Origin of the sequence: Flavobacterium lacisediminis, assembly GCF_025909975.1 — a bacterium.
GTDB lineage: Bacteria > Bacteroidota > Bacteroidia > Flavobacteriales > Flavobacteriaceae > Flavobacterium > Flavobacterium lacisediminis.
This window is the reverse complement of sequence record NZ_JAPCIO010000003.1, coordinates 1-57,671: the sequence shown is the minus strand read 5'-3', so window position 1 is coordinate 57,671 and position 57,671 is coordinate 1. Positions and strand designations below refer to the sequence as shown.

Genomic DNA, 57,671 nt, shown 5'->3' with positions numbered 1-57,671 from the left:
TATTCAAAAGCTTGTTTTAAACTAAGATTGGATTTCGGTACCTTTTTTCTTTTTAAATAGTTTAATAATAATTGGTAAAACAGAAAGGATGATGATGGATAAAACTACTTTTTCGAAGTTGGCTTTTACCCAAGGCACTTGTCCTAAGAAGTAACCTAAGAATGTAATACTGGTTACCCAAATAATAGCACCTGTGATGCAATAGAAAATGTATCTGTAATATTGCATACTTCCAGCTCCAGCCACAAAAGGAGCAATGGTACGAACGATAGGAACAAAACGAGCCATAATAACCGCTTTTCCTCCGTTTTTTTCAAAGAAAGTTTCAGTTTGTGTGATATATTCTTTTTTTAGGAATAGAATTTTCTTTTTTTCTTTAATCAATTCGCCAAATTTATGTCCAACGAAATAATTAAGATTATCTCCTAATAACGCGGCTACAATTAACAACGGAATAATAATAGCCATGCTTAATTGTCCAGTTGTCGCAGCGATTACTCCAATAGCAAAAAGCATCGAATCACCAGGTAATAAAGGCATGATTACAAATCCGGTTTCTACGAAAACAACCATGAATAAAATGAAATAAATCAGGTTGTCATATTGTTGAATTAATTCTTGAATTACAGTTAAAGGGTCTTTTAAAAATTCTAATAAAAAGTGTACTATTTCCATTAATTTGGGGACTATTTTTTAAATTTTGCAATTGTATTCTGAACTTCCGTTCTTTCCCAAACTACTGGGAATAACTCTTGAAACAAAGATAGATGTTTTGGTTCTAATTTCATTCCATTTATTAAGTGAAGATTTCCTTTAGTAACATCGTCTGTTAAGAAATATAATCCTGCTAAACGATACTCCATTTCATATTCATCAGGTAATACATTGCATGCTTCTAAAAGAATTTCAATAGCAGTATCAAACTCTCCTAAATATTGTAAAACGTCTGTCCAAAGTGTGAATGTATCTAAATTAATATCGCCACTTTCAAATGCTTTTCGGTAACCATATTCTGCTTCTTCAAAGAAATGAAGTGCTGTATTTACAGCTGCAAAACGTTTCCAGTATAACGAATTATCGCCATCAATTCCGATAGCTTTGTTTACGTAATATAACGCTTTTTGATAGTTTTTTTGACGAATGTAAAAATCGGTAATAGCAATCCAACCTTTGTCTAACAATGGGTCTTCGTGAACCGTTTTTAGGTAGTAGTTTAGTGCGAATTCAGTATTTCCTAAACGCTCGTAACATTTCGCCACACGAAGCAAAACAAAAGAAGAAGGATCATCTAATTCTAATGTAATGTTGTAGCAATCAATTGCTTCTTGATATTTTTTTAGTTTTTCATATGATTTAGCTTTTTCCATGTACGCACCTAAGAAGGTTTCGTCAATTAAAGTAGCGTAATCAAAAGCCCAAACTGCTTTTTCGTAGTTTTTTAACGCATAATATTGTCTGCCTAACTGATGCCAAGCAACTTCACTATACGGATTTTTATCAATGAATTTGTTTAGATAAACGATTGCTTCTTCGTTTTGATCTAAGAAATCAAAACAATACACAACGTTATATAGTGCCGAATAATCTTCGGTATCTTCGTCTAAACATTTGATGAAATTTTCTTTAGCCAGTTCTAAATTGTCCATGAAAAGATATTCCATTCCAATCATCGAATATACATCAGCATAATCATCAGTATATTTCAAAGCGATTTTTAGAAAAGAAATAGCCTTTTCGTGTTCGTCTCGTTTAGAATGTATGTTGGCTTTTTGGATATAAATTTCTTCGTTAGTTGGTTCAATAGCATATAACTCGTTTAATAACTTTTCAGCAATATCGAGTTTGTCTTCATAAACCAACATTTCTACCTGAACTAATTTTAATCCGGTAGATTTTGGATGTTGTTCTAAACCTAATTTTAGCGCTTTTTTGGCCAAGTTCAATCGGCCGGTATCCATATAATGAAGAATAATATCTTCAAACTCCTCAGAATCAAAGAAAAAAACTTTGTTAGTTTTTAACATTGATTCAAATTTAGATAAGGACAAGCTGTTTTCTTCTTCTTCGTGACTCAAATTCATAGCGCTTCGTTTTATGATTTTATCCTTATTAAAATTAAGGAATAATATTGGGGTAGTGGTTTGGGGTTTGAATTGTTGTAAACAATTTAATTAACAATTTTCAATGGAAATTGTAATGTCAAGTTACAATTCAAAATAGATTTTAGACTAATAAAACTTAAACTCCCATCTTCCAACTTCCTACTTCATTTCTCTTTCTATCTCATTTAATACCTCAATAATAATGCCACATCCTTTTGTAATTTCTTCATTACTAATGGTTAATGGCGGTGTAATTCGAACAGCGCAACCTTCGAAAAGGAGCCAAAATAAGATGACACCTCTTTTGTGACAACGTAAAATTACTTCATTTGTAATCTCTGGAGAATCGGTCATCGCAGCAATCATAAGACCTCGACCGCGAATTTCTTTGATTAATGGATGGACTAAAAGGCTTCGGAATAATTGCTCTTTTTCTAAAGTTTCAGCCATTAAATTGGTTTCAGTAACTTCTTGCAAGGTAGCTAAACTAGCTGCCGCAATGACAGGATGTCCGCCAAAAGTGGTAATATGACCTAGTTTAGGATCGTGACTTAGTAAATCCATCATTTCTGCTGATGCTGTGAAAGCACCAACAGGCATTCCGCCACCCATTCCTTTCCCCATAACTACCACATCAGGAACAACATCGTAATTTTGGAATCCGAAAAGTTTTCCGGTGCGACCAAATCCGGGTTGAATTTCGTCTAATATCATGATAGCACCAACTTCATCACAACGTTGGCGTACTTTTTTAAGAAAATCATTTTGAGGTTCAATAAATCCGGCGCCACCTTGAATGGTTTCTAATAAAACTCCAGCTGTTCTAGTGGTAATTTTTTCTAAATCTGCTTCGTTATTGAATGTAATAAAATCAACATCAGGAATTAAAGGACGAAATATATGTTTGCGTTCTTCAAATCCCATCACACTCATACTTCCCATAGTATTTCCATGATAAGCATTATGACATGAGATTAATTGACTTCTTCCAGTTACACGACGAGCTAATTTTAAAGCACCTTCAATAGCTTCCGTTCCTGAATTCACTAAATACGTTTTCGTTAGTGGATAGGGAAGATGTTGTGCTAATAATTTACATAATTCCGTTGCAGGATGTTGGGCGTATTCGCCATACACCATTACATGAGAGTAGGTGTCTAATTGTTTTTTGATAGCATCATTCACTCTTTGTGGTTGATGACCTAATGTGTTTGCCGAAACTCCAGCAACCATATCCAAATAGGCATTGCCAGCTGTATCGTAAATATAAGAACCTTTAGCATGAGAAATTTCCATGGCTAATGGGTGAGGTGAAGTTTGGGCTTGGTATTTAAAAAAATCTTCAATCATTTTTTGTAGAATCGTTACTATGTTAAATTGTTTAACTGAAAATAAGCTAAACTTTTTAACTAATTAATTGATTATTTTTTTGGAGCTGTTTTCTTTTTTGAATCCGTTTTTTTCTCAGTTTTCTTTTCTTCAACTTTTTTATTGTCGTCGAATTCTAGAGTTTCTGGAAGAATCTCCATTGGTTTTTCGGCAGCTACAGCTTTCTTTTTGGCTTCGATTTGAATTTTATCGTCTAATGCAATTTCATCCGCAGGGAAAATATCATCTTTTGATAAGACGCGTTCATCACCACGCCATAGGAAACCTCTTAGTTTTCGAGCGTTTTCTGGAAAATCTTTCTCGGGATAAATGTGACTATCCGTTTTGGTGAAGAAAGTAATCGAATTGATTTTATTTTCTTCTAGTTCCAAATTGATTTTACTACAAACTGTTTTGTTGATTCCAATAAACTCATTGGCATCGTTGTACATGTAATAAATGACTTCGGCGTTTTTAACTACATCAACTTCTTTTAGTTTACTATCCACAAATTTTCCATACAAATTTTGTCCTTTTATCTGGTTGTATCCATTTTTACTGAGACTTTCTTTTTGAATGATAAATGCGTTATTGAGTACTTTTAGCGAATCTAATTTTTGTGTTTTGTTGTTTCCAATTAAATGCATGATGTCACCTGTCATTTGGTTTTCGTTGTTCCAAAGAATAGGTTTTCCAATCATTTTCGTCAACTGAGTTTTATTGTTGGAATGAAGCGAATCACATTTCCCACTCATATCACTTTTGTAAAAACGTACATTGTTAAAAGCACGAATTACACGATCTTCTTGAGGCCCCGAAACAATGATTTTTTTACCATGCATATACAAAGTATCTTTTTCTACCAATGTTTTTACTAAAGCTCTTTTGGTTAAAATCATCGAGTCTTTTTTGGTAGCCGCATTTCGGTATAATTCCGCGTAATGACCTGTAGCAATAACCTTATTGATGGTGTCGGTAATTTTTACATTGTTGATACCTCTTGAATAGTTTTTCTTTCGGTCATAATACAAATCATCGCCTTCAATTATTTTGTTATCTAGCGTGATTTTAGAATTTTTTGATAGTTTTCCAACATCATTCGTAGTGTCGTAAAATCCGTTTTCGGTATAAATTACGTTTTCTTTACTAGTAATGGTAGAAGGTCCAAAAACATATGCATGACCTGAATTTTCGTAATAATCTAAATTATTAGTTTTGATGGTGCTTTCCGGATTCGTAACGGTCACTGCAGTTGTAAATTTGTATTTCTTTTGGTCTACATAATAGCGTCCCGATTTACTTCTTAACGTATTTTCTTTGTTACGAATGGTACCGTAGGTGTTGTAAAACGCTTCTTGATTTTTCTTATCAAAATAAACAGTGTCGGTAGTCAATGTAGATTCTGGAGAACGTAAAACTACATCTCCTGTAGCAAAAGCAAACTCTTTGTCACCATTATATTCCGCATAACGGCTGTTCATTGTGATGGTATCGCCTTGATTCATTTGAACATTTCCAAATGCTTTTACGTAATTTTCATCTTTAAAATGATACGCTTTATTGCAAAACATTTTTACTCCATTGTGTATGATGCGAACATTTCCAGTAAACACAATAGCGCCTGGAATTTCGGTTTGATTCATATCTACGAAATCGGAGTTTTCAATGATAATTTTTTTCTTTTCCTGCGCCACCGAAAAGGTTACTGACAGCAATAAGAAGGCGATATAAAAAAATGTGTTTTTCAAGTCGAATTTATTTTGAGCCAAATTTAAGTAAAAACTCGAAAAGCCATTGATAATTAAGAATATTTTATCATTTAAGAGTATAAAAAAACGCTTTCAATTGAAAGCGTTTTTAGTGATTATTTCATTATCGTTTGTTTTCTGTCTGGTCCAACTGAAATTACTTTGATTGGCACTTCCACTTCTTTTTCAATGAATTCGATATATGTTTTTAATTCTTGAGGTAATTCATCATACGTTGTCATTCCTGTTAAATCAGCTTTCCAACCTTTCATTTCTGTAAAAATTGGCGTTACATTTTCTGGTTCAATGTTATATGGTAAGTGTTGAATTGCTTGTCCTTTGTAGTTATATCCTGTACAAACTTGTAACGTATCAAATCCAGAAAGAACGTCGCCTTTCATCATGTATAATTGTGTTACACCATTTACTTGAACCGCATATTTTAAAGCAACTAAATCTAACCAACCACAACGACGCGCACGTCCTGTAACTGATCCAAATTCGTTTCCTACTTTAGCCATTGTTTGTCCAGCCTCGTCAAAATCTTCTGTTGGGAAAGGTCCGCTACCTACACGAGTAGTGTACGCTTTGAAAATTCCGAATACGTCTTTTACTTTGTTAGGAGCAATTCCTAAACCTGTACAAGCACCGGCTGCAGTTGTATTTGAAGAAGTAACAAATGGATATGTTCCAAAATCAACATCTAGTAAAGAGCCTTGTGCTCCTTCTGCTAAGATTGATTTTCCTTCTTTTAAGGCTTTGTTTAAGTATTCTTCGCTATCAATGAAAGTTAGTTTTTTCAGCTCTTTTACAGCTAAGAAAAATTCTTCTTCCATTTCTTTTAAATCGTATTGTAAATCAACATCGTAGAATGCAATCATAGCTTCATGTTTGTCTGCTAAAACTCTATAACGTTGTTTGAAGTCTTCAAGTTCTAAATCACCTACACGAAGTCCGTTTCTACCCGTTTTGTCCATGTAAGTTGGTCCAATTCCTTTTAAAGTAGAACCAATTTTCGCTTTTCCTTTTGATGCTTCAGAAGCGGCATCTAATAAACGGTGTGTAGGTAAAATTAAGTGTGCTTTTCTAGAAATAAATAATTTAGCCGTTACATCCATATCGAATTTTGCTAAACCTTCAATTTCTTTTTGAAAAACTACTGGGTCGATTACAACACCATTTCCAATGATATTAATAGCGTTTTTGTGGAAAATTCCAGAAGGAATAGTTCTTAAAACGTGTTTGATTCCGTCGAATTCTAAAGTATGCCCAGCGTTTGGTCCACCTTGAAAACGAGCAATAATATCATATTTTGAAGTAAGAACGTCAACGATTTTTCCTTTTCCTTCATCTCCCCATTGTAATCCAAGTAGTAAATCTACAGTCATTTTAGTAGTTAGTTTTAAAAATTAATGTTTAGTTGTGTGTTTTATTGTTTTTTTGTTCCGTAGAAGTAAAGGGAATGGTTTGTAATATTAATTCCAAACATTTCTTCCATGGTTTGTTTAATTTGTTGAATTCTTGGGTCACAAAATTCAATAACTTCACCAGAATCAGTTAAAATAATGTGGTCGTGTTGTTTATCGAAATACGATTTTTCGTAATGTGCCTGATTTTGTCCAAATTGATGACGACGCACCAAACCGCATTCTAATAAAAGTTCGATTGTATTGTAAAGCGTGGCTCTACTCACACGATAGTTTTTATTTTTCATTTTGATGTACAAAGATTCGATATCAAAATGCTCGGTAGCATTGTAAATTTCCTGAAGAATTGCGTAACGTTCCGGTGTTTTTCGGTGTGCTTTTTCTTCTAAAAATTTAGTAAAAACATTCTTTACAATTTCTTGATTGTTGTTTTCCATCGTTTTGGTAACTGAAATATGGGCAAAGATAGTGTTATTTTTTGATATGACTAAACCGTAAAATCTAAATGAAAACTTTAGTTATTAACTTTTGTTAATTATTATAAACACGTGTCACTTTGTCAATTCCATCAACCTTTTTGATGTTTTCAATCAATTTTTTTAGAATGGTATTGTTTTGAACTACTACTGCCACTTGTCCGTAGAATATACCAGCGTCTGTATTTAACGAGATGCTTTGTATGTTTACGTGCATTTGGTTTGAAATTACTTTTGTTAGGTCATTTGTTAATCCTAAAATATCCATTCCTGTGATTTTCAAAATGGCTTTAAATTCTTCTTGTGAAGAATCAATCCATTTAGCAGGGATAATTCGGTAAGCGTAATTAGATTGCATGCTAATGGCATTCGGACAATCTTTTCTGTGCACTTTTATTCCTTCGTTAATTGTTACAAATCCAAATACTTCATCACCAGGAATCGGATGGCAACAGGTGGAAAGCTTATAATCTAATTTATCTTGCTCTGAACCAAATACCAATAAATCATATTTTTTACTGATTTCATTTTTATTGATTTGTTCCGGTTGGCTAGAAGGCGAACGCTTGATTGTTTTCTTAAAGAAATTAACCAATGTGTTACTTTTTTGAGCTGCGTATTCCTTTAATTGTTGGTTTTCTATAGCGCCAATTCCAGCACGATAGTATAAATCTAAACTAGTTTGTAATTTGAAGAAATTTACTAATTCGTTTGTGGTATTTTCGTTTAAGGTAATTTTTAAGTGGCGTAATTTACGAGTAAGAATTTCTTTTCCGTCTTCTGCAATCTTCTTAGTATTCTCGTTTAAAACGTTTTTAATTTTGTTTTTCGCTCTCGAAGTGGTTACATAATCCAACCATTGAGAAGTTGGTTTTTGATTAGCCGATGTAATAATTTCAACTTGATCACCACTATTTAAAACATGATTTAGCGGAACTAATTTTCCGTTTACTCTAGTTCCTCTAGTTTTTACACCAATTTCTGAGTGGATACTAAAAGCAAAATCTAAAGATGTTGCTCCTTTTGGTAACGATTTAATTTCACCTTTTGGAGTGAACACATAGATTTCTTTGGCATACAAATTCAGTTTAAAATCTTCTACAAAGTCAACCGCATTAGTGGAAGAATTTTCTAATGCTTCCTTTAATTGGTTTAGCCAAATTTCCAAACCGTGTTCTTCAGTAGCACCATTTTTATATTTGTAATGTGCAGCGTAGCCTTTTTCGGCAATTTCATCCATGCGTTCGCTTCGCACTTGAATTTCTACCCAACGGCCTTTTGGTCCCATTACGGTAATATGAAGTGCTTCATAACCAGACGATTTTGGGGAAGAAATCCAATCACGTAAACGACTTGGCGAAGGACGATAATGATCAGTAACTACAGAATATATTTTCCAAGCAATGAATTTTTCGTCATGTTGGTTGGCTTTGTAAATAATTCGAAGCGCAAATTTGTCGTAAACTTCATCAAAAGTAACGCCTTGAACTTTCATCTTTCTACGGATCGAATAAATCGATTTTGGGCGGCCTTTGATTGTGAATTCTATTCCTTCCTCAACCATTGATTTGCTCAATACATCCGAAATAGTTTTGATGTATTCATCTTGCTCTTCTTTGGTTTCTTTAATTTTACTTACAATATCGTTGTAAACTTCGGGTTCGGTATATTTTAAACCTAAATCTTCTAATTTGGTTTTGATGTTATATAATCCTAAACGATGGGCTAGTGGTGCATAAATATAAAGTGTTTCGGAAGCAATTTTGGCTTGCTTGTAATCCACCATACTTCCCATAGTTTGCATGTTATGCAATCGGTCAGCGATTTTAATTAAAATTACCCGAACGTCATCATTTAACGTTAATAGCATTTTACGGAAATTTTCTGCTTGAATAGAAATTTCCTGATCGGTTTTAACTTTGGCAATTTTGGTTAGACCTTCAACCAATTGAGCGATTTTAGGGTTGAACATTTTTTCAATGTCCTCAACTGTAATATCAGTATCTTCCACCACATCGTGCATTAAAGCTGCGGCAATAGAAGTGGCTCCCAAACCAATATCGCGCGCTACAATTTTAGCTACGGCAATTGGGTGAAAAATATAGGCTTCACCTGATTTTCTTCGTTGGTCTTTATGGGCATCAACAGCTACATCAAATGCTTTACGGATGATTTTTTTGTCTTCATCAGTAAGAGTTTGATAACTGATGCGAAGTAATTCTTTATATTCTTGCGCAATGGCTTTGTTTTCGGCTTCTAATTCTAACTCTGTCATACATTTTCTTTAACCAACTAAAAGTAAAGTATTTTTTCTAATTGTACAAGAGAGAAAATAGAGAAAAGAATAAAGAACAAAAATTTGAAGTTGAATTTTGAAATTGCTATTGAAATTGTCTTTGTCTTTTGGCTTCGAATAGCAAAATAGCGGCTGCCACCGAAACATTCATAGAATCTATTTCGCCTTGCATTGGAATGATAATGTTTTTAGTGCTTTCGGTTCTCCACTTTTCTGACAAACCTGTGGCTTCTGTTCCTACTACTAAAGCGGTAGGAGTGGTGTAGTTTTGTGTATGATATTCTGTTGAATCTTGTAAAGTTGCCGAATAAATATTAATGTTATTCGCTTTCAAATAAGCAATAACTTCTTCTGTAGTTCCAATAGCAATTTGTCGGGTAAACAAGCAACCTACGCTTGAGCGAACAATATTTGGATTATATAAATCGCTTTTTGGATTGGCAATAATAACTGCATCAATATTTGCGGCATCTGCTGTTCTTAGAATTGCACCGACATTTCCTGGTTTTTCTAAAGATTCCCCAACTAAAATTAATGGATTTTTAGAAAGTTTTAAATCAGATAACGCTAATGATTTTGTTTTGGCAATAGCTAAAATTCCTTCGGTAGTATCGCGATAAGCTAATTTTTGATAGACTTCTTTTGAGATTTCTATTACGTTTAACGGTTTAGTTGTTAAATCGTCTAGTTGTTTTTCCGAAATAATTTCGGGTAAAAATAGAATGGTTTCTAATTCATAACCGCCTTTTAGTGCCAATTCAATTTCGCGTTTTCCTTCAATTAAAAAAGTGCCCGTTTGTTTGCGAACTTTTGCCTTTTCTTGTAATTGAACTAACGATTTAATAAACGGATTTTGAACCGAGGTGATTTGTTTCATGAATAAAAATTATAGTGCAAAAGTACAAAAAAAGCCTCTCATTTACTGAAAGGCTTTTGGTCTTATTTTTTTTGTTGTTCAAATTTTCCTTTATAACGTTCGTATAATTCCGTGTGGTGACTTTCCAAACTGATTTGTCTTCCATCAATAAAAGCGAACGAGATAATATTAGTTTTCATATCTAAAGCATCACCTTCTGATATAAATAATGTAGCACTCTTACCAGTTTCTAAAGTTCCGTAAAGGTTATCTATACCGAGAATTTTAGCTGAATTTCCTGTGATTAATTGCAACGCTTGTTCTTTTGAAAGTCCCCAAGCTGCACAAGTTCCAGCGTAAAACGGAAGATTTCTGGTTTGCATACGTTCCATATCGCCTGCATTTTGTAAGCCAACTAAAACGCCTGCATCTACTAATAATTTAGCATTTTTATATGGTAAATTAACATCTTCATCTTCTAAAAGTGGCAAACTGTGAACGCGATTTAATAAAACAGAAACATTATTTTCTTTTAATAATGCACCTACTTTAAAAGCATAATAACCACCAACAATTGTCATGTTTTTGATGTTGTTTTTCTTTTTGAATAAAACGGCATCAATAATTTCTTTTTCACCATTTGCGTTTACAAACAAGGTTTTTTCACCCGATTGTAAACCTTTCATAGCTTCATATGGAATATCTTTTTTAGCATTTTTACTTCCTAAATAAGCAAAAGCATTGTCAAAATACTCTTGAATAGCTTTTACTTGTGGATCGTAGTTTTTGTTCATTTCGATTCCACCTGGTTCTGCCCACCAACCCGCTCTTGAATAGCTTCTTGGCCAGTTTAAGTGAATTCCGTCATCAGTTTTGATGGAAGCGTCTTCCCAGTTCCAAGCGTCTAATTGAACGATTGAAGATGTTCCAGGAATTCTTCCACCTCTTGGTGTAATTTGAGCTAATAAAACACCATTTGGGCGTGTAGTTTCCACTAATCTTGATTCTGCATTGTAGGCAATAACACTTCTCACATGAGGATTAAAATCACCTATTTCACTTTCGTCATCTGAAGCTCTCACGGCATCAATTTCTACTAAACCTAATGTTGAGTTTGGTGCAATGAATCCAGGATAAACGTGTTTTCCTGAAGCTTCAATCACGATATCGTGTTTAGCGGGTTTCATTACAGTGGCATCACCAATTGCAGCAATTTTTCCATCGATAATTGAAATTAAACTGTTTTCAATGACTTGTCCGTTTCCTAAATGCGCTTTGGCGCCTAAGATTAAAATCGATTTACTTTGTTTTGAAGCTGGCGTTTGTTGGGCAAACCCAAACAAAGAAATAAATAAAAGAACTATATATTTTTTCATGATTAGTTGTATTTGTAGTGAGACTCTTTGCAATATTCTCCTAAAGTATCACAGTGGTAATGACCGTTTTCTTTTTTCTTAGGCAATTGCGTTTTCATTCCTTTGTTTTTTGCGTCTAACATGAAGTTGATTAATTCAGCTCTTTCTTTTTGAATTTCACTCATCACTTCTTTCTCTTTTTCTAAATCATAGAAAATGATTCCATCTACTAATGTTTTTTCTGCTCTTGTGTAAATTGATAAAGGGCTATCAGACCAAAGTACTACATCGGCATCTTTACCCACTTTAATACTTCCTACTTTGTTATCTACTTGAAGAATTTTAGCTGGATTTAAGGTTACGAAATTCCAAGCTTCTTCTTCTGTTACGTTTCCGTATTTAACTGTTTTAGCTGCTTCTTGATTCAAACGTCTTGACATTTCAGCATCATCTGAATTAATAGAAACTTTTACACCTTCATTTTGCATAATAGCTGCATTGTATGGAATGGCATCATTTACTTCATATTTGTAAGCCCACCAATCTGCAAATGTAGATCCAGCAACACCATGAGCCGACATTTTATCTGCTAATTTATAACCTTCTAAAATGTGAGTGAATGTTTGAATTTTGAATCCATAACGTTCGGCTAATTTTATTAACATATTGATTTCCGATTGCACGTATGAGTGACAAGTGATGAAACGTTTCTTAGCTAAAATTTCGCCTAAAACTTCCATTTCTACATCAAATCTTGGCATTTTTTTATTCTTTCCAGATTTGTAGGCATCCCACTCATTTTTGTATTCGATAGCTCTTGTGAAATAATCTTCATAGACTTGTTCCACACCCATACGCGATTGAGGGAAACGGTTACGAGCAAAATCACCCCAATTCGATTGTTTTACGTTTTCTCCCAAAGCAAATTTGATGTATTTTGGAGCATCTTTTACTAACATTTCATCTGGAGAATAACCCCATTTTAATTTGATGAAAGCTGCACGACCACCAATAGGATTTGCCGAACCATGTAATAAGTTAGCCGAAGTAACTCCACCAGCTAAATTTCTGTAAATATTGATGTCTTCTGAATTTACAACATCTTCAATCGTAACTTCTGCTGATGAATTTTGACCACCTTCGTTAACTCCATTTGAAATAGCAATGTGCGAATGTTCGTCGATGATTCCAGCTGTTAAGTGTTTGCCTGTTCCGTCAACTACTTTTGCACCAGTTGAAGGTAAGTTTTTGCCAATTTTCGCAATTTTTCCGTTTTGGATTAAAACATCGGTTTCTTTAAGATTTCCTTCTTTTTCACCTGTCCAAACGGTTACATTTTTGAATAGAATCGTTTCTTGTTTTGGTTTTTCGTCGTTTCCAAAAGAAATATTTGGATACGTTACAGCATACATAGACGGTACTTTTGGTTCGTCTTTTTTATCGTCTTTCTTTTTATCTTCTTTAACTTCAGTTGCTCTTTTAGTTGCCGTCCAAGAAGTTTCGTTTCCATTTTCTAAAACGGCTTTTCCTTGCATCATGTCTTTTACGAAAGTTCCTGAAAGTCTAACGAAATTCGCTTTTGTAGTATCTTGATTTTTGATAACCAAATTCACCCACGGATCATTGAACTGAATTTTTGTTCCAAAGTTGATACTATCTTTAACTGCTTTTGCTTCGAATTTTGAAGTTTCACCTTCGATTTTTAATTCGAATTTATGGTTGTCAAAAACTAAATCGTAAGTACCTCTGATATCAGTTGGATTGATTTTATCGATGATGTTTCGATTTCCTTGTACCCAGTTTTCTAAGATATTGCTTTTGTCTTCAAAGATATCTCCAGAAACGATAATAAAGTTCGCTAATTTTCCTTTAGAAATAGAACCTACTTTGTCAAATTGATTTACCAATTTTGCAGGAGTTTCTGTTAAAGCTAATAATGCTTTGTCTTTTGGTAAACCATATAAAACGGCCTTCCTTAAATTTGATAAGAACGATTTTGTTTCTTTTAAATCAGATGTAGTAAGTACAAATGAAATATTGTTCTCAGCTAAAATTTTCAAGTTGAAAGGTGCTTGATTCCAAAATTTCATATCGCTCAAACTTACCTGTTGTGCTAAATACGGGTCAGAAACATCGTAAGCATCTGGGAAATTTAAAGGAATGATAAAAGTAGCTCCTGATTTTTTGATTTCGTCAATGCGCTCAAATTCGTTTCCACCACCTTTGATTAGGTATTTTACTCCGAATTCATCTCCTAATTTATCAGCTCTTAAATCATTTAATTTATCTCCTGCGTTAAAAATTTGAAGTAATGACTTATTTGCATTGAAGGCTTCTAAAGATAAATCTTTGTTAGTTGCATTTCCTTGAGTATACCATTTAGCATCATGAAAAACCTGACGAATTAAAGCCATACTTCCCATCATAGAAGAAGGGTAACTTTGCTTGGTAAATTTACTTCTGTTGAAAGTGAAATGTTGGGATACTTTATCTTTTAACATTCTATCAGCGTTTGTGCCGAAATCGTTTAATGTCCAAAGCAAACCTGTTCCTGCAATTACACCATCGTTGTGGTGACTTAAGACTGTTCCAAAACCAGCTTCTCTTAAACCTCCAGCTGCTTTTTGATCGTAGCTTAGGTTTTCATACGCATTGTATTCTGGTTTGATGTGGTCATTCCAATAATAACCTTCACGGTTGCTTTCGTATTGAGGTGTGAAATTCCCATTCGGTCTTGGAGTTGGTTTGCTAATTCCAAATTCACTGTATAATTCTATGAAAGAAGGATAAATAGTTTTTCCAGTAGCATCAACAATGGTAGCGCCTTTTGGAATGGTAACATTGGCTCCAACTTCAATAATTTTGTTTTCTTTGATTAACAGCGTGGCTTTTTCAATTTTTTGCGTTGCTGATACATAAATAGTGGCGTTTGTAATAGCAACATAGTTTTTGAAGCTTTGTTTTACGCCATCATTTTTTGGAAAATATTCTTGTGCTTGACTAGTTAAAGCCATAAAGAATACTAACAATAACGATAAGTATCTCATGTTTTTTTTGGTTTAGTAAAGGCTAAAGATAAAAATTATCTTTGTTATTTAAACTTAGAAAAATTATTTTGACATTTTTTAACGTTTGTTCTTGTTAATTACGAAATAGGTGATTGTTGTAAAACTCATAAAAATTGATGTTTTTATTAACCAATCTGCTATTAACCAACCATAAGATTGATGATACATTGTCCATGAACTTGGCAAGTAATCACGATGAAATGAACTTGTGATAATTACAAATTTTTCGAAGTTAAAAAGAAATATGAAACCAATAATAAACCTTAAAAAGGAGTTTTTTTTAATAAAATTTAAGAAGAACAGCAAACAAGAAGTTATATAGGATAATTGTTGTGCATATACAGAGAATCCATAAGGACCATTCAATCTATTAATTATATATTTACTGTTTTCAGAATCATGGTTTATAAAAATATATAACCAATCAAAAGACCAGTTGACTAAATAAATGAGTCCACAAAAAAATATTGTTAGTGTTGCAGCTTGATCAATTTCTTTAAATTTAACTTTATCCTGTAAAGCTTTAATTTTTCTCAAGACAAGAAAGAATAAATTATAAATTCCGAATCCAAAAAAGCAATATTGCATTAATACGTAAAGATTCATTTTTATATTTTAAAGAATTCCTCGGGCTTTAATTTCTAGATATTTATTAATGGTATCTAAAGTTAAGTTTTCTGGTTGGGTTAAAACAGAGTAGATTCCATATTTTCTTAATTCATTTACAATTAATCTTTTCTCGAATGCGAATTTTTCAGCAATAACTTTGTCATAAATTTCTTGAACGTTATCAGCTTTTTTATGTATTAGTTCATTTAACTCTGTGTTGTTAAAAAAAACGACAACCAATAAATGATTTTTTGCAATACCTTTAAGATAAGGTAGTTGTCGGTGCAATCCGTCGAGTGTTTCGAAATTAGTATATAAAATTATTAAACTTCTTTGATTGATATGCTTTTTTACGTCAACATATAAACGACTAAAATCGCTTTCAAAAAAATCGGTTTTTATGTTATATAAATTTTCCATGATTTGTTGCATTTGACTTTGTCTTTTTTCTGCAACGACACGATTTTCAACTTTTTTGGAGAAAGCAAACATTCCTGCTTTATCTTGTTTTTTTATAATTACATTTGATAAAACTAATGTTGCATTGATGGCATAATCTAAAAGACTCAAATCATTGAAAGGCATTTTCATAACTCTTCCTTTATCAATTACCATATACACATTTTGTGATTTTTCATCTTGGTATTGATTTACCATTAATTGATTTTTTTTCGCTGTTGCTTTCCAATTAATGGTTCTTAAATCATCTCCTTGAACATATTCTTTAATTTGTTCAAATTCCATAGTATGTCCAATTCTTCTAATTTTCTTTAATCCATATTGGAATAAATTATTAGAGAATGCCATTAAATCGTATTTTCTTAATTGCATATACGATGGATAAGTAGGAACCATTTGATTGTTGTCGTAAGTAAATCTTCTACTTACTAATCGAAGGGGAGATGTAACGTAGATATTAAGATTTCCAAAAAAATATTCACCGCGTTCCGTTGGTCTTAAAATGTAGCGATAATCATCTTTTGTTTGAGCTTTTATTTTTCTTATGACTTCAAAATTTCGTTGCTGAAATTGAAACGGAATTTCATCTATTATTTTTAAACGAACAGGGAAAGTAAACTGATTGTTTAATGCAATATAAATTTCATTTTCATCACCATTAGACAGTTTTTCAGACATGTTTCGGATACCTATTACCTTTTTTTTAGTACCAAAAAGTAATAAGATATCAATTAATACGAATACTATTAAAACATATAAAACATACCAAACAGCATGATATAATGAGGGAAAAAAATATGCTATTGTGAATAGCAAAATGATTCCCATCAGGCAATAAAAAAGAAAATTATTAAGATAAAGCTGTTTGAAAATTCTGCGCATTGTTTAAAAATGGATCTAAATTAATTATCTTGGAATTTCTACTGAATCAACAATTTGTTTTATGATTTCGTTACTTGTAATCCCTTCCATTTCGCGTTCTGGAGTTACTACAACTCTGTGTTGTAAAACAGGAATTGCTGCATCTTTAATATCATCTGGGGTAACAAAATCTCTTCCACGTAAAGCTGCAAAACCTTTAGCAGCATTTAAAATGGCTATAGATGCTCTAGGTGAAGCACCTAAATACAAAAATGCATTTTCACGTGTGTTTAAAACTATTTTCGCAATATATTCGATTAAGTTTTGTTCGATTAGTATTTGTTTTACCAGTTCTTGAAATTCGATAATATGACTTTGTGAAATAATGGTTGCAATCGCACTCATTTTATCACGACTTTGTAACTCATTTTCTTTTTGAATGATATGAATTTCCTCTGCCAAATTTGGATAATCGATATTGATTTTAAACAAGAAACGGTCTAATTGAGCTTCAGGTAATCGATATGTTCCTTCTTGTTCAATTGGATTTTGTGTAGCAATTACTAAAAAAGGTCGCTCTAAAATATAAGTTGTACCATCGGCAGTAATTTGGCGTTCTTCCATAACTTCAAAAAGCGCTGCTTGAGTTTTAGCAGGAGCACGATTGATTTCGTCAATAAGCACAAAATTTGAGAAAATTGGTCCTTTTTTAAATTCAAAAGTAGACTTTGATAAATCAAATACAGAAGTTCCAATAATATCGGAAGGCATTAAATCTGGAGTAAACTGAATTCGGCTAAAATCTAATGATAATGTTTTTGCTAAAAGTTTGGCACTAATAGTTTTTGCTACTCCAGGAACTCCTTCAAGTAGAACATGTCCATTAGATAAAACAGCTACCAATAGTTGATCAATCATTTTGTTTTGCCCCACAATTACTTTAGCAATTTCGGCTTTTACTTTTTGGACATTGTCTTGAAGCGGTTGTAAGTTTAAACGAGACTCAAAGTTTAAATTTTCGTTTTCTTGGTTATTGATTTCAAAATTATTTTCCATTATAAATTCAGTTTTTCTAAAAGTTCGTTAAACGTTATTAATTCTTTTTCTGTTGTATTGGATTGATTTCTGAGTTTTTTTATGAAGAGTACAACATCTTCAATGTTTTTTTTGCTCTTTCCTGTTTTTTGATTCAGTCTGTTTATAAATGTATCATCCAAATTATAGGTGTCTATGTAATATTCATTTCTAATTTTTTCTAGGAAGAATATAATCTTTTTCTCTACAATATTTTGATGATTTCTTTCTTGGTAATATAAATTTCCAATAGTTTTTGTAAAATCTACGGTGGTATTTTTTAATTTTTCTTTGATAGGTATAATCCGTTGTCTTCTTTTTGCATTAAAAACTATAAAAATCATAAAAGTAATCCAAGCTAAAAACCAAGCCCATTTTAATGCAGGTTGGCTTAATAAATAACGCATAGGTGAATTTGATAATTCTTCATTATCATATTGTTTTACTTTCCAATAAATTGGATGCTGTGATGGAATATAACCTAAAATATCTTCAGTGTATTTGATGTTTTTGTTTAAAATGTAATAATTTGTAAAGGCAACAGGTTGCAAGTGCAGGTAAAAATTTCCGTTTTTGTATGGAACTCTAATAAAATTTGCAAATTTTTCACCTTTAGAATTAATTTGAGTACCTAAAACTTCTGTTTTACTGCTATCAATTTTAGAGAAATAGGTGTTGTTGATTCCTTTGTTAAAATGGAAGTTATCAAGTTTAGCATTTCTTTCTAACTTGAACTTTAGCGAATCGGAGAAGTCGTTATTGTATGCTATTTCAAAACCAAGAGAATCTGCAAATTTCTCAGAAAAATTAGTGTTACTAAAAAAAACGGTATTACCATGACTAGCGAAATAAAAAAGCTCATTTTCAGAATAATCATCTATACTAGTTTCGTGTTCTATTAATAAAATGGTTCCTCTTATGTTGTATGTTGATTTTTCAATATTGTAATTTTTATCAAAATACTCATAAGGAGACTCGTTGAATTTCTTTACTTTTTGAGGACTGAATAAAGTTTTATGTTCTTGATTGAAAACATAAAGACCAAAAGGTTTTTTCTCGTTTAGAGAATAACTTTCACTCCAATCAATTGGTTTTTCTTTTGTTGCATCAGCCCAAATAATGCCAATTAAAATCAGCACTAAAAGAAATATGTATATTTTTAGACTCTTTGGCATATTATTTTTTAGTGATTAATTTTAAAAATGCTATTTCTGTTTTTTCAAAGTCAGTTTCTGTTAAATCAAATTCACCATACCAACTATATTCGTAAACGTATGATAAAAATTGAAACTCATTTTTTAATTCAATAGTTTTGATTTCATTTAAGTAATCTCCATTGGTTTTTTCAATATCCCATTCTATAATGCTTTTGTCAGAAAACGTTTTTAGCAACCATAAATAATAATATCGTGTTGCTAATCGATAATTTTTTTCGTTTTTAACTTTTGTTATTAAGGTATTAAAATCAAGTGCATGAATATTTTCTTCTGATGTTTCTGAAACTGTAATTTTATTTGAAGACTTGCTAAATATCCAGCCTCCTTCTTTGTTAATAATGGTTTTAACAATTAGATAAACAACGAATAGGATAATTAAAATAGCAATAACCTTCATAGTAATTTCTAAGCCACTTAAACTATTTGGACCATTGCCAAAATCGAATAAGTTACTTAAAAAACGACCTACTTCATTCCAAAATCTATCCCATGCATTTGTGTCAACTTTTACGGGTTTTTCAATATAGTTAAAGTCAGAATCGGAATATTTTTCTTTTAAATTATCAAATTTTCTAGATTGATAAGCAACAGAATCAATTTGGATTTGTGAAATAGTCACATCCAATCCAAGGAAAAATATAAAGTAAAAAAATACGAATTTAAGCTTCATCTGTTCCTATTAAATCGATGTTGTTTTTGATGCTAACGTTTTCTGTTTCTTCTTTACAACTGTAAAAAATGACGCCTTGGTTAATTAAAACGATATTTTGTAGTGTATAATTAAATATGATTGAAATTATAACAATAACAAGAAGTAAAATCATAACAAAAGAAATAGCATTGTCAGGATTTTGTTGCAATGATTCTGGATTTGAAAAAATAGTTATGAGTCCTATAAAGTAAGGAATTAATGTAAAAATTCCAAGTGTTATTTGAACAATCATTTGTATAATAAATGTAGAACCAATGATAGGCCAATATTTACTTTTTAGCATTTGAACTGCTTTTTTTATTGCTTCAAAATAACCTATTTCTTCTGTTATATAGTGAAAATAAGTTAAGGCAATAAAACTTGTTAATGTTGGTAGCAATAAAAAAATCAGTGGAATTCCTATCAAAATAAAAATTGATAAAAAGGTTAGAGCTACAACTATTGCCAACAAAGGCAATAATATGATTAATGATAAAAAATAAAACGCTATGATTCTGCCTAATTTACTTTTAAAGTATTTAAATAAATTTTCGAAGTTTCTTTCCTTTTTTTCTTCAATTAGTTTTAAATAACCAACAGGAAATGAATAGTTGATAATTGATATTAGCATTATTAGAAAAATCATGGCAATTCCAAAACCAATGAATAGTCCAATATTACCATATATTTCATTAGCCAAACTGTTTTGATTTCCATTTCGAAGTCCTTCAAAAGTACCTTTGATGAATATGTTTGAGAATAAATAAATCACAACAACCAGAAGCAATAGTAACCCTCCGTTAATAATGAAGTAGTTTTTAAAATAATTTTTTCCTTCCAACTTAAAAAAGTTAAAAGTATCACCTATAAGAGCACTAAACTCTCTTTTTTTATAAAGTTGAAACATATTTTTTTGCTTTTTTATGAACTATGAAAGGATAAATTAAATAATAAAAACTGATGAATGATAACGTTACTAATATAATTCCAACACTAAGGTATGTTGGCATTTCCATAGAATATCTTGTTACATATCCTTCTAAAAAACCAGCAGCAAATGTAAAAGGCATTGTACTTAAAAATATTTTGAAACTATTTTGAAAACCAATTTTAAAAGAATTTAATCGTGAAAAGGTTTTTGGAAATAAAATACTTGCACCTAAAATAAAACCTGCTCCAGCTTCAATTACCATAGCGAAAATCTCCATTGAACCATGAATCCAAATTCCTCTAACACTTTCCCAAAAAACGCCCCTGTGGTAAAAAAAATACTGAAACGAACCTAGCATTATGCAGTTATTAAGTAAAACATAGAAAGTCCCAATACCAATGAAAATTCCAAAAAAATAGGAGAGAGCTCCTACTTTTAAATTATTTAAAGTAATTGCTATGAAACCACCCCAGTTGCTGCCTGTTTTATATACGGCAACTGGATTTCCATCTTCAATATTTTCTAAAGTCATATTTACATATTGATCTCCTAAAATTAATCTAACGAATGAATCGTCGTTTTTAGCAGAAATTACTCCAATTGCTGTTAAAGTAAAAAAAATCAAAAATGCATAAAGGACATATCTTCTATATTCATAAACCAAAAGAGGAACTTCTGTTAAAAAGAAATGTTTGATTCTATTAGTTTCGGTTCTCTTGGTCTTATAAATTTTTTGATACGTTTGTGCCGCTAAATGATTCAGATATACAACTGTTTTACTTTTAGGGTAATACGTTTGTGCATATGATAAATCATTTACTAAATGTATGTACAGATTTGCTAAATCATCTGGATTTTTTTTAGCTTTACCAAAAATTGCTTGCTCAAATTCAAGCCATTTTTCTTTATTTTGCTTTATGAATGCTATTTCTCTCATGAAATGCTAAATTATAAAATATGACACAATTATCAATAAATACTACACAAAATGTAAATATAAATTTTACAGCAGCTTCTGTAGGCGACCGAATTTTCGCACAACTGCTTGATTTTCTTGTCATGATAGCGTATGCAATAGTTGTAGGTTTTATTTTAGATTTATCTGGTTTGTCAGCTGCAATAGAAGGCTTAGATAATTGGTCTGTAATGGCTATTTACTTGTTAATCTATTCACCAATAATGTTTTATACTATCGTACAAGAAAGTTTATGGGAAGGACAAACAATTGGAAAAAGAATAATGAAGACGAAAGTAATTAAGTTAGATGGTTACCAGGCTAGCTTTGGAGATTATTTAGTGCGATGGTTATTTAGATTAGTAGAAATATTTATAGGTAATGGTGTCATAGCCTTAATAGCTGTTATTGCTAGCAAAAAAAATCAACGTTTAGGCGATATGGCTGCTGGTACAGCAGTTATTACTTTGAAAAATAAAATTAACATAAATCATACTATTATTCAAGATGTTCATGCCGATTATGTTCCAACATATCCATTAGTCATTAAACTTTCTGATAATGATGTCAGAATTATTAAAGAAACATTTGAAATAGCTATTGTGTCAAGAGATTTTCAGACTATTGTAAAATTGAGAGAAAAAGTAATCGCAGTGACTGGTATAAAAAATCAATCAGGTAATGATCAAGATTTTATTAGAACTTTATTGAAAGATTATAATTATTACACACAAAATATGTAAATGAACTATCTATTTATATATAAATAACCTGTTAAAGGTTCTTTATAATTAGGATCATTTAAATAAAGGATATAATAATAAGTTCCAGCAGGCGCTAAAGTACTTCCAACACCTTCTTCCACGTAGCCATCCCAATCCGCTTTGTTGTTGTTTCCTGTCCATAAATGTTTGCCCCAACGATTGTAAATTAGTAATTCAAAATTTACAAAAATATCACGAAGACCATCTATGAAAAAAGAGTCGTTTGAACCATCTCCATTGGGAGAAACGGCATTATAAACGATAGGTGGACAGTTTTCTGTTAATAATAAAAAAGAAGTAATTGAAAAACACCCATTATCAATTCTAACAAAAATTTCTTTTGGAGTTGTAATAGCTTCGTAATTTGAAATAGCAGTAATTGGATTTAAGTTTTGAAATGCATCATTGTAGGTTTCGTGAAAACTAACAATATGTAATGGATTTGTTTTAACTAATAATGCATATTCTGAAAAATCAAAAATACCTCTTGTTAATCCTAAATTACAAGTTATTAATGGTGATAAAGTATTGAAAGTTGGAGAAACCGTTAGTTCAATATCAATTTCAAAAGTATTATTGTTTTCAACTAATTCTGTTACGATTCCACTTCCATTTCCAGAATCATCTACAACTGCTAAAAGAGTGAAATTAGCAGGTATCGTATTTGGAATTGTTAACGTTATATTTCCGTTTTCACTTCCTCCAATAGGAATTATATTTTGAGTATAAGTTGTTCCAATGGCTTCGGTTCCAACATAAAATGTTATAGGTGTATTCGTTTGTAAAATTTCAGTACTGTTAACATTCGATACTGTAAAATCAAGATTTACTTCCCTAGAATCACATGCTGTAGTGGGATTATTAAGAACTATTGTTGCATCGGGTAATTGACTATTTAATTTGGTAATAACCGTATTTATCATGATAAAATCCTGAAAAGAGGTAAGAGTAATTGAAGCATCTGTATCTCCAATAGAAATATAACTATCAATATCATAAATATCCAAATCCATGTTATACAATTGGTTGGAACCTGTAACAGAATTGGTACTATTAAATACATTATTTACCGGATTAAATGGATTACTAATAACAGTTCCATTAACGGTAAAAGTTTCAGTTGGTAACTGCGAATCGCCTTCCCAAGCTATAAAACCTGCTTTCGCATTAGCATTGTTTAGTACATATAAATTAGTTAAATCTATTTGTAACGCATCTGGAACTCCCTGCAAGCCGTCGTAAATATTTAGTTGATTAAGAGGTAAACTTGGGTTTTCATAAACGATTAAAATTGCCCATCCTGCGAAATTAGTTTTTCTAGAAAAATGCAAAGCTTCAAAAGCTGAAATATCTAAGTTAGATAGTGTGTAAGTGCCATTTCCAGTGGTTTGTACCAATGTTGTAATATCTTTAAAAGCACTAAAATAAGTAAATGTGTTAGGGTCAAAAAAGCGAGAATGCGAAAATGTTCTGTCTGGAGTAATTATTGTTCCATTTAAATCGACTTCAAAATCACCATCTCCACTTCCGGCCCAATACAGATAAGCTCTTACAACTGTATCACTAGGACCTAAGTTAAGGGTTGCAGAAGATGAAGTATTGGTAACATAGAAAGGTGTAGGATTATTTTCAGCAGTATTCATAGTATTTCCCACAAAAGTAAAATCATAACGACCATTGACTTGGGTGTATAATGAAATGTCTTGCCCAAAAGCAGAAAAGTTAGTCAGTAGGAATATAAAAACAAATAGAGAAAATATTTTTTTAATCATTTGAGAGCCATTAATTTGGTTCCAATTTACTATATTTTTTTTAAAAATCAGCATATTGAATTCAGATGACGTAAAAAATTAGTAATTTTCCGAATTATTTTAAGGTATTTATGGAATATAAGATTCAAAAATATTCAAGTGAACATTATGAGTTGTGGAACAAATTTGTAGCCCAAGCAAAAAATGCTACTTTTTTGTTTCATCGTGATTTTATGGAATATCATCAAGATAGATTTCAAGATTTTTCACTTCTTATTTTCGATGAAAAGAATATTCTTAAAGCCATTTTACCAGCAAATAGAGTAGGAGATGTTTTGCATTCACATCAAGGATTGACTTATGGTGGTTTGGTTTTGAATCAAAAATCAAAATTGCAAGATGTAATTGAAATGCTGTATTTTTTGTTGAAGTATTTGAATGAAAATTCAATTACGTCACTTTATTTAAAACAATTGCCAGCTATTTATCACGAATCGCCTTCAGACGAAATGGAATATTTGAGTTTTATTTTAAATGCCAAATTAATTAGAAGAGATAGCTTGTCTGTGATTAATTTAGAAACCGATTTCGAATTTAGCAGTAGTAGGGCAGAAGGAATAAAAAGAGGTGCTGATTTTGGTTTAGAATTCAAAGAAGAACACGATTTTACTACTTTTTGGAATGAAATATTACTTCCTAATTTAGAACAAAAATACAATACAAAACCAGTTCATTCACTTGAAGAAATGACGTATTTGAAATCGAAATTTCCAAATAATATTAGACAGTTCAACGTTTATAAAGAAGGAAAAATCATTGCAGGGACAACAGTTTTTGAAAGTGATTTTGTGTCACATTCACAGTATATTTCGGCAGATGAATCAAAAAACACAACTGGAAGTTTAGACTTTTTACACAACAGATTAATAACTTATACGTTTCGTAATAAAAAATATTTTGATTTCGGAATTTCCAATGAAAATCAAGGACAAAATATTAATCAAGGATTATTGTTTTGGAAAGAAGGTTTTGGAGCAAGAACAATCGTTCAAAATTTTTATGAAATTGAAACCAAAAATTACAGACTTTTAGAAAACGTTTTGATATGATACATTTCCTAAATTTAAAAAAACTAAATCAACCTTTTGAAACTGCTTTTGAGAAAAAAATGAAGCAATTTCTAGAAGGTGGTTGGTATATTTTAGGTAATGAGGTAAAACAATTTGAAACCGATTTTGCTACTTATTGCAGAACAAAACATTGCACAGGAGTTGGTAACGGATTAGATGCTTTAGTACTAATTTTTAAAGCCTATGTCCATTTAGGAAAATTAAATAAAGGAGATGAAGTTATAGTTCCAGCTAATACTTATATTGCAAGTATTCTAGCCGTTTTACAAGCTGATTTAGTTCCTGTTTTAGTCGAACCTCGTTTGGAAACTTTCAATATCAATCCTGAAGAAATTGAAGCTAAAATTACTTCAAAAACCAAAGCCATTTTACCCGTTCATTTGTATGGTCAATTAGCTGAAATGAAAGCTATTAATGAAATCGCACAAAAACATAATCTCTTAGTAATAGAAGATGCAGCTCAAGCACATGGAAGTCAGTTTTCAGAAAATGAAAAAGCTGGTAATTTAAGTCATGCTGCTGGTTTTAGTTTTTATCCAGGTAAAAATTTAGGTGCTTTAGGTGATGCCGGAGCGATTACAACTAATGATGACGCATTAGCAGAAGTTTTGTTTTCGATGCGAAATTACGGTTCGAAAGTAAAATATGAAAACGAAATTATTGGCGTTAATTCAAGATTAGACGAATTACAAGCTGCTTTTTTAAATATTAAATTGAAGCAGTTAGATTCTGAAAACGAATTTAGAAGAAGTATGGCAAAACGCTATCTTTCGGAAATTAAAAACGATAAAATTATAATGCCAAGTTGGGATTTATCTCAAAATCACGTGTTTCATTTATTTGTCATCCGAACTTCAAATCGAACGGATTTGCAAAATTATTTGAATGAAAACGGAATTGAAACCATGATTCATTATCCAATTCCACCTCACAAACAAAAAGCTATGGAGTGCTGGAATCTTTTAGAATTTCCAATCACTGAAAAAATTCACAACGAAGTGTTGAGTATTCCATTAAATTCAGGTTTAAAGGCATCCGAAATTCAGCACATTATCACAACTTTAAACAACTATTAAATGGGGATTTTACATCAATTGAAACAGTTTGCTTTTGTAAAGCTTCGCATTTTAAAATATAAAAGCTTGTCTTCGTGTAAGCAAGTTTCGGGTCAGCCCAAATTATATCATCCTTTGATTTTAAATGGAAAAGGGAAAATTTCTTTTGGTGAAAATGTCCAAATAGGTGTAATAAATTCACCTAATTATTATTCGCATTACTCTTATTTTGAAGCAAGAAACTCGGAAAGTGAAATTAGAATTGGAAATAATGTTGCTATAAATAATCATTGTACAATTGAAGCATTATATGAAATTACAATTCAGGATAATGTTTTGATAGGAGTTAATTGTTCCATTTTGGATAATGACGGACATTCTTTAGAAATTGATAATCGAATTTCTGGAACACCAAAATCAGCTGAAATTGTAATTGAAAAAAATGTGTTTATAGGCGATAACGTTACCATTTTAAAAGGAGTTACTATTGGAGAAAATTCAGTTATCGGAAATGGCTCTGTTGTAACTAAAAGTGTACCATCAAATTTTATAGCGGCTGGAAATCCTGTCCAAATCATAAAAGAAATTAAATAAGTGTCATTTTTTAACCGACATATTTTATTAAAAGTATTGTCGCTTAATGCGATTGCTGTTTTTGTACAATTTGTTTTGGGTTTAATTTCAGTTAACATTGTATCGGTTTATTTAGGTCCAAACGGAATGGCTTTGATGGGGAATTTGAGAAACTTTACTAGTATTTTTAAATCCATTAGTATTGTTGGTCTAAAAGAAGGTTTTATCAAAATATTTATTGAAAACAAGGAGACAGAGCAGCGAAAAAAAATATTTTCCACGTTTCTTGCTTTTTTTGGAATTGTAACGATTGTTAGTTCTTTGGTAATCATAATTTTTGCTTCCAATTGGAGCGAGTTGTTATTTCAGACTGATGTTTATACTGACTATTTGATTTTATTTGGATTACTATTACCTTTTTTTACTTTACAATCGTTCTTGGCCGCTTTATTAAATGCCCAACAATTTTTCAAGAAATTAATTGGTTTACAATTGGTGAGTTCGATAGTGATTTTTGCTTTAACAACTTATTTAACCATAAGAAATCAATTAGATGGAGCTGTTTTAACTTTAGTCATTTCGGATGTTGTATTGCTAATTTGTACGTTGTTCTTTTTACATAAAAACGAAGCTTTTCAATATTTTAATACTTTAAAAAATATCGATTTTACGTACTTAAAAAGCATTCAGAAATTTTTATTAATGGCTTTGGTAAGCGCAATTGTTATTCCATTAACTTCCTTGTTAATTCGAAATTTAATCATTTCAGATATTTCATTAGATGCAGCTGGAAATTGGGAAGCCGTAAACCGAATTTCAGGATTTTACATGATGTTTTTCAGTGCCGGATTGTCTATGTATTATCTTCCAAAACTTTCCGAATTAAAAACAGATATAGAATTTAAAAAGGAATTACTTTATTATTTTAAAACGTTAGTTCCGTTATTTGTTATTGTTTTATTTGTGGTTTTTGTAGCTAAAAATTGGATATTGGATATTGTATTGGCTTCCAAATTTCAAATGGTAAAATCGTTATTGATTTGGCAATTATTAGGAGATTTATTTAAGATTATGACTTTAGCTTTTGGTTATCAAATTTTGGTAAAAGCTATGGTTAATAAATACTTAATTGTCGAAATTGTATTTAATGTTTTGTTTTACATGGGAGTTTTGTTTTTATTGAAGTACTTCTCGGTGGAAGGTGCGGTTATGGCTTATTTTTATGCCAATGTGATTACTTTTCTAGTGGTTTTATATTTTTTTAGAAAATTAATTTATGTCAAAAAATCTTAAACTATTGATCGCAATTGAAGTTTTATTTCGATTGATTTTATTCTTTGTATTTTATTCAACAGTAACTATTTATCCTGATTCTGAAGGGTATCTCAATTTAGCTAAAAGACTTTCAAATTTCGACTTAACTGATTATGACGGATTACGTTCTCCAGGTTATCCAATGTTGATTTCGTTTGTGAATTCAAATTTATATGCCGTCATTTTTATCCAATTTGGATTAGGTATTGTTACTTCAATTTTTCAATACAAAACGTTTATTCATTTGAATTTTTCGAAACGAAATGGTTTAATTATTACCCTTTTTATTAGTAGTTTTTTAAATGTTTTCTTTTTTGAAACCTGTGTTTTAGTTGAAACTTTCGTGCTTTTTTTAATGAGTGCCTTTGTTTATCTACTTTCCAAAACACCTTTTCAATATCAAAAATTAAAACTAGATTTTCTGATGAGTTTTATATTAGGATATTTAGTCTTAATCAAATCGTTTTACATTTTTATTCCTTTTTTATTGCTTGTTTGGTTGGTGTTCAATCAACTAAATTTGAAATGTCTAATTCGCAAAGGATTTGTGATTTTAATTTTTCCAACGATTGCCTTTTTGAGTTGGTCGTATGTAAATAAAATCAATATTGGACAATTCTCATCTTCCGGAATTTCAGGATTATATTTAGCTCAAAATTGTGTTTACTTTGCCGAAGATGCTCCAAAAGAGTTCGATTGGATTTCAAAACCTTATGTAGCTTACCGTGAAAAATCTATTCAAGAAAATAGAGATGTAGCAATGACCATTTGGTACGCATATGAAGATGGTGCTTATGATAAGTACAATTTAAGTTTGCCTGAATTTTCGGCTGAATTAGGAAAATTTGCAAAAGCCACCATTAAAGAAAATCCAATTGCGTATTTAAAACAAGTCATAACTAAATCTTGGTTTGATTTTTGGAAACCTACTATCAATTGGAATTACGAAGGATTCAATTTTAAATACGCTAGTAAGTTGTTGTTTGGTGTTTGGTATTTACAATCGATCCTCATCGTATTAATTAAAGTTGGATTTATATTTGTTTTCGGATTTCAATTAATACAATTCCTAAAAAACAGAAAGTTAGTTTTCGAGTTTTTATTGTCTTCAATTGTATTTTCGGCCTCTGTTTTACAAGCTTTGGCAACTTATGGAACTAATAATCGTTTTAGTTTTCCTTTCGAATTTATAATGATTATTACAGTTCTTATTTTTTTAAAAGCTAATGTTAAGCTTCCCAACAAACTAAATACTTGGCTGCAATAATCTTGTAATCATGCTCTTTTTCAATGAAGTTGCGTGCGTTTTTTGAGATTTCTTTGATTTTCTCTGGATGCTCAATTAAAAAAGAAAGTTTAGCTGTAATTTCATTTTCATTTGGTAATGAATTAATACAAACTTCATCTTCTTGCAATTTATACTGATTTAAAAATTCGATTTCGGCACCAGTAAAAACCACTTTTCCTTTTGCCATTGCTTCTAAAGCATTATAACCTTGGTCGTATGCAAATACTTGGTCTAAAATAATATGCGCTTTATTGTAAGCCACTATATACTCATTGTATGGCATATTTTCAGTTCTGATAATTTCAATTTTATCAGCATATTGTTCTCGAATAATTTCTAATGCTTTTTCAAAATAACTTATCCCTTTTTTAATTGAACTTAATCGGTTAATGCCAAGAAAAATTACAATCTTATCTGCATTTTCTATAGGTTGAAAAGCAATTGTATCTACATTTATTGGATTAGGAATAAAAGTAGTTGGTAACCCCATTTTTTGCATCGGAATTTCGTAATCTAAATCCGATGTAATTAACTTTTGGCAGTTGTCTTTCAGCCATTCAAACGTTTTTCTATAATTTTCTATTCTATATTTTAAAGGAAACTTAAATTGTTTTTTCAATGAATTGTCTTCAAAATAGGGAGTTAAAACAGAATATTTTAATTCTTTTTTAAACCAATAATCAACAATTGGTGTTTCATCACCACAAATTAACAAACTTCTATTCTTAATTTTTTTGAATAACTTTTTATACAAAAAACGAGATAAAACAGGATACGTTTCTAAAGCATCTGAATTAATCAATTGTACATGATGATATCCGTTTAACTTTGGTAATAATAAATAAAAACGAATCGCTTTTTCAATTTTTTCAAAATCTAAGCCAATAACTTTTCGAATGCTTTTAAATAGAAAATTTGCAATTTTATTATCGTTGCAAATTTTGGCATATATCGAATAATCAACAGGGAATTGCTTAAATTTATCACCACACCCTATAATTGTTACTTTATGACCAAGCAATACTAATCCTTCTTTCAAAGAATTATGTAGTCTGCTGTATTCACCAACTAAGAGTATTTTCATGTAACGATTGTAAATTCTAATTCCTTATATTTGTGTAAATATACTACAATTGCTAAATATGTTTCAAAAATCAGATATTCAAATATTAATTGCTACAATGAATCGAACCAATTTCGATTTTTTGAACGCCATGTTTGTATTTTCTGATTTTTCTGATTTTAATCTTTTAATTATTAATCAAACTTCTGAAGATAAACAGCTGTTTTCTAGTGTTGATAATATAAAAGTTGTTAATTCTTTTAAGAAAGGACTTTCAAAAAGTAGGAATTTAGCAATTCAAAATGCAACTCAATCACTTTTACTATTAACGGATGATGATGTGATTTTTCAACCTGGTTTTGAATCTCATATTTTAAGAGCTTTCAATACAGACAATAATCACGATGGTTTTCGTTTTGAGTTTTTAAATGGTAAAGGTAATTTTGCAAAAAAATATCCTAAGCATTTTGAAGAAAAACTATCACAATTAGAAATTTTAAATACATCTTCAGTAGAATTAGTTTTTAAACTACATAGTATTCAGCGAGTAAATTTAAAATTTGATGAAAATTTTGGTTTAGGAGCTGAATTTGCAATGGGAGAAGAAGCTATTTTTGTTGCAGATGCAATAAAAAAAGGATTGAAAATAGGTTTTGTTCCTGAAGTTTTAGTGGCGCATTCTCATCTATCAACAGGTCAAAGAACAGCTGTTTCAATGCAATATTTTATTCATAGCGCAGTTTTTTACAGAATTTATGGTAAAATGTATTTATTTTGGATAGCTTTGAAATTATTTTTCGATTTGAAACACAGAAAAGTAAGATTTAGAGAAATCTTCAAAATGTTAAAAAAAGCTCTAAAAGGAAAACAAACGTATGTCAACCATTCAAGATTGTAATTTACTTAATATACCAAAAATCGAAGATCCTAGAGGCAACCTTTCGGTGATTGAAAATAATGTAATTCCGTTTGAAATCAAGCGTGTTTATTATTTATATGATGTTCCAAGTGGAGCTGAACGTGGAGGACATTCGCATAGAGAACAACAAGAGTTTTTAGTAGCTCTTTCAGGAAGTTTTGATGTGGTTTTAAACGACAGTAAGCAAGAAAAAACAGTTACTTTGAACAAGCCATTTGAAGGGCTATTAATTACAAATAAAATTTGGCGCGAATTGAAAAACTTTTCATCAGGTGCGGTTTGTTTGGTAGTTGCTTCCGATGTGTTTTTGGAAGAAGATTACATCAGAGAGTTTCAGGATTTTTTAACTACTAAATCTTAATTTTTTTCCATTGATAACTTTAGGAGATTTTATCGATTTTTATTTAAAATTTAAGCAGAAAGGATTTATATTTTTGATGCGAAAGTTGTTCAAATTTTCGAATCAAAATAGAGTGGCATCTAAATGGGATAATTTTCAAACAGAATCTGATTTTTGGGTAATTCCAGAAGTAAAAGCCGATTGGAATGTTAAAATTTCTGGAGATTCAAATGTTACCTATGAGGAATACGTTGCTAAAAAGTATTTAAATTCAAGTTCTAAACTTACTTTACTTTCCATCGGATGTGGCGAAGGATTACATGAGAGAAACTTTGCTAAACAATTTCCGTTTTCTAAAATTGTTGGAATTGACATTTCTACAGAAAGCATTGAAATGGCTAAAGATTATGCTAAATCGGAAGAATTAAATATCGATTATCAAGCTGGAGATTTTACTAAAATTAATTTTGAAAATCAGAAGTTTGATGTCATTTTATTTGATTCTAGTTTGCATCATTTTAGTGCTATTGCTTCTTTTTTAAAAACAACTATTCAGCCGTTATTAAAAGATGGTGGAATTGTAGTTGTGTTTGAGTTTTGTGGCCCAAATAGATTGCAATGGAGAACTTCTCAATTAAGAAAAGTAAATCAAATTTTAGCTAATTTGCCAGAGAATTATAGAAAATTACCGAATACAAATTGGATAAAAAGTAAAGCATTTCGCCCTGGAATTTTAAGAATGTTTTTAGTGGATCCTTCGGAAGCACCTGATTCTGAAAATTTACAAAAATCATTGCATGAGAATTTCGAAGTAGTGGAAGAGATAAAATTAGGTTGGACAATCATTCAACCTTTGTTCAAAAATATTGCACATCATTTTGTAAATGACAAACCTGAAACTAAAAAATGGATTCGTTTTATTTTAGACCAAGAAGCATCTTATGTTCTTGAAACCAATGAAAATGATGCCATTTTCGGAATTTACAAAAAACGCAATCAATTGTAAGTCGAAAATTCTATTCCAATCTTTTTTAAAAGACGTTTGATTTTATAAAGTAGTTGCAAAACAAAACTTGGTAAACTAAATAGTATTTTATTAGTTAAGGTTAAGTTTTTAGGAGCTATTTGAGTATAGTATAACAAAGCATTTTCTTTATCACCAATTGATTTATATTGAATAGCATAAAAAAAGCGATGTAAGTCTAAAAATTCTTTCAAGTAAATATCCTTTTGCTCTGCCTTTTCAAATTGTGAAAAGTCCATTAATTGCATGGATTTGATTTTGTTTTTTGAAAGACTATTGGGTAAATAATAATTATAAATAGAAGTGTATTTATTATTTAATGCCACTTCATATTTAATGCCTATTTTTGTCCAAAGTTCTAAATCTTGACCGTTGGTAATGGTTGTAGTAAAACAGTTCATCTCTAAAATGATTCTTCTTGGAATCATTTGATTCAAAGTGATATTTATTCTAAATGGTCGATTGGAAAAAAAGTAATCTTTAACAATTCCTCTGAAATCATTATCAATTCCATTAAATATTGGCTTTTGAAAATGTTTTGAAGTTGTTTTTACTTGATAACGATTACAATACACACCACTATTAGGAAAATCAATATAAAGTTGATACAATTCGTCTAAATGATTTTGATTCCAATAATCATCTGCATCTAAAAATGCGATTAATTCTCCTGTAGCTTTTTCAATTCCTAAATTTCTTGCTGCCGCAGCACCTTTGTTTTGTTGTTGAAATAATTTGATTCGTTCATCTGAAAATTGAGAAACAATTTCAAAACTATTATCTGTAGAACCATCGTTTACAATTACTACTTCAAAATCGGTAAAGGTTTGAGCCAATACAGATTTTAAGGTTTCTGAAATGATGAAACCTTTGTTATAAAGCGGTATGATAACAGATATTTTTGGCATGTTTATTTGGTTGCAAAAAGAATAATTTCCTTATCAGAAAAACCTAAATAAGCGTCTTTTTCAAATTGTTTTGCAGAAACAGTGAATCCTACATTTTCTAATCGTTTTTTTAAACCATCTACAGAATAAATTCTCACGTGATCTTCCTGCCCAAAATGCAATAATCGTTCAGCTTCTGAGGTAATTGCGTAGTCTTCGTATATCTCTCCTTCTTTGAAAGGTGTTTGAATAACTACAGTTCCAGTTAGTTTCAAAACACGATGTAATTCACTAATCGCTTTTACATCTTCAATAACGTGTTCTAAAATATGATAGCAAACAATCAAATCAAATGAATTTTCTTTTTCCGGAATTTGAGTGATATCGTAAGTAACATCAGCAATAAAATCACCTGATAAATCGGAAGCAATATGGTTTACATTCTTTTCTTTTTTCCATTTACGAAATAAAGTTCGAGAAGGTGAAAAGTCTAAAACGTGAATATTAGTTTTAATGTATTGCTCTTTTAAAATTTGCCATAAACGTCTATCTCTGGCAAGACTTCCACAATTTGGACAAAGTAAGTCGCGATTTGGCAAATGTACCCAATCTGAAGCTTTGAAATCGCAAATTATACATTCGTGATGATTTCCTTTTTTAAAAATCGCATAACATTTTCGTAAAATAGGTTCTATTCTAAAAAGCAATTTTTTAGGAATAAATCGAGTTAGACTATTTTTTAACGAATTATACATGCTTTTCTTGATTAAGTAAACAAAAGTAACCTAATTTGTATAAATCTAATATAAGTAAACTTGGATTAGAAGATGTTAGGTTACTAATCATTTTTTTAGAAAGTTTTTTAAACAAGAAACGTATTAAAATATCTAGTTGCCAAAATTGAATGATGTTGTAAGCTTTCCCGATTTTTGTGTCTTTCAAATCTAATTTTTTGTTTCCAATCAATTGATTTAAAGTAGTTACTGCTTTTTCAGTCTTTTCTATAAATGTTGAACTCGATTCTATATTAAAATGAACTAATCTGTTTTCAATATGTTGAATGGGAATGTTGTTTTCTTTTAATTGTTTGATAAAAACCACATCCTCATATCCATAATCTTTTACATTATATGGGAAATGATAGTTGGAAAGTATCTCCTTTTTGAGTAATAAATTCCAAGTGAAAACAAAATGATAAGGGTTTTTCAATCGTTCTGATAATGGAATACTTTCACGCTCATTACCATATTTCCAACGAAGTAATTTATCTTTTTCAGGTTTTTCGTTCGGATAGTTTACACCACCAAATAATACCTGTGTTTCTGGATTAATCGAAGCAATTACATCTTGTAAATAGGTTTTCTTTTCAGGGAAAGCATCAGCTTCCATAATAAGAACATATTGAAATTGCGCTCGATTATTTAGTAAATTGATGTTGTTTCCACGGCCTAAATTTTCATGATTTAAAGTGTACGAGCAATGTTGTAAAAGATTAATTTCAGTATTTTCTTCAAGAAAATATTTACTTGCATCGTCTTGTACTAAAATTTCATATGCAATACCTATAGCATCTGCCTGATTTTTTAATTCCGTAACTAATGGATAAACATTGTAATTATATGTGGGAATTAAAATCGATAGCATTTACACCGATCTTTGAACTACTTCGAACATTTTTCCACCTTCAAATTTTAAAGTTTTTGAAGGGTATTTTAAAACTAAAGCATAGTCGTGAGTGGCCATTAAAATAGTTTTTCCATTCGCATTAATCTTACGGAGTACTTCCATAATTTCTACACTGGTTTGCGGGTCTAGGTTTCCTGTAGGTTCGTCAGCTAAAATTAATTCAGGGTCATTTAATAAAGCTCTTGCAATCCCAACACGTTGTTGCTCTCCACCAGAAAGTTGGTGAGGCATTTTGTTAGCAAAACCTTTCATTCCAACTTTGTCTAAAACTTCCTCGATTTTAACTTCCATTTCTTCTTTTTCTGTCCAGCCAGTTGCTTTAAGAACGAATAATAGATTTTCTTTTACACTTCGGTCAGAAAGTAATTTAAAGTCTTGAAAAACTACGCCTAGTTTTCTTCTTAAATAAGGAATATCATCTTCTTTTAAAGTTGTTAAATCATAATCTACTACGCTTCCTTGCCCTTCAGTTAAGGCTAAATCAGCGTATAGTGTTTTCAAAAAACTACTTTTTCCAGAACCTGTTCTACCAATCAAATAAAGAAATTCACCATGTTTTATCTCAATGTTTACATCAGTTAAAACTGGGTTTTTATCTTGATAAATCGTTACGTTTTTTAAGGATAGAACTGTTTGTGACATACTTAATAATGGATTTTAAAATGTAAAAGTAATAACTTATGCTTCTGTTTCAAAATTTTAAGTCGATTTCAATTAAAAATAGTGAGTTTGGTTAAAAACTATGTTCAAAAATTGTACAATAATATGTTAAGAACCTTCGTTAATACTTTCAATAAGCCTTATATTTGGAACTTATAAATAACGAATCAAATGATAAAGTATTTAAAACTTTCTTTTTTAGTGTTGTTCTTCTCGGGAACACTTTTTGCCCAACAATCTTCTGTCTATACACACGAGTTAACTGAGTTCAACAGAGCTGTCGAGTTGTATAAAGATAAACAATATCAAGCAGCTCAAATTCTGTTTGACAATGTAAAATCCAAAACCGATAATATGGAAGTAGAATCGGATTGTGCTTACTATATTGCTAATTGTGCGATTCGTTTGGACCAAATGGGAGCTGATGTTTTAGTAGAAAGTTTTGTGGAAGATTATCCAACGAGTACGAAAACGAATCAAGCGTATATTGAAGTAGCGCATTATTATTTTGATCAAGGGAATTATCCAAAATCATTAGAATGGTTCGATAAAGCGGATTCGAATAGCATGTCGCAAGCCGATAGAGAAAAATATAATTTCCAAAAAGGATATGCTTATTTCACAGCTAAAAACACGAAAGAAGCTACAAAATACTTCAACCAGGTAGTGAATTCGAAGACTTTTGGAAGTCAAGCGAAATATTATTTAGGTTATATGTCTTACGAAACGGATGATTATAAAAGCGCTAATCAATATTTCGAGCAAGTTTCTGACCAAGATAAGTACAAAGAGAAAATGGGATATTTTCAAGCCGACATGAATTTCAAGCTTGGGAATTTCCAAAAGGCCATTGATTTAGGTGTAGAACAACTGCCAAAATCTAAAGGGGAAGAAAAAAGCGAATTGTCTAAAATCATTGGTGAAAGTTATTTCAACTTGAAACAATACGATAAAGCACTTCCTTATTTATTAGCTTATAACGGTAAAAAAGGAAAATGGACAAATACCGATTTTTACCAATTAGGTTACACCTATTACCAACAAAAAGATTACGAAAACGCGATTTCGCAATTCAATAAAATCATTGACGGAAATGACGGTGTGGCTCAAAATGCTTACTATCATTTAGCAGAAAGTTATTTGAAAACCGATAAAAAACAACAAGCGTTAAATGCTTTCAAAACTGCTTCTGAAATGGAATTTGATTTAAAAATTCAAGAAGATGCGTATTTGAATTATGCGAAATTGAGTTACGAAATCGGAAATCCTTATCAATCGGTTCCTGAAGTGTTAAATGCTTACGTGGCTAAATATCCAAATACGCCATATAAATCAGAGATTAACACATTGTTGATTAGTTCGTATATCACTTCAAAAAATTATAAAGAAGCGTTAGTTTTATTAGAAAAAAATAAATCTCCAGAAAATAAATTAGCGTATCAAAAAGTAACGTTTTACAGAGGTTTAGAATTGTATACCGATGGCGATTACAAAGGTGCTTATACGTTATTTAAAAAATCGTTAGCCGAAAATAAAGATGCAAAATTCACCGCAAGAGCCACTTTTTGGAAAGCGGAAACTGAGTATAATTTAGACCAATTTGAAGAAGCAAAATTGAGTTTTAAACAGTTTTTAAATTCGACTGAAGCTTCAAATACACCTGAATACGCAAATGCAAATTACAACTTAGCGTATTCGTATTTCAAATTGAAAGAATATGAAAATGCGATTCAATATTTCGACGCTTTTACCAAATCTTCTAAAGATGATAAAATTCGTTTAACCGATGCGTATTTGAGATTAGGTGATTGTAATTTCATGGCGGCAAAATATTGGCCAGCAATGGATGCTTACAATAAAGCTATCGACATGAAAAGTGTTGACGCTGATTACGCAGCATTTCAAAAAGGAATTAGCTACGGATTTGTAAGTAAACCCGATCGTAAAATTGAAGATTTAGAGAAATTTGTAAAAACCTATCCTACCTCTCAATATGCAGATGATGCATTGTATGAATTAGGAAATACTTACGTAAATCAAAATCAGAACGACAAAGGAATTGCAACTTATGATAAATTAATCAGCGGATACAAATCAAGTTCGTATGTGGCAAAAGCGATTTTAAAACAAGGTTTGATCTACTATAACTCAAGCAAAGAAGATTTAGCTCTAGGGAAATTTAAAAAAGTGGTTGCAGAATATCCAAATTCACCAGAATCTATTGAAGCCGTTTCAACAGCTCGTTTGATTTATGTAGATAAAGGTCAAGTGGATGAATATGCGGCTTGGGTTAAAACCTTATCATTTGTAGAAGTTTCTGATGCGGATTTAGATAACGATACCTACGAATCGGCTGAAAAACAATATTTACAAAACAACAGCAAACAAGCTATTTCAGGATTCTCAAGTTATGTGAGTAAATTTCCAAACGGATTACATGCTTTGAAAGCGAATTTCTACTTAGCACAATTGTATTTTGCAGATAACTTAGAATCAAATTCTGTGAAACATTACGAATTTGTAGTTTCAAAACCTAGAAACGAATTTACAGAACAAGCTTTAGCGCGTTTGTGTCAAGTTCATTTGAAAGCTAAAAATTACGACAGCGCGATTCCAGTTTTAAAACGTTTGGAAACCGAAGCAGATTTCCCGCAAAATACTACGTATGCACAATCTAATTTAATGAAATCATATTACGAAAAACAAGATTTCACTAATGCCGTTGTATATGCTGATAAAGTATTGAAAAACGACAAAATCGATGACAGAATTAAAAGTGATGCTCAAATTATCGTAGCGCGTTCTGCTATTAAAACAAATGATGAAGCTAAAGCGAAAGAAGCGTATGCTAAATTGCAAAAAATTGCAAAAGGGGAATTAGCTGCCGAAGCTTTGTATTACGATGCTTACTTTAAAAACAAAGAAGGCAAGTTTGAACCTTCAAATGTTGTAGTGCAAAAAATTGCTCAAGATTATTCAGGATACAAATATTACGGAGCGAAGAGTTTAGTAATTATGGCGAAAAACTTCTACGGATTAAAAGATAGTTTCCAAGCAACTTACATTTTAGAAAGTGTTATTGAAAACTTCAAAGAATATACAGATGTAATCGATGAAGCTCAAAAAGAATTAGATTTCATCAAAGGAGAAGAAGCTAAACGTAATTCATCAATCACAAATTAATAAAAATCAGATAATTGTCATACTGTACTTGTTTCAGTATCTAGTATCTCATTTAAAAATATAGAAAATGAAGAAATTAAATATAATCGCCTTAGTTTTAGTCGTATTCGGAATCCAATTTTCTTTTGCCCAAGTAAAAGATGAAAACATTGGTTCGGAAGTGGTAAACATTGTGAAACCATACACACCAACTATTTCAGATGCCTTTAAGGTTAAAGAAACGCCATTGTTAGATGACGAAGACAATCAGCAAAAAGAAGTAATTCAGTACAATATTTTCTCGTTTCCGGTGGCTTCAACGTTTACACCTGCAAAAGGAAAAGCAGCTGGTGTAGATAAAATCGAAAAAGAAAAATTATACAACAATTACGCTACGTTAGGTTTCGGAAATTACCCAACTATCAACGCCGAATTGTTCATTACACAAAATTTAAGTAGAAGCAATTATGTAGGCGGAATGTTACGTCATTTATCGTCTCAAGGCGGAATTAAAGACTTGGTTTTAGATGATAAATTCTATAACACCAGTTTAGATGTAACTTACGGAGTTCGTGAACGCGATATCAGTTGGAATGTAGATTTAGGCGTGAAAAATCAAATTTACAATTGGTACGGTTTGCCAACAGAAACTATTTTCTTTGATGATCCAACAATTGCAGGAATCGATTCAAAACAAACGTACAATACGATTGCACTTGGTGGAAAAATGAGTTTCAAAGATGGGTTATTCAAAGATGCTAGCATGCAATTCAAACGTTTTTCTGATGGATTGGATTCGGGAGAAAATCGATTTTTTATCAAGCCAAATTTTGATTTCGATGTAATGAATCAAAAAATAAAAGCAGATTTCGTAGTGGATTATGTGGGAGGAAGTTTTGAAAGAATGTACGATGTAGATTCAGAATTAAAATACAGCACTATTATTGCAGGAACAAAACCAAGTATTTTGTATCAACAAGATGATTTATCGGTTCAAATTGGAGCTGGAGTATATTATGCAACTGCAAAAATCAACGGAGAAAGCGATGGCAAGATTTTTATTTATCCAAACATCAAAGCATCTTATAAATTGGTAGGTGATATTTTAGTGGCTTACGCTGGAGCAGAAGGTGATTTAGAGCAAAATTCGTATGCTGATTTCGTAGATCAAAACCCGTTTGTGTCGCCAACAATGTTTATAGCGCCAACTGATAATAAATATGATTTATATATTGGGATGAAAGGTAAATTAGCCAATTCAGTAGCGTTTAATGTTAGAGCTTCGAATAAAAATCAAGCAGATAGAGCGTTATTTGTAAGTAATGGTTTCGATGGAACAGGAACAAATACAAATGGTTATGCTTATGGAAATTCATTCGGAGTTGTGTATGACGATTTAAATACGCTAAGTATTTTCGGAGAATTGAAAGCCGATTTTTCTAAAAACGTAACTTTCGGAATCAACGGAACCTATAATAATTACTCAACCGATTCTCAAGCTGAAGCATGGAATTTACCACAATTAAAAATTGGTTCAACAGTAGATTTTGATATCAACGAAAAATGGTACGCAGGAGCGAATGTGTTTTTTGTAGGCGAAAGAAAAGATTTAATTTCAATTCAAGACGATTTAACGATTAATCCAGGAACTTTCACTACAACAGCAATAACTTTAGATAGCTATTTCGATTTGAATGCTCACGTAGGCTACAAATACAACGCAAGATTAACCGCTTTCTTAAAAGGAAACAACTTAGCCAATCAACAATACAACCGTTGGGCAAATTTCCCAGTACAAGGAATTCAGGTGTTGTTAGGTGCTAATTACAAATTCGATTTCTAAAATTTAAACGCAAAGACACAAAGTTTTTCGCAAAGTTCGCAAAGTTTTTCCACAACGTTTGTCATGCTGAAAGCATCTCTGAAATAATACAATTATGAAAAAGTTTATTTACATATCATTTCTTTTAATATTTGGTGAGGCATTTTCTCAAAATGAAAATTCTAACAAAAGTGATTCTATAGTTTGGAGAAAAGTTACTTGTGAAGGTGGAACCGAACAAGCAAAAATCGATTTTAAAAATGGGATTTTTAATTGTTTTTCATATGGTTTAATTTTTGAAAAAAATCCTGAATTAAGGGCCTATATTCGAAACTACACAAAAAACAAATACGGGATTGATACAAAAAATGCAGGTTGTGTAATTACTGAATATTCCCAATGTTATTCTAAGACTATGAATGATTTAGTTTTAGATAAGTTTGGGAAAGATATTTTTGAAAAATCAAGCAAAGAAGCCGAAGAGTTATTTAAAAATGAAAAACAATAATCTTTGCGTTCTTAGCGCCTTCTTAGCGAACTTTGCGGTTAAACCATGACATTCAAACAAAAAATAAAATCCCATTATCAAAACCTATTATCTGAAAAAATAAGCGAACTGCGTTTTATGATTTCCGATTTGGCTCAAGATGCTCAAAACGATGCGAAAGGTTCGGCTGGTGATAAGCACGAAACCGCTTTGTCAATGATGCATTTGGAGCAAGAAAAACTCAATCAAAAATTAGCAGAAATCATCGGTCAAAAAAATAGCGTTGATAAAATTGATGCGGAGGCAATTCATGCCAAAGTTGCTCTGGGAAGTTTAGTTCAAACCAATGAAATGTTGTTTTATATCAGCGCCGCTTTACCAAAAATCCAACTAGAAAATAAAACGATTATTGCCGTTTCACCAAAATCACCATTAGGAAGTCAATTAATGGGGAAAAGTCTCGGAGATGAGGTTGTAATCAATAACAATCGATTTCAAATTAAATCCATCGAATAAAAACAAACACCACTCACTCGAGTGGTTTTTTTATGATTTGTAACCAAAACAAACTCAAAACCACTTTTAAAGTTTTTAATTTAATTAAAAAATCGTTTTTTAATTATTTATTGTAACTAAAATTAATTTTAAGGTTTATTATTTAAACTTATATATTCAATTTTGCTTCATCAAATTAAGTGAATGTGTAATATCACTTAAACAATTAAACATTTCAACGATTAAACTTAAAGATTATGTGCGGAATATTAGCCATTATAGGAAAAGGAAAAGAAGCAACATTAGTGCAGCAATTGTCAAAAAGGATGAGCCATCGTGGTCCAGATGAAAGTGATATTCATGTAACTGAGAAAGGTCACATTTTGGCGCATGAGCGTTTATCAATTGTCGATTTGCACACAGGAAAACAACCCATTCAAGGAACTGATTCGGCTTGGATGGTACATAATGGCGAAATATACAATCACAAAAAGTTAAGAGAAACGACTTTAAAACATCACACGTTCAGAACCACATCCGATTCAGAAGTTATTGTGCATTTGTATGAAGAATTTGGATATGATTTCTGCGACATGTTAGACGGGATTTTCGCATTAGTAGTTATCGATGGGGATGATTACATTGTGGCTCGCGACCCACTGGGAGTAAAACCTTTATATTACGGAATGGATGAAAGAGGTCGCTTATATTTTGCTTCAGAAATGAAAGCTATTACCGACCAATGTAAATCATTTTCAACATTTCCTCCAGGACATTATTACACCGAAAAAACAGGTTTTGTAAAGTATTATAAACCAGAATGGGAAGCACATGAAATCGCAGTTGAGAAATTAGATTTACAAGCTTTACAATCGAGTTTAACCCAGGCGGTAGAAAAACGACTAATGTGTGATGTACCATTTGGAGTATTGCTTTCTGGCGGATTAGATTCTTCTTTAATTGCTTCAATCACTTCAAGATTGTTAGAAGGTAGCGGGCAAGAATTGCATTCTTTCTCAATTGGATTAGATGCTTCAGCTCCAGATTTAGTTGCAGCAAAAAAAGTAGCAGATTTCATTGGAACTACTCATCACGAAATTCATTTCACAGTGGAGCAAGGAATCGAAATTTTAGATAAGTTGATTTGGCATTTGGAAACGTATGATGTAACGTCAATTCGTGCGAGTACTCCAATGTATTTCTTGTCGAAAGCAATAACAGAGAAAGGAATCAAAATGGTGTTATCAGGAGAAGGAGCAGACGAAATTTTCGGTGGTTATTTGTATTTCCGAAATGCGCCATCGGTATTAGATTTCCAAAAAGAAACCATTGAGCGTGTTCAAAAGTTATTTACAGCCGATTTACTTCGTGCCGATAAATCAACGATGGCGCATGGATTAGAAGCACGAGTTCCGTTTTTAGATAAAGCATTTTTGAATTTGGCAATCAAAATTCAACCAGAAGAAAAAATGCCAAAAACTTATGACGGAATAGAAAAATATATTTTACGAAAAGCATTCGATACACCCGAAAAACCCTTTTTACCCGAAGAGATTTTGTGGAGACAGAAAGAACAGTTTTCTGATGGAGTAGGTTACAACTGGATTGATACTTTAATTGAGTATTGTTCAAGTCAAGTAACGGATGAAGAATTTGAAAAAGCAAAACTGTTATTTCCTTATAACACGCCAGTTACAAAAGAGGCGTTTTATTACAGAAGGATATTTCACAAGCATTTTCCACAAGAGAGTGCAGCACAAACCGTTCGCAAATGGATTCCAAAATGGCAAGAAAACCAAGATCCAAGTGGTAGAGCAAATGCAGCTCACGTGAAAGCGGATGTGTCTATTGCAGTAGAAAAAGAAGTGGTTTAGTATTTTTTATTAGGTTTGTTGTTTTGAAAGGCCTCTTTAATTTCGTTTTAAAGAGGTTTTTTTTATTTCTTCTGTTTTGAGGAAATTAAAAAATCATCTAAAATTTAAAATAAGGCTATTTTTATTCGATTTAAGGCACTTTTGTTAAAAATTAACAATTGTTGATAACTTAGTGTTGAGTTGCTATGGTTTTTATTTCTTCTTTTTGTCTATTTGCTTATATTTGTTGATATAAAAATACTTTATTTAGCACAAATATTATGAGTGAAGAAAATAAAAAAGGTAGTTATTCGGCTGACAGTATTCAGGCATTAGAAGGAATGGAGCACGTAAGAATGCGTCCTTCCATGTATATTGGAGATACTGGAGTTCGTGGATTACACCATTTAGTTTATGAAGTTGTAGATAACTCAATTGATGAGGCATTAGCAGGACATTGTGATACTATTTATGTTGCAATTAATGAAGATAATTCGATTACAGTTGAAGATAACGGTCGTGGTATTCCAGTTGATTTACATAAAAAAGAAGGCGTTTCTGCACTTGAGGTTGTAATGACTAAAATTGGTGCTGGAGGTAAATTCGATAAAGATTCATATAAAGTTTCTGGAGGTTTGCATGGTGTTGGGGTTTCGTGTGTGAACGCACTTTCTGACCATTTACGTGCAACAGTTTACCGTGAAGGTAAAATCTATGAGCAAGAATACGAAAGAGGTAAAGCAATGTATCCAGTTAAACAAATTGGAACTACTGAAAAAAGAGGTACTATGGTTACTTTTAAACCAGATGCTACCATTTTTACACAAACATTAGAATATTCTTACGATACATTAGCTTCTCGTTTACGCGAGCTTTCTTTCTTAAATAAAGGAATTACTATTACTTTAACAGATAAAAGAAATTTAGCCGAAGATGGAAGTCAACCAGTTGAAACATTCCATTCAAAAGAAGGTTTAAAAGAATTTGTTAAGTTTTTAGATGGAAATCGTGTGCCAATTATTGGTCATGTAATTTCAATGGAAAACGAAAAAGGAGAAATTCCAGTTGAGGTTGCTTTAATTTACAATGAAAGTTATTCAGAAAATATTTTTTCTTATGTAAATAACATTAACACTCACGAAGGAGGAACACATTTGCAAGGTTTCCGTATGGGATTAACTCGTACATTAAAAAAATATGCAGATGCTTCTGGATTATTAGATAAATTAAAATTTGAAATTTCTGGAGATGATTTTCGTGAAGGTTTAACAGCTATTATTTCGGTAAAAGTTGCAGAGCCACAATTTGAAGGTCAAACAAAGACTAAATTAGGAAATAGAGAAGTAGTTTCTCCGGTTTCTCAAGCGGTTTCAGAAATGTTAGAAAATTATTTGGAAGAAAATCCAAATGATGCCAAAATCATTGTTCAAAAAGTTATTTTAGCTGCTCAAGCCCGTCACGCTGCAAAAAAAGCCCGTGAAATGGTGCAACGTAAAACCGTAATGGGTGGCGGTGGATTACCTGGAAAATTATCAGATTGTTCAGAACAAGATCCAGCAAAATGTGAAATTTTCCTTGTAGAGGGAGATTCGGCTGGTGGAACAGCAAAACAAGGAAGAGATAGAGCTTTTCAAGCTATTTTACCATTACGTGGTAAGATTTTGAATGTTGAAAAAGCAATGCAACATAAAGTATTTGAAAACGAAGAGATTCGTAATATTTTTACTGCTTTAGGGGTAACAATTGGTACTGAAGAAGATAGTAAAGCTTTAAATCTTTCTAAATTACGTTACCATAAAGTTGTAATTATGTGTGATGCCGATGTTGATGGTTCTCACATTTCAACATTGATTCTAACATTCTTCTTTAGATTTATGAAAGAGTTAATTGAAGGTGGTCACGTATATATTGCAACTCCACCATTATATTTGGTTAAAAAAGGTAATAAAAAAGAATATGCTTGGAATGATGATCAACGTGATTTAGCTAACGAAAGAATGGGAGGAAGTGCTGCTATTCAACGTTATAAAGGTCTTGGAGAGATGAATGCAGAGCAGTTATGGGAAACAACATTAAATCCAAATTATAGAACTTTACGCCAAGTTACAATTGATAGTTTGGCTGAAGCTGATAGAGTTTTCTCTATGTTAATGGGAGATGAAGTACCACCTCGTAGAGAGTTTATTGAGAAAAATGCCGCTTACGCAAAAATTGATGCGTAAATCGGTAGCTATAATAGGATTGTTTTTAGCTTTCTTTTTTACTCAAAAAAGTAAGGCTCAAACTCCTGAAGAGATTGAACAAATAGGGTATCTGCTTTCAGATGCCCTTTTGTATTCCCAGCAATATATAGTTCCGGCAACAGATGCGGCTGTTTATCAGGCATCTTCAGCTTGGATATTATCCCCAAAAAAGCGTAAAAAGTGGGATGTAAATTTAGGTTTGTTTACCAATGTTTTTTTTGTTCCAAAATCAGATAGAACATTTCAAATTGAAAATTCTGATTTTCAGTTTTTTGAAATAGAAGGCGCTACATCAGCGACTGTTCCAACAGCTATTGGAAATGATAATCAAGTATATTTGGTAGGGGAATTAGGAGGCGAACAAATACGTTTAAAAACTCCTGAAGGGATCAATCAAGAAACAGTAATTTATCCTTATTTGCAAGGAGGAATTGAATTACCTTACGGATTTGAATTTGTCGCTCGATATTCAACAAAAACCAAGTTGAAAAGAGGAGATTATCAAGTGTATGGTTTCGGAATTAAACATAATTTTAGTCAGTATTTTTCAAAATTGGAAGCTAAAAACATTCACTTTTCTGTTGCTAGTATTTATTCTAAAGAAGATATTAGTTTTGATTTTCTGGATATTAATACTGCTTATGGTAATCTTGGGATAAATAATTTGAATGGATTGGTAGATACTTTTCATTTTCAATTGAGTGCTTCTAAAGAGTTCAAACGATTTGAATTGATTACTAATTTTATTGTAAATCATAGTTCGTTTGAATATGTAGTAAGTGGAAAAAAAGGTTCAATTGAAGAGGTAATCCCAATTCAAGATGTTATTAATGGCCTTTTAAAGCGAATAGCTAAAGACAAAACGAATGTTTTAGGTGAAATTTCGGGTAGATATCAAATAAGCAAAATTTATCTGCAAAGTTCAATTGCTTTTGGTAAATTTGTCAACGGAAATATTGGAGTTCAATATCAATTTTAATTTAACAATTTTTAATATACACAACAAAATGAAAGTAACAATAGTAGGTGCGGGTAACGTAGGTGCAACATGTGCAGATGTTATTTCGTACAGAGGAATCGCAAGCGAAGTAGTATTAGTAGACATTAAAGAAGGTTTTGCTGAAGGTAAAGCTATGGATATTATGCAGTGTGCTACAACAACAGTTTTTAACACGCAATTAAGTGGAACAACTGGCGATTATTCAAAAACAGCAGGAAGTGATGTAGTAGTTATTACATCAGGTATTCCTAGAAAACCAGGAATGACTCGTGAAGAATTAATCGGAATCAACGCTGGAATCGTTAAATCGGTTGCTGATAACGTATTAACTCATTCGCCAAACGCAATTATTGTAGTAGTGTCAAATCCAATGGATACCATGACGTATTTAACGTTAAAAGCAACAGGATTACCTAAACACAGAGTAATTGGAATGGGTGGTGCTTTAGATAGCTCACGATTCAAATATTTCTTATCAAAAGCATTAGATAAACCAGCTAATGATGTTCAAGGTATGGTTATTGGAGGTCATGGTGATACAACTATGATTCCATTAACACGTTTAGCATCTTACAATGGTGTTCCAGTTTCTAATTTCTTATCTCAAGCTGAGTTAGATAAAGTAGCTGCTGATACTATGGTGGGTGGTGCTACTTTAACAGGTTTATTAGGAACTTCAGCATGGTATGCGCCAGGAGCTTCTGTTGCATATTTAGTAGATAGTATCTTAAACGATCAAAAACGTATGATTCCATGTTCAGTATTCTTAGAAGGTGAGTACGGACAAGAAGATATTTGTATGGGAGTTCCATGTATTATTGGTAAAAATGGTATCGAGAAAATCGTTGACGTACAGTTAAATGATGCTGAAAAAGCATTGTTTGCTAAAAGTGCAGATGCAGTTCGTAATATGAATGCAGATTTAAAATCAGTATTGTAATTTTACATCAAAATAGAATTGAAAAACTGTCAAGAAATTGGCAGTTTTTTTTTGTTATTGCTATTTTAAAAAAAGTTTTAAAAAAGTATTTTTTACGGTAAATTAATAAGTTTTCAACAATAAATAAAGGAATGTGGAATACTTTTTTAAGTTGCAAGTCTTTCATTATTAGGTTATAATAGCTTTTTATGATTAAACTTGTATAAAAAGGGTATTTTAATCCAAAATAAAATTGCTTAATCCTATTGTAAATTATATATTTGTCCGTTTTTATAAAATAGAATAAATAAAATTTAGAATAATGCAGAATAGAGGACTTATTAAATTTTTCGCAATTATCTTTGCTTTGGTATGTTTATACCAGCTTTCTTTTACTTTCGTAGCGAGTAGTGTAGTTTCTGATGCAAAAGCTTTTGCAAAGGGTGATACAACTAAAGAACTTCGTTATTTAGATTCTATCGGGAAGGAAGAAGTTTATCCAGTTTTTGGATTTACTTATAACAAAGTTAGAGAACAACAAATCAACAAAGGTCTTGACTTAGAAGGAGGATTAAACGTAATTCTTCAGATTTCGGTTAAAGATGTTTTAAAAGGATTGGCTAATAACTCTAAAAATCCAGCTTTCAATAAAGCACTTGCTGATGCAAAAGCTAACCAACAAGGAAATCAAGATTATATTGATGCATTCTTTGAAGCTGCAAATGCGGGTAAAGTAAAGTTAGCTGCTGCTGATGTTTTTGGAAACAGAAACTTAGATGAAATTATTAAATTTGATATGACCAACAAACAAGTTGAGCCAATTATCAAACAAAAAGTTCAAGAATCAGTAGAGAGTGCTTTCAAAGTATTAAGAGAGCGTATCGATAAATTTGGTGTAACTCAACCTAACATTCAGTTATTAGGGAATTCTGGAAGAATCTTGGTAGAATTACCAGGAGCTAAAGATGTTGATCGTATCAAAAAATTATTACAAAGTACAGCTCAATTAGAGTTTTGGGAAACGTATAAAATTGAAGAAGTTGGACAGTATTTGATGTCTGTTGAAGATGCATTAAAGAAAACTGAAGTAGCTGTTAAAGAAGCTCCTGTTAAAACTTCTGGTATCGATTCTTTATTAACTGATAAAGCAGATACAACTGCTGCATCTAAGAATAGTCCTTTCTTAGGTAAAATGTTAGCTCCAGGTCAGCAAGGTGCTCCACATATTGGAACATTTGCAACTAAAGATACTGCAGCAATTAATGGGTATTTAAAAAGAGCAGATATTAAAGCTTTATTACCATCTAATTTAGCTAACATTAGATTTGCTTGGGGTAAAACAAATGCTAAAACTCCAGATGTAACTGATTTATATGCATTAAAAGGTACAAGAGATAATGTTGCTCCTTTAAGTGGTGGTGTAATTGTTGATGCAAGAGATACTTTTGATCAATTAGGAAAGCCAGCTGTTTCTATGCAAATGAACGGGAATGGATCAAAAAAATGGGAACAAATTACAGGAGCAGTTTCGCAACAAGGAAATGCAATTGCTATTGTATTAGATAATATCGTTTACTCTGCTCCTGGTGTAAGTAAAGGAGCAATTACAGGAGGTCAATCAGAGATTTCTGGTAATTTTACAATCGAAGAAACAAAAGACTTAGCTAACATCTTAAGAGCAGGTAAATTACCAGCTGCTGCAGAAATTGTTCAGTCTGAAGTTGTAGGTCCATCATTAGGACAAGAAGCTATTGATAATGGTATGTTATCATTCGTTATTGGTTTTGCTTTAGTATTATTATGGATGGTAGTTTACTATGGTAAAACTGGATTCTATGCTAACTTAGCTTTATTAGTAAACATTTTATTCATTTTTGGAACATTAGCAAGTTTTGGTGCTGTATTAACATTGCCAGGTATTGCAGGTATCGTATTAACAATCGGTATGGCGGTAGATGCTAACGTAATTATCTTTGAAAGAGCAAAAGAAGAATTAGATAATGGTAAATCAGTACAAGAAGCTACAGATTATGCATTCACATGGAAAGGTGCAATGTCATCTATTATTGATGCTAACGTTACTACAGCGATTACAGCTATTATCTTATTAGTGTTTGGTACAGGTCCTATTCAAGGTTTTGCTACTACTTTATTAATTGGTATTTTTACTTCTGTTATTACTGCAGTTTTTGTAACAAGAATGTTCTTAGATTGGAGTTTAAGCAGAAATGAAAAATTAGCTTACTCAACATCATTAACTAAAACTTGGTTTAAAAACATAAATATTGATTTCTTAGGTAAAAAGAAAATTGCTTATGCAGTTTCAGGTATTCTAATTGCATTGAGTATTTTCTCTTTAGCTACTAAAGGATTAAATCAAGGTGTTGACTTCGTTGGAGGTAGAACATATCAAGTACGTTTTGATAAGGCAGTTTCTGCTCCAGAAGTTGCAGCTGATTTAGTTGCTGTTTTTGGAAGTGCTGAAGCAAAAATTTATGGAGATAATAATCAGTTAAAAATTACTACTAAGTATAAAATTGATCAAGAAGGTGAAGGAGTTGATAAAGAGGTAAACCAAAAGTTATATGAAGGTTTAAAGAAATATTTACCTGCCGATTTAACTTATGATAAGTTTGCTAATTTATATGAAGGAAAACAAATCGGAATTTTATCTTCTGCTAAAGTAACTGGAACAATTTCTAAAGACATTAAAACAAACTCTTTATGGGCAGTTTTAGGTTCATTATTTGTTGTATTCGTTTACTTAATGATTAGCTTCCGTAAATGGCAATTTGGTTTGGCTGCGGTTGTAGCAGTTGCGCATGACGTAATCATTGTATTAGGTATTTTCTCATTCTTCTATACTATTTTACCATTTAACATGGAGATTGACCAAGCATTTATAGCGGCAATCTTAACGGTAATTGGTTACTCGTTGAATGATACCGTAATTGTATTTGATAGAGTACGTGAATATTTAGATTACAATTCGTCACCAGATTTCAAAGGATTAGTAAATAAAGCGTTAAATACTACATTAAGTAGAACTATCAATACTTCTGCTACAACTTTAGTAGTATTAGTGGCTATCTTCATCTTTGGAGGTGAAACGATTAGAGGTTTCGTATTTGCTATCTTAGTAGGTATCTTGGTAGGAACTTATTCATCGTTATTTATTGCAACACCAATAATGCAAGATACAATTGGTGATAAAGAAGGTCGTAAAATGGCTGAATTCAAAAAAGAAGACTAAATAATTAGTTTACATTATAGTAAAAAGTCCTGATTTATATCAGGACTTTTTTTATATTTATAATTCTAAAATAATATATTATGAAAGCTAAACTTATTTTATTTGCTCTTGTGTTCGTATTAACGTCTTGCAATAAGAATGAAGTGTATGACGAATTTAATCGTGATTTTACAGATAATCGTTGGGAAAGTAAAGATGTGAAGTCATTTGAGTTTGAAAATATGCAATCTGAGGGAGTTTGTGAGTTGAAGTTACACTTTGGTCACATAAGCGGGTTTCAGTTTAAAGAAGTGCCTTTAGAAGTTGAAATTACAACTCCTGATGGAAAAACGGAAACACTTCCAGTTGCTATGAAACTAATTGATGATTCTGGAAAGGATTTAGGCGATTGTTCTGGTGATGTTTGCGATGTGTTTCAAACTATAAAAACATTTGAAAAACTTGAAAAAGGAAAATATAAAGTTGCCGTTAAAAGCAAATTCACAGGACCTTATTTGCCAAATGTTCTTGGAGTTGGAATACTTATTGAAAGAAAAAAATAAAAAAAAAGCGGTTAGAATTTCTAACCGCCTTTTTTATATATGTTATTGATTAAGCTTCTTTAACCACTTTCGCTTTCCATACAAAGTAAAACCCGATAAAAATAAAAGGAATACTCAACCATTGACCAGTTGATAGTGCATTGAAAATTGGATATTGCTCAAAACCACCTTGACTTTCTTTTACAAATTCTACTACAAAACGAATCGACCATAGCAAGATTAAAAACAATCCAAATAAGTAACCAGCTTTGTTTCTAGCTTCTGTTTTCCAATATAAAAACATCAAAATAGCAAACACAAAAACATAACAAATAGCTTCGTATAATTGTGCTGGATGTTTTGGTGTTACAGCAGCTAATAATTCCGCAAATTGTGGATTAGTTTCAATTGCTTTGTAAGCTTCGTTAACATCTCCAATTTGGGTTTGTTCCATTGCTTCTCTACCATTATATTTATCTCTTAAGAATTTAATTCCAAATGAAGAAGTGGTTTCAGTTCCAACGATTTCAGAGTTAAAGAAATTCCCTAAACGAATAAAAATCGCCCCTAAAGAAACAGGTATTACAATTCGGTCTAAAATCCATAGAAAGGAACGTTTGATAACTCTTCTTTGGATGTAAAACATGGTAATAATGATTCCTATTGCCGCACCATGACTAGCTAAACCAGCAAAACCTGTAAAATGTAAAGTTGGTTTTGTGCTAATTGGTAATAAAATACTCAATGGATCTTCGTGAAACAATTCAGATTGATAAAACAAAACGTGACCCAATCTTGCACCAAGCATTGTTGCGACTAAAGTGTAAACAAATAATTTATCTAATGATTCCACCGTTTCGTTTTCTCTCATGAAAATAGGTTTCATAACGTACCAACCTAATCCAAAGGCTAATACCCAAGAAAGACTATAAAAACGTAACATGAAAAATCCTAAATCAATCCCTTCCGAAGGATTCCAAACCATATTGAGTGCGTGAATCATAATTTTTGTATCTGATTAAAGCGTAAAAATAAATATTATTATTGGGAAACTTGTTAAAATTCCGATAAGAAATTTTTTCAAGAGCAATGACAATTTCAAAAATCAACTTCAAACTTGAAACTTGAAACTAACAGTAACAAAGATTGAAGAAATCAAGGAACCGGATCATAACCACTTCTTCCCCAAGGATGACAACTAAAAATGCGTTTCAAAGCTAACCAACCTCCTTTAAAAACTCCGTGTTTTTGCAATGCTTGAATCGTATAAGTGGAACAAGTAGGTTCAAATCGGCAAGTTGCGGGTGTAAATGGAGAAATCCCAACCTGATAAAATCGTACCAATAAAACAAAAGGATAAATCACCCATTGTTTTAATGTTTTTGGATATTTCGATTGGTGTTGGCTACACATGATTATTGATTAAAAAAAAGAACCTCAATTGAGATTCTTTATATTATTAAAAGGTAAAACTAGTTCCTTCTTTTCCGTCTTTTAATTGAATGCCTAATGCTAATAACTGGTCGCGAATTTGGTCCGATAAAGCAAAGTTTTTATTTGCTCTAGCTTCGTTTCGCATTCCAATTAACATTTCAACTACACCGCTTAATTTTTCGGTAGTATTTGAATTTCCTGAAGCTTCATTACTAATTCCTAAAACATCAAACAAGAAACTAGAAATGGTAGTTTCTAAAAGTTGAATATCTTCAGCTGTTAAAGATTCTTTTCCGTCGTTTACCAAATTGATATAACGCGCTCCTTCAAATAATTGTGCGATTAAAATTGGTGTGTTGAAATCGTCGTTCATTGCATCATAACAACTTTGTTTCCAAGCCGTAATATCTAATGTAGAAGTAGAACTTGCTTTCAACATCGGAATTAATTTGTACGATTCCATCAAACGAGAATATCCTTTTTCGCTAGCTAACATCGCATCGTTTGAAATATCTAAAACACTTCTGTAATGTGCTTGTAAGAAACAAAAACGTACAATATTAGGTTGGAATGGTTTTTCAAAAAACGTGTTTTCACCTGTAACCAATTCCATTGGAAGAATATAATTTCCAGTTGATTTACTCATTCGTAAACCGTTCATGGTTAACATATTGGTATGCATCCAAAAATTCACTGGCGAATGTCCGTTACAAGCTTTTCCTTGCGCTACTTCACACTCATGATGCGGGAATTTCAAATCCATTCCACCGCCATGAATATCAAATGTTTCGCCCAAGTATTTTGTGCTCATTGCTGTACACTCTAAATGCCAACCCGGAAAACCTTCACCCCAAGGCGAGTTCCAACGCATAATGTGTGCTGGAGAAGCGTTTTTCCAAAGCGCAAAATCTTGTGGATTTTTCTTTTCGCTTTGTCCGTCTAAATCACGGGTGTTAGCAAAAAGTTCTTCAATGTTACGGTTACTTAATTCCCCGTAATTCATTCCTTTTTGGTTGTAAGCAAACACATCAAAATAAACCGAACCATTGCTTTCGTAGGCAAATCCAGTATCAACCAATTTTTGAGTCAACTCAATTTGCTCTAAAATATGTCCCGTTGCTGTTGGTTCAATCGTTGGTGGAAGAAAATTAAATGCATCCAAAACCTTGTGAAAATCCACCGTATATTTCTGTACGATTTCCATAGGTTCTAATTTCTCCAAACGCGATTGTTTCACAAAACGGTCGTTATCCACATCGCCATCATCGGTTAAATGTCCTGCATCGGTAATATTTCTAACGTATCTAACTTTATAACCTAAATGTAATAAGTATCTGAAGATCACATCAAAACTCATAAACGTACGAACGTTTCCTAAGTGCACATTGCTGTAAACTGTAGGACCGCAAACATACATTCCAATATTTCCTTCATGAATAGGAGTAAAGGTGTCTTTTTCGCCTGAAAGCGTGTTGTATATTTGCAACGTTTGATTTTTATGTAATTCCATTTTTATGATTGCTCAATATTTGTGATAGTATATCTTAAAATTCTAATTTCAGAATTCTAAATTAAAACTGTGTGTCTAATTTGATGTAGTCTAAAAATTCTCTACGAACTTTATCTTCTTTGAATTTTCCGCCAAATTCAGCCGTAACGGTACTGCTTTCAATATCGCGAATTCCTCTTGAATTTACGCACAAATGTTTAGCATCAATTACACAAGCAACATCATCTGTTCCTAGAACTTTTTGTAATTCTTGAACCACTTGTATAGTTAAACGTTCTTGAACTTGAGGTCGTTTCGCATAATAATCTACTATTCGATTCATTTTTGATAAACCTACAACTGTTCCATTAGAGATGTAAGCCACATGAGCGCGACCAACAATAGGTAGTAAGTGATGTTCACAAGTTGAATAAACTACAATGTTTTTTTCAACTAACATTTCACCATATTTATATTTATTGTCAAAGGTAGAAGAACCCGGTTTTTTATTAGGATTTAATCCACCGAAGATTTCTTTTACAAACATTTTTGCAACACGATTTGGTGTTCCTTTTAAACTGTCGTCAGTTAAATCTAAACCTAATGTGTTTAAAATATGTTCAACATCTTTTTTGATTAATTCAATTTTTTCTTCGTCAGTAATATCAAAAGCATCATCACGCATAGGAGTTTGAGCACTCGTTGCAATATGGTCGTTTCCTATTTCGTCCTGAAAATCCTCGTTTTGTGTCATTTTACTAATTTATTTTAATAGCAATTTTAAAAGTGTTGCAAAGATAAATAATAAACTTTAAAAAATATTTGTAAATGTTAATTATTGAAAAAAAAGTAACCGAGTTTAAATTTTTGTTAAATTTGTGATTCTATAAACTATATTATCAAACTATAAAATGAAAAAAATTTTACTATTTATTACTTTTATTCTATATGGAATTACAAATGCACAGAATTTAAATAAAGGTTGTGAGTTTAATTATCAAGCTTATTCAAAGAAGATTTTTGAGGATCAGGCTAAAGGGATATTTAAGAGTGTATTATCATGGGATTTTTCAAAATTAGAAAATGATGTAGAATATTCAATTGAGATTGTTCCTGTTAGAGATTGTATTAATAAAGAAAGCGCAATAAAATTCAGAGAAACAGTAATTTTGTCAAGTAAAGATGAGAATTTAAAAAAGAAAGACTCAAAAGAAATTAGTCATTCTGATTACATGACAAAATGTTTTAAATGGCGTATTATTTTGGTAGATGTTAAAACATCTTGTAGGAAAGTAACAGATTGGGAATTTATCTCTTTCATAAACAATTAGTAACAAGATGAAAAAAAATATTTTATTTCTACTTTTAATATTTTCAGTAGGTGTGTATTCACAGTCTCCTACATGCGCTGGTGCTGAGCCAATTTGTTCTGGGAACGTAGCGCCTTTCCCTAATACTGTTAATCAGCCGTCAATTGGAGGTCCAGGTTGTTTAGGTTCTTCGCCTAATCCGGCTTGGTTTTATTTTCAAGTTGGTCAATCTGGAAACTTAGAATTTACAATTAATCAAGGAAACAATGTTCCTAATTATGATAATCAAGATGTAGATTTTATTCTTTGGGGTCCTTTTGGGGCTCCTAATTGTAATAATCTATTTGATTTTAGCCCAGGAGCTACTGTTAATAATATTGTAGATTGTAGTTTTTTACCTGATAATGTTGAATTTGTGTCTGTTCCAAATGCAATTTCTGGTCAATATTACATGTTATTAATAACAAATTATGATAATGATCCAGGTTTTATAGAATTAAATCAAACAAATCTTGGGCAAGGAGGAGCTGGTTCAACTAATTGTAATATTGTATGTGGTGTTAATTTAGGTCCAGATCAATTGTTCTGTAATTCTACTATTAATAATTATACTTTAACTGCGACATTTAATCAGTTGCCTACAACGCCGGGTTCTCCTATTTATTCATGGTATTTGGGTGGGGTTTTACAAACTACCACTACTACAAATACACTAAATGTTACTCAAGAGGGAATTTGGTCGGTTAGTGTAGTAAGACCAGGATGTTCTGATGTAGCAACAGATACGATAGAAATAAGGTTTGATTCGCCTCCAAATTTAAATACTCCCAATGATATTTTAGCACCCAATGGTGCTTGTAGTCATGTTTTTAATTTAACTTCTGTTGAATCTGCTATGTTGTCACCAGCATTGCCTTCTAATTATGTAATAAGATATTATTTAGACGAAGGAGATTGTTTTGCGGGTAATGGTAATTATATTACAAATCCTTCTGCATTTTCAGCATCAGCAACAACTACTATTTATGTTAGAGTTGAAAATTTAGGAAATCCAGCTTGTTCAGATTCTAATCAATATTTTAATGTTGTTATTAATTGTATTCCTTCTGCTTGTTCGTTAACACTTACATCTCCAGGAACAACAAATAATCAGATAATTTGTCAGAATAGTCCAATTGCAAATATTCAATATACTGCTGGTGGAGATGCAACAAACGTAACGGTTACAGGTTTGCCAACAGGCTTAACAACAAGTTATGCAAGTGGAGTGTTTACAATAAGTGGTACGCCAACACAGTCAGGAACTTTTACTTATACAGTAAGTACTGTTGGTTGTACACCAAACTTAACAGCTCAAGGAACTATAGTTGTCAACCCAACAGTAGTCCCTGTAACAGGATTTACATATCCAACACCAGTTTGTAGCAATGGATCAAACATTACTCCAACACCTGTTGTAGGATTTACCACAGGCGGAACATATAGTTCAACGCCAGGTTTATCTATCAACGGATCAACAGGAGAAATTAACGTTGCAGGCAGTACACCAGGAAATTATACTATTACCTATTTATATCCAGCCACTACTTGTGGTCCAGTAGGAAGTAGTACATTTAATATTACAATTACGGCTTTACCAGTAGCAACAATTTCATATGCGGGTTCACCATATTGTGCAACAGGTTTAGCAACGGTAACCCAAACAGGAAATACAGGAGGCGTTTATTCTTCAACAC

47 protein-coding genes and 1 pseudogene are annotated in these 57,671 nt (G+C 31.6%); 21 read left to right on the top strand and 27 right to left on the bottom strand.

Features of this window, described 5'->3' with window-relative positions; genetic code table 11:
• Positions 1 to 21: 21 nt before the first annotated feature.
• The 17 genes from OJ995_RS05365 to OJ995_RS05285 all read right to left on the bottom strand — a co-directional run bounded on the left by OJ995_RS05365 (position 22) and on the right by OJ995_RS05285 (position 21,475).
• Positions 22 to 675 carry a VTT domain-containing protein gene (locus OJ995_RS05365; RefSeq protein ID WP_264368498.1) on the bottom strand — a complete coding sequence of 218 codons (654 nt, stop codon included), beginning with the start codon at positions 673 to 675 and terminating at the stop codon, positions 22 to 24.
• Positions 676 to 686: 11 nt separating this feature from the next.
• Positions 687 to 2,081 carry a tetratricopeptide repeat protein gene (locus tag OJ995_RS05360; RefSeq protein WP_264368497.1) on the bottom strand — a complete coding sequence of 465 codons (1,395 nt, stop codon included), beginning with the start codon at positions 2,079 to 2,081 and terminating at the stop codon, positions 687 to 689.
• A 180-nt stretch (positions 2,082 to 2,261) separates the two neighbouring features.
• Positions 2,262 to 3,452 carry an aspartate aminotransferase family protein gene (locus tag OJ995_RS05355; protein ID WP_264368496.1) on the bottom strand — a complete coding sequence of 397 codons (1,191 nt, stop codon included), beginning with the start codon at positions 3,450 to 3,452 and terminating at the stop codon, positions 2,262 to 2,264.
• Between the two features lie 71 nt (positions 3,453 to 3,523).
• Positions 3,524 to 5,218: an OstA-like protein gene (locus OJ995_RS05350; protein WP_264368495.1), complete on the bottom strand. Its 1,695-nt coding sequence runs from the start codon at positions 5,216 to 5,218 to the stop codon at positions 3,524 to 3,526.
• 116 nt (positions 5,219 to 5,334) lie between these two features.
• Positions 5,335 to 6,606, bottom strand: a complete 1,272-nt coding sequence (locus OJ995_RS05345) for an adenylosuccinate synthase (protein ID WP_264368494.1) — start codon at positions 6,604 to 6,606, stop codon at positions 5,335 to 5,337.
• 41 nt (positions 6,607 to 6,647) lie between these two features.
• Positions 6,648 to 7,082, bottom strand: coding sequence for a Fur family transcriptional regulator (locus tag OJ995_RS05340; RefSeq protein WP_264368493.1), 435 nt, complete (start codon positions 7,080 to 7,082; stop codon positions 6,648 to 6,650).
• Positions 7,083 to 7,176: 94 nt separating this feature from the next.
• Positions 7,177 to 9,396, bottom strand: coding sequence for a RelA/SpoT family protein (locus OJ995_RS05335; RefSeq protein WP_264368492.1), 2,220 nt, complete (start codon positions 9,394 to 9,396; stop codon positions 7,177 to 7,179).
• Positions 9,397 to 9,502: 106 nt separating this feature from the next.
• Positions 9,503 to 10,294, bottom strand: a complete 792-nt coding sequence (locus OJ995_RS05330) for a TrmH family RNA methyltransferase (protein WP_264368491.1) — start codon at positions 10,292 to 10,294, stop codon at positions 9,503 to 9,505.
• A gap of 62 nt (positions 10,295 to 10,356) precedes the next feature.
• Positions 10,357 to 11,649, bottom strand: a complete 1,293-nt coding sequence (locus OJ995_RS05325) for an amidohydrolase family protein (protein ID WP_264368490.1) — start codon at positions 11,647 to 11,649, stop codon at positions 10,357 to 10,359.
• 2 nt (positions 11,650 to 11,651) lie between these two features.
• Positions 11,652 to 14,675, bottom strand: coding sequence for an amidohydrolase family protein (locus OJ995_RS05320; protein WP_264368489.1), 3,024 nt, complete (start codon positions 14,673 to 14,675; stop codon positions 11,652 to 11,654).
• 78 nt (positions 14,676 to 14,753) lie between these two features.
• Positions 14,754 to 15,302, bottom strand: coding sequence for a hypothetical protein (locus tag OJ995_RS05315; RefSeq protein ID WP_264368488.1), 549 nt, complete (start codon positions 15,300 to 15,302; stop codon positions 14,754 to 14,756).
• Positions 15,303 to 15,311: 9 nt separating this feature from the next.
• A complete protein-coding gene (locus OJ995_RS05310) occupies positions 15,312 to 16,646 on the bottom strand; it encodes a DUF58 domain-containing protein (protein WP_264368487.1) in 1,335 nt (444 codons plus the stop codon).
• A 24-nt stretch (positions 16,647 to 16,670) separates the two neighbouring features.
• Entirely contained in the window at positions 16,671 to 17,681 is a 1,011-nt protein-coding gene (locus tag OJ995_RS05305; RefSeq protein ID WP_264368486.1) for an AAA family ATPase, read from the bottom strand.
• The gene (locus tag OJ995_RS05300) at positions 17,681 to 18,874 is read right to left on the bottom strand and encodes a DUF4350 family protein (RefSeq protein ID WP_264368485.1); all 1,194 of its coding nucleotides are present in this window, start codon (positions 18,872 to 18,874) and stop codon (positions 17,681 to 17,683) included. The genes OJ995_RS05305 and OJ995_RS05300 overlap by 1 nt, the downstream gene beginning before the upstream one ends.
• Before the next feature lies 1 nt (position 18,875).
• A complete protein-coding gene (locus OJ995_RS05295; protein WP_264368484.1) occupies positions 18,876 to 19,586 on the bottom strand; it encodes a DUF4129 domain-containing protein in 711 nt (236 codons plus the stop codon).
• Entirely contained in the window at positions 19,576 to 20,514 is a 939-nt protein-coding gene (locus OJ995_RS05290; RefSeq protein WP_264368483.1) for a hypothetical protein, read from the bottom strand. The genes OJ995_RS05295 and OJ995_RS05290 overlap by 11 nt, the downstream gene beginning before the upstream one ends.
• Positions 20,498 to 21,475 carry a stage II sporulation protein M gene (locus OJ995_RS05285; protein WP_264368482.1) on the bottom strand — a complete coding sequence of 326 codons (978 nt, stop codon included), beginning with the start codon at positions 21,473 to 21,475 and terminating at the stop codon, positions 20,498 to 20,500. The genes OJ995_RS05290 and OJ995_RS05285 overlap by 17 nt, the downstream gene beginning before the upstream one ends.
• 20 nt (positions 21,476 to 21,495) lie before the next feature.
• On the opposite strand from OJ995_RS05285, the gene OJ995_RS05280 reads away from it, so the two are divergent.
• On the top strand, positions 21,496 to 22,236 hold the full coding sequence (locus tag OJ995_RS05280) for an RDD family protein (protein WP_264368481.1): 741 nt from the start codon (positions 21,496 to 21,498) through the stop codon (positions 22,234 to 22,236).
• A gap of 5 nt (positions 22,237 to 22,241) precedes the next feature.
• On the opposite strand, the gene OJ995_RS05275 is transcribed toward OJ995_RS05280, so the two are convergent.
• Entirely contained in the window at positions 22,242 to 24,029 is a 1,788-nt protein-coding gene (locus OJ995_RS05275) for a T9SS type B sorting domain-containing protein (RefSeq protein ID WP_264368480.1), read from the bottom strand.
• A gap of 110 nt (positions 24,030 to 24,139) precedes the next feature.
• On the opposite strand from OJ995_RS05275, the gene OJ995_RS05270 reads away from it, so the two are divergent.
• From OJ995_RS05270 to OJ995_RS05250, 5 genes are read left to right on the top strand one after another with little or no spacing between them, the layout of a single operon-like run.
• Entirely contained in the window at positions 24,140 to 25,117 is a 978-nt protein-coding gene (locus tag OJ995_RS05270; protein WP_264368479.1) for a GNAT family N-acetyltransferase, read from the top strand.
• Positions 25,114 to 26,214 carry a DegT/DnrJ/EryC1/StrS family aminotransferase gene (locus tag OJ995_RS05265; RefSeq protein ID WP_264368478.1) on the top strand — a complete coding sequence of 367 codons (1,101 nt, stop codon included), beginning with the start codon at positions 25,114 to 25,116 and terminating at the stop codon, positions 26,212 to 26,214. Before OJ995_RS05270 ends, OJ995_RS05265 begins: the two co-directional genes overlap by 4 nt.
• On the top strand, positions 26,215 to 26,787 hold the full coding sequence (locus OJ995_RS05260) for an acyltransferase (RefSeq protein ID WP_264368477.1): 573 nt from the start codon (positions 26,215 to 26,217) through the stop codon (positions 26,785 to 26,787). It abuts the gene before it with no gap.
• A complete protein-coding gene (locus tag OJ995_RS05255) occupies positions 26,788 to 28,059 on the top strand; it encodes an O-antigen translocase (protein WP_264368476.1) in 1,272 nt (423 codons plus the stop codon).
• Positions 28,043 to 29,347 (top strand): hypothetical protein, encoded by a 1,305-nt coding sequence (locus tag OJ995_RS05250; RefSeq protein ID WP_264368475.1) that lies wholly within the window; start codon positions 28,043 to 28,045, stop codon positions 29,345 to 29,347. Before OJ995_RS05255 ends, OJ995_RS05250 begins: the two co-directional genes overlap by 17 nt.
• Here the strand turns inward: OJ995_RS05250 and OJ995_RS05245 are convergent.
• Positions 29,310 to 30,452, bottom strand: coding sequence for a glycosyltransferase family protein (locus OJ995_RS05245; protein ID WP_264368474.1), 1,143 nt, complete (start codon positions 30,450 to 30,452; stop codon positions 29,310 to 29,312). The two genes, OJ995_RS05250 and OJ995_RS05245, sit on opposite strands and share 38 nt — an antisense overlap.
• Before the next feature lie 58 nt (positions 30,453 to 30,510).
• Here OJ995_RS05245 and OJ995_RS05240 point away from each other — a divergent pair, with 58 nt between their 5' ends.
• The 3 genes from OJ995_RS05240 (at position 30,511) to OJ995_RS05230 (ending at position 32,696) form a co-directional block, all read left to right on the top strand.
• Positions 30,511 to 31,329: a glycosyltransferase family 2 protein gene (locus OJ995_RS05240; RefSeq protein WP_264368473.1), complete on the top strand. Its 819-nt coding sequence runs from the start codon at positions 30,511 to 30,513 to the stop codon at positions 31,327 to 31,329.
• Entirely contained in the window at positions 31,307 to 31,711 is a 405-nt protein-coding gene (locus tag OJ995_RS05235; protein WP_264368472.1) for a sugar 3,4-ketoisomerase, read from the top strand. Before OJ995_RS05240 ends, OJ995_RS05235 begins: the two co-directional genes overlap by 23 nt.
• Positions 31,712 to 31,823: 112 nt before the next feature.
• Entirely contained in the window at positions 31,824 to 32,696 is an 873-nt protein-coding gene (locus tag OJ995_RS05230; RefSeq protein WP_264368471.1) for a class I SAM-dependent methyltransferase, read from the top strand.
• On the opposite strand, the gene OJ995_RS05225 is transcribed toward OJ995_RS05230, so the two are convergent.
• From OJ995_RS05225 to OJ995_RS05210, 4 genes are read right to left on the bottom strand one after another with little or no spacing between them, the layout of a single operon-like run.
• Positions 32,687 to 33,622, bottom strand: coding sequence for a glycosyltransferase family 2 protein (locus OJ995_RS05225; RefSeq protein ID WP_264368470.1), 936 nt, complete (start codon positions 33,620 to 33,622; stop codon positions 32,687 to 32,689). The genes OJ995_RS05230 and OJ995_RS05225 overlap by 10 nt on opposite strands.
• Positions 33,623 to 33,624: 2 nt before the next feature.
• Entirely contained in the window at positions 33,625 to 34,356 is a 732-nt protein-coding gene (locus OJ995_RS05220; RefSeq protein WP_264368469.1) for a class I SAM-dependent methyltransferase, read from the bottom strand.
• Positions 34,349 to 35,245: a glycosyltransferase gene (locus OJ995_RS05215; protein ID WP_264368468.1), complete on the bottom strand. Its 897-nt coding sequence runs from the start codon at positions 35,243 to 35,245 to the stop codon at positions 34,349 to 34,351. The genes OJ995_RS05220 and OJ995_RS05215 overlap by 8 nt, the downstream gene beginning before the upstream one ends.
• Positions 35,246 to 35,929: a cell division ATP-binding protein FtsE gene (locus tag OJ995_RS05210; RefSeq protein ID WP_264368467.1), complete on the bottom strand. Its 684-nt coding sequence runs from the start codon at positions 35,927 to 35,929 to the stop codon at positions 35,246 to 35,248.
• Between the two features lie 189 nt (positions 35,930 to 36,118).
• On the opposite strand from OJ995_RS05210, the gene OJ995_RS05205 reads away from it, so the two are divergent.
• The 10 genes from OJ995_RS05205 to OJ995_RS05160 all read left to right on the top strand — a co-directional run bounded on the left by OJ995_RS05205 (position 36,119) and on the right by OJ995_RS05160 (position 51,723).
• A complete protein-coding gene (locus OJ995_RS05205) occupies positions 36,119 to 39,130 on the top strand; it encodes a tetratricopeptide repeat protein (RefSeq protein WP_264368466.1) in 3,012 nt (1,003 codons plus the stop codon).
• A 67-nt stretch (positions 39,131 to 39,197) separates the two neighbouring features.
• Positions 39,198 to 40,952: a TonB-dependent receptor gene (locus tag OJ995_RS05200; RefSeq protein ID WP_264368465.1), complete on the top strand. Its 1,755-nt coding sequence runs from the start codon at positions 39,198 to 39,200 to the stop codon at positions 40,950 to 40,952.
• A 94-nt stretch (positions 40,953 to 41,046) separates the two neighbouring features.
• Positions 41,047 to 41,439, top strand: coding sequence for a hypothetical protein (locus OJ995_RS05195; protein ID WP_264368464.1), 393 nt, complete (start codon positions 41,047 to 41,049; stop codon positions 41,437 to 41,439).
• Between the two features lie 45 nt (positions 41,440 to 41,484).
• Positions 41,485 to 41,934 (top strand): hypothetical protein, encoded by a 450-nt coding sequence (locus OJ995_RS05190; RefSeq protein WP_264368463.1) that lies wholly within the window; start codon positions 41,485 to 41,487, stop codon positions 41,932 to 41,934.
• Positions 41,935 to 42,170: 236 nt separating this feature from the next.
• Positions 42,171 to 43,787, top strand: a complete 1,617-nt coding sequence (gene asnB, locus OJ995_RS05185; protein WP_264368462.1) for an asparagine synthase B — start codon at positions 42,171 to 42,173, stop codon at positions 43,785 to 43,787.
• A gap of 260 nt (positions 43,788 to 44,047) precedes the next feature.
• On the top strand, positions 44,048 to 45,988 hold the full coding sequence (gene gyrB / locus OJ995_RS05180; protein ID WP_264368461.1) for a DNA topoisomerase (ATP-hydrolyzing) subunit B: 1,941 nt from the start codon (positions 44,048 to 44,050) through the stop codon (positions 45,986 to 45,988).
• Positions 45,960 to 46,988, top strand: coding sequence for a DUF6588 family protein (locus tag OJ995_RS05175; RefSeq protein WP_264368460.1), 1,029 nt, complete (start codon positions 45,960 to 45,962; stop codon positions 46,986 to 46,988). The genes gyrB and OJ995_RS05175 overlap by 29 nt, the downstream gene beginning before the upstream one ends.
• Positions 46,989 to 47,016: 28 nt before the next feature.
• The gene (gene mdh / locus OJ995_RS05170) at positions 47,017 to 47,949 is read left to right on the top strand and encodes a malate dehydrogenase (RefSeq protein ID WP_264368459.1); all 933 of its coding nucleotides are present in this window, start codon (positions 47,017 to 47,019) and stop codon (positions 47,947 to 47,949) included.
• 301 nt (positions 47,950 to 48,250) lie between these two features.
• A complete protein-coding gene (secDF, locus tag OJ995_RS05165) occupies positions 48,251 to 51,181 on the top strand; it encodes a protein translocase subunit SecDF (protein ID WP_264368458.1) in 2,931 nt (976 codons plus the stop codon).
• Between the two features lie 80 nt (positions 51,182 to 51,261).
• Positions 51,262 to 51,723: a gliding motility lipoprotein GldH family protein gene (locus OJ995_RS05160; RefSeq protein ID WP_264368457.1), complete on the top strand. Its 462-nt coding sequence runs from the start codon at positions 51,262 to 51,264 to the stop codon at positions 51,721 to 51,723.
• Positions 51,724 to 51,772: 49 nt separating this feature from the next.
• Here OJ995_RS05160 and lgt read toward each other — a convergent pair whose 3' ends face one another.
• The 4 genes from lgt to folE form a co-directional block, all read right to left on the bottom strand.
• On the bottom strand, positions 51,773 to 52,705 hold the full coding sequence (gene lgt / locus OJ995_RS05155; RefSeq protein WP_264368456.1) for a prolipoprotein diacylglyceryl transferase: 933 nt from the start codon (positions 52,703 to 52,705) through the stop codon (positions 51,773 to 51,775).
• Between the two features lie 152 nt (positions 52,706 to 52,857).
• On the bottom strand, positions 52,858 to 53,115 hold the full coding sequence (yidD, locus tag OJ995_RS05150; protein WP_264368455.1) for a membrane protein insertion efficiency factor YidD: 258 nt from the start codon (positions 53,113 to 53,115) through the stop codon (positions 52,858 to 52,860).
• Positions 53,116 to 53,161: 46 nt separating this feature from the next.
• Positions 53,162 to 54,646, bottom strand: coding sequence for a cysteine--tRNA ligase (cysS, locus tag OJ995_RS05145; RefSeq protein ID WP_264368454.1), 1,485 nt, complete (start codon positions 54,644 to 54,646; stop codon positions 53,162 to 53,164).
• Between the two features lie 61 nt (positions 54,647 to 54,707).
• Positions 54,708 to 55,379, bottom strand: a complete 672-nt coding sequence (gene folE / locus OJ995_RS05140) for a GTP cyclohydrolase I FolE (RefSeq protein WP_264368453.1) — start codon at positions 55,377 to 55,379, stop codon at positions 54,708 to 54,710.
• 157 nt (positions 55,380 to 55,536) lie between these two features.
• Between folE and OJ995_RS05135 the strand changes: the two genes are divergently transcribed.
• Positions 55,537 to 55,956: a hypothetical protein gene (locus OJ995_RS05135; protein ID WP_264368452.1), complete on the top strand. Its 420-nt coding sequence runs from the start codon at positions 55,537 to 55,539 to the stop codon at positions 55,954 to 55,956.
• Positions 55,957 to 55,963: 7 nt separating this feature from the next.
• Positions 55,964 to 57,671 (top strand): annotated as a pseudogene (locus OJ995_RS05130) (T9SS type B sorting domain-containing protein); the annotation flags it as partial.

Coding starts and splice junctions, on each gene's coding strand:
- OJ995_RS05175 (WP_264368460.1), top strand. CDS start 45,960: ATGCCGCTTACGCAAAAATTGATGCGTAAATCGGTAGCTATAATAGGA.
- OJ995_RS05250 (WP_264368475.1), top strand. CDS start 28,043: ATGTCAAAAAATCTTAAACTATTGATCGCAATTGAAGTTTTATTTCGA.
- OJ995_RS05325 (WP_264368490.1), bottom strand. CDS start 11,649: ATGAAAAAATATATAGTTCTTTTATTTATTTCTTTGTTTGGGTTTGCC.
- OJ995_RS05260 (WP_264368477.1), top strand. CDS start 26,215: ATGGGGATTTTACATCAATTGAAACAGTTTGCTTTTGTAAAGCTTCGC.
- OJ995_RS05275 (WP_264368480.1), bottom strand. CDS start 24,029: ATGATTAAAAAAATATTTTCTCTATTTGTTTTTATATTCCTACTGACT.
- OJ995_RS05340 (WP_264368493.1), bottom strand. CDS start 7,082: ATGGAAAACAACAATCAAGAAATTGTAAAGAATGTTTTTACTAAATTT.
- OJ995_RS05245 (WP_264368474.1), bottom strand. CDS start 30,452: ATGAAAATACTCTTAGTTGGTGAATACAGCAGACTACATAATTCTTTG.
- OJ995_RS05330 (WP_264368491.1), bottom strand. CDS start 10,294: ATGAAACAAATCACCTCGGTTCAAAATCCGTTTATTAAATCGTTAGTT.
- OJ995_RS05365 (WP_264368498.1), bottom strand. CDS start 675: ATGGAAATAGTACACTTTTTATTAGAATTTTTAAAAGACCCTTTAACT.
- OJ995_RS05160 (WP_264368457.1), top strand. CDS start 51,262: ATGAAAGCTAAACTTATTTTATTTGCTCTTGTGTTCGTATTAACGTCT.
- OJ995_RS05135 (WP_264368452.1), top strand. CDS start 55,537: ATGAAAAAAATTTTACTATTTATTACTTTTATTCTATATGGAATTACA.
- OJ995_RS05195 (WP_264368464.1), top strand. CDS start 41,047: ATGAAAAAGTTTATTTACATATCATTTCTTTTAATATTTGGTGAGGCA.
- OJ995_RS05295 (WP_264368484.1), bottom strand. CDS start 19,586: ATGAAGCTTAAATTCGTATTTTTTTACTTTATATTTTTCCTTGGATTG.
- OJ995_RS05200 (WP_264368465.1), top strand. CDS start 39,198: ATGAAGAAATTAAATATAATCGCCTTAGTTTTAGTCGTATTCGGAATC.
- cysS (WP_264368454.1), bottom strand. CDS start 54,646: ATGGAATTACATAAAAATCAAACGTTGCAAATATACAACACGCTTTCA.
- OJ995_RS05345 (WP_264368494.1), bottom strand. CDS start 6,606: ATGACTGTAGATTTACTACTTGGATTACAATGGGGAGATGAAGGAAAA.
- asnB (WP_264368462.1), top strand. CDS start 42,171: ATGTGCGGAATATTAGCCATTATAGGAAAAGGAAAAGAAGCAACATTA.
- folE (WP_264368453.1), bottom strand. CDS start 55,379: ATGACACAAAACGAGGATTTTCAGGACGAAATAGGAAACGACCATATT.
- OJ995_RS05215 (WP_264368468.1), bottom strand. CDS start 35,245: ATGCTATCGATTTTAATTCCCACATATAATTACAATGTTTATCCATTA.
- OJ995_RS05210 (WP_264368467.1), bottom strand. CDS start 35,929: ATGTCACAAACAGTTCTATCCTTAAAAAACGTAACGATTTATCAAGAT.
- lgt (WP_264368456.1), bottom strand. CDS start 52,705: ATGATTCACGCACTCAATATGGTTTGGAATCCTTCGGAAGGGATTGAT.
- OJ995_RS05285 (WP_264368482.1), bottom strand. CDS start 21,475: ATGAGAGAAATAGCATTCATAAAGCAAAATAAAGAAAAATGGCTTGAA.
- secDF (WP_264368458.1), top strand. CDS start 48,251: ATGCAGAATAGAGGACTTATTAAATTTTTCGCAATTATCTTTGCTTTG.
- OJ995_RS05225 (WP_264368470.1), bottom strand. CDS start 33,622: ATGCCAAAAATATCTGTTATCATACCGCTTTATAACAAAGGTTTCATC.
- OJ995_RS05315 (WP_264368488.1), bottom strand. CDS start 15,302: ATGAATCTTTACGTATTAATGCAATATTGCTTTTTTGGATTCGGAATT.
- yidD (WP_264368455.1), bottom strand. CDS start 53,115: ATGTGTAGCCAACACCAATCGAAATATCCAAAAACATTAAAACAATGG.
- OJ995_RS05300 (WP_264368485.1), bottom strand. CDS start 18,874: ATGCCAAAGAGTCTAAAAATATACATATTTCTTTTAGTGCTGATTTTA.
- OJ995_RS05205 (WP_264368466.1), top strand. CDS start 36,119: ATGATAAAGTATTTAAAACTTTCTTTTTTAGTGTTGTTCTTCTCGGGA.
- OJ995_RS05265 (WP_264368478.1), top strand. CDS start 25,114: ATGATACATTTCCTAAATTTAAAAAAACTAAATCAACCTTTTGAAACT.
- OJ995_RS05190 (WP_264368463.1), top strand. CDS start 41,485: ATGACATTCAAACAAAAAATAAAATCCCATTATCAAAACCTATTATCT.
- OJ995_RS05320 (WP_264368489.1), bottom strand. CDS start 14,675: ATGAGATACTTATCGTTATTGTTAGTATTCTTTATGGCTTTAACTAGT.
- OJ995_RS05305 (WP_264368486.1), bottom strand. CDS start 17,681: ATGGAAAATAATTTTGAAATCAATAACCAAGAAAACGAAAATTTAAAC.
- OJ995_RS05270 (WP_264368479.1), top strand. CDS start 24,140: ATGGAATATAAGATTCAAAAATATTCAAGTGAACATTATGAGTTGTGG.
- OJ995_RS05310 (WP_264368487.1), bottom strand. CDS start 16,646: ATGCGCAGAATTTTCAAACAGCTTTATCTTAATAATTTTCTTTTTTAT.
- OJ995_RS05220 (WP_264368469.1), bottom strand. CDS start 34,356: ATGTATAATTCGTTAAAAAATAGTCTAACTCGATTTATTCCTAAAAAA.
- OJ995_RS05335 (WP_264368492.1), bottom strand. CDS start 9,396: ATGACAGAGTTAGAATTAGAAGCCGAAAACAAAGCCATTGCGCAAGAA.
- gyrB (WP_264368461.1), top strand. CDS start 44,048: ATGAGTGAAGAAAATAAAAAAGGTAGTTATTCGGCTGACAGTATTCAG.
- OJ995_RS05240 (WP_264368473.1), top strand. CDS start 30,511: ATGTTTCAAAAATCAGATATTCAAATATTAATTGCTACAATGAATCGA.
- mdh (WP_264368459.1), top strand. CDS start 47,017: ATGAAAGTAACAATAGTAGGTGCGGGTAACGTAGGTGCAACATGTGCA.
- OJ995_RS05280 (WP_264368481.1), top strand. CDS start 21,496: ATGACACAATTATCAATAAATACTACACAAAATGTAAATATAAATTTT.
- OJ995_RS05355 (WP_264368496.1), bottom strand. CDS start 3,452: ATGATTGAAGATTTTTTTAAATACCAAGCCCAAACTTCACCTCACCCA.
- OJ995_RS05235 (WP_264368472.1), top strand. CDS start 31,307: ATGTCAACCATTCAAGATTGTAATTTACTTAATATACCAAAAATCGAA.
- OJ995_RS05360 (WP_264368497.1), bottom strand. CDS start 2,081: ATGAATTTGAGTCACGAAGAAGAAGAAAACAGCTTGTCCTTATCTAAA.
- OJ995_RS05290 (WP_264368483.1), bottom strand. CDS start 20,514: ATGTTTCAACTTTATAAAAAAAGAGAGTTTAGTGCTCTTATAGGTGAT.